General features: G+C 72.0%; 53 protein-coding genes and 1 pseudogene (1 of these 54 cut by a window edge). 37 read left to right on the top strand and 17 right to left on the bottom strand.

What is annotated here, in order from left to right; genetic code table 11:
- On the bottom strand, nt 1-689 hold the beginning of the coding sequence (locus AB0J42_RS30915) for a DUF1015 family protein (protein ID WP_364300631.1). 832 nt of this gene lie to the left of the window's left edge; 689 of the gene's 1,521 nt are visible here — the first part of the coding sequence; the start codon lies at nt 687-689; the stop codon falls past the left edge of the window.
- Nucleotides 690-797: 108 nt separating this feature from the next.
- On the opposite strand from AB0J42_RS30915, the gene AB0J42_RS30910 reads away from it, so the two are divergent.
- Together AB0J42_RS30910 and AB0J42_RS30905 are read left to right on the top strand one after the other, a co-directional pair.
- Complete coding sequence (locus AB0J42_RS30910) at nt 798-1,220, top strand: tetratricopeptide repeat protein (RefSeq protein WP_364300629.1); 423 nt, start codon at nt 798-800, stop codon at nt 1,218-1,220.
- Between the two features lie 1,128 nt (nt 1,221-2,348).
- The gene (locus AB0J42_RS30905; protein WP_364300627.1) at nt 2,349-3,320 is read left to right on the top strand and encodes an HAD-IIA family hydrolase; all 972 of its coding nucleotides are present in this window, start codon (nt 2,349-2,351) and stop codon (nt 3,318-3,320) included.
- Nucleotides 3,321-3,442: 122 nt separating this feature from the next.
- Here AB0J42_RS30905 and AB0J42_RS30900 read toward each other — a convergent pair whose 3' ends face one another.
- Complete coding sequence (locus tag AB0J42_RS30900; RefSeq protein WP_364300625.1) at nt 3,443-3,790, bottom strand: SCP2 sterol-binding domain-containing protein; 348 nt, start codon at nt 3,788-3,790, stop codon at nt 3,443-3,445.
- Between the two features lie 116 nt (nt 3,791-3,906).
- Between AB0J42_RS30900 and AB0J42_RS30895 the strand changes: the two genes are divergently transcribed.
- From AB0J42_RS30895 to AB0J42_RS30835, 13 genes are all read left to right on the top strand, one after another.
- Nucleotides 3,907-4,065 carry a hypothetical protein gene (locus AB0J42_RS30895; RefSeq protein WP_187281133.1) on the top strand — a complete coding sequence of 53 codons (159 nt, stop codon included), beginning with the start codon at nt 3,907-3,909 and terminating at the stop codon, nt 4,063-4,065.
- Nucleotides 4,062-4,874, top strand: coding sequence for a TlyA family RNA methyltransferase (locus AB0J42_RS30890; RefSeq protein WP_364300622.1), 813 nt, complete (start codon nt 4,062-4,064; stop codon nt 4,872-4,874). The genes AB0J42_RS30895 and AB0J42_RS30890 overlap by 4 nt, the downstream gene beginning before the upstream one ends.
- Nucleotides 4,871-5,770, top strand: coding sequence for an NAD kinase (locus AB0J42_RS30885; RefSeq protein WP_364300620.1), 900 nt, complete (start codon nt 4,871-4,873; stop codon nt 5,768-5,770). The genes AB0J42_RS30890 and AB0J42_RS30885 overlap by 4 nt, the downstream gene beginning before the upstream one ends.
- Nucleotides 5,771-5,864: 94 nt before the next feature.
- Nucleotides 5,865-7,574: a DNA repair protein RecN gene (gene recN, locus AB0J42_RS30880; protein WP_364300618.1), complete on the top strand. Its 1,710-nt coding sequence runs from the start codon at nt 5,865-5,867 to the stop codon at nt 7,572-7,574.
- 73 nt (nt 7,575-7,647) lie between these two features.
- A complete protein-coding gene (gene steA / locus AB0J42_RS30875; protein ID WP_364300616.1) occupies nt 7,648-8,844 on the top strand; it encodes a putative cytokinetic ring protein SteA in 1,197 nt (398 codons plus the stop codon).
- Nucleotides 8,841-9,821 (top strand): copper transporter, encoded by a 981-nt coding sequence (locus tag AB0J42_RS30870; RefSeq protein ID WP_364300614.1) that lies wholly within the window; start codon nt 8,841-8,843, stop codon nt 9,819-9,821. The genes steA and AB0J42_RS30870 overlap by 4 nt, the downstream gene beginning before the upstream one ends.
- 1 nt (nt 9,822) lies before the next feature.
- On the top strand, nt 9,823-10,671 hold the full coding sequence (locus AB0J42_RS30865) for a hypothetical protein (protein ID WP_364300612.1): 849 nt from the start codon (nt 9,823-9,825) through the stop codon (nt 10,669-10,671).
- Nucleotides 10,672-10,690: 19 nt separating this feature from the next.
- Nucleotides 10,691-12,313: a lipid II flippase MurJ gene (locus tag AB0J42_RS30860; RefSeq protein WP_364300610.1), complete on the top strand. Its 1,623-nt coding sequence runs from the start codon at nt 10,691-10,693 to the stop codon at nt 12,311-12,313.
- Nucleotides 12,314-12,433: 120 nt separating this feature from the next.
- A complete protein-coding gene (locus AB0J42_RS30855) occupies nt 12,434-13,510 on the top strand; it encodes a glycosyltransferase (protein ID WP_364300608.1) in 1,077 nt (358 codons plus the stop codon).
- A 191-nt stretch (nt 13,511-13,701) separates the two neighbouring features.
- Nucleotides 13,702-14,685: a TerC family protein gene (locus AB0J42_RS30850; protein ID WP_364300606.1), complete on the top strand. Its 984-nt coding sequence runs from the start codon at nt 13,702-13,704 to the stop codon at nt 14,683-14,685.
- A 103-nt stretch (nt 14,686-14,788) separates the two neighbouring features.
- Complete coding sequence (locus tag AB0J42_RS30845; RefSeq protein WP_364300603.1) at nt 14,789-15,436, top strand: phosphatidylserine decarboxylase; 648 nt, start codon at nt 14,789-14,791, stop codon at nt 15,434-15,436.
- On the top strand, nt 15,423-16,253 hold the full coding sequence (pssA, locus tag AB0J42_RS30840) for a CDP-diacylglycerol--serine O-phosphatidyltransferase (protein WP_364300601.1): 831 nt from the start codon (nt 15,423-15,425) through the stop codon (nt 16,251-16,253). Before AB0J42_RS30845 ends, pssA begins: the two co-directional genes overlap by 14 nt.
- A 56-nt stretch (nt 16,254-16,309) precedes the next feature.
- Entirely contained in the window at nt 16,310-16,582 is a 273-nt protein-coding gene (locus AB0J42_RS30835) for a hypothetical protein (protein WP_364300599.1), read from the top strand.
- Between the two features lie 48 nt (nt 16,583-16,630).
- Here AB0J42_RS30835 and AB0J42_RS30830 read toward each other — a convergent pair whose 3' ends face one another.
- Both AB0J42_RS30830 and AB0J42_RS30825 read right to left on the bottom strand, forming a co-directional pair.
- On the bottom strand, nt 16,631-17,287 hold the full coding sequence (locus tag AB0J42_RS30830) for an MBL fold metallo-hydrolase (RefSeq protein WP_364300597.1): 657 nt from the start codon (nt 17,285-17,287) through the stop codon (nt 16,631-16,633).
- Nucleotides 17,287-18,057 (bottom strand): maleylpyruvate isomerase family mycothiol-dependent enzyme, encoded by a 771-nt coding sequence (locus AB0J42_RS30825; protein ID WP_364300595.1) that lies wholly within the window; start codon nt 18,055-18,057, stop codon nt 17,287-17,289. The genes AB0J42_RS30830 and AB0J42_RS30825 overlap by 1 nt, the downstream gene beginning before the upstream one ends.
- Before the next feature lie 230 nt (nt 18,058-18,287).
- Here AB0J42_RS30825 and uvrA point away from each other — a divergent pair, with 230 nt between their 5' ends.
- Together uvrA and AB0J42_RS30815 are read left to right on the top strand one after the other, a co-directional pair.
- Nucleotides 18,288-21,128, top strand: a complete 2,841-nt coding sequence (gene uvrA, locus AB0J42_RS30820) for an excinuclease ABC subunit UvrA (RefSeq protein ID WP_364300593.1) — start codon at nt 18,288-18,290, stop codon at nt 21,126-21,128.
- A 182-nt stretch (nt 21,129-21,310) separates the two neighbouring features.
- Entirely contained in the window at nt 21,311-22,519 is a 1,209-nt protein-coding gene (locus tag AB0J42_RS30815) for a helix-turn-helix domain-containing protein (protein WP_364300591.1), read from the top strand.
- A gap of 8 nt (nt 22,520-22,527) precedes the next feature.
- Here AB0J42_RS30815 and AB0J42_RS30810 read toward each other — a convergent pair whose 3' ends face one another.
- Together AB0J42_RS30810 and AB0J42_RS30805 are read right to left on the bottom strand one after the other, a co-directional pair.
- Nucleotides 22,528-23,388 carry an SGNH/GDSL hydrolase family protein gene (locus AB0J42_RS30810; protein WP_364300588.1) on the bottom strand — a complete coding sequence of 287 codons (861 nt, stop codon included), beginning with the start codon at nt 23,386-23,388 and terminating at the stop codon, nt 22,528-22,530.
- 198 nt (nt 23,389-23,586) lie between these two features.
- Nucleotides 23,587-24,273: a DUF2306 domain-containing protein gene (locus AB0J42_RS30805; protein WP_364300586.1), complete on the bottom strand. Its 687-nt coding sequence runs from the start codon at nt 24,271-24,273 to the stop codon at nt 23,587-23,589.
- A 173-nt stretch (nt 24,274-24,446) separates the two neighbouring features.
- Between AB0J42_RS30805 and AB0J42_RS30800 the strand changes: the two genes are divergently transcribed.
- The 7 genes from AB0J42_RS30800 (at nt 24,447) to whiA (ending at nt 30,854) form a co-directional block, all read left to right on the top strand.
- Nucleotides 24,447-24,860: a Rieske (2Fe-2S) protein gene (locus tag AB0J42_RS30800; protein ID WP_364300584.1), complete on the top strand. Its 414-nt coding sequence runs from the start codon at nt 24,447-24,449 to the stop codon at nt 24,858-24,860.
- A gap of 116 nt (nt 24,861-24,976) precedes the next feature.
- Nucleotides 24,977-25,450 carry a Rieske (2Fe-2S) protein gene (locus tag AB0J42_RS30795; protein ID WP_364300582.1) on the top strand — a complete coding sequence of 158 codons (474 nt, stop codon included), beginning with the start codon at nt 24,977-24,979 and terminating at the stop codon, nt 25,448-25,450.
- Nucleotides 25,451-25,496: 46 nt separating this feature from the next.
- The gene (locus AB0J42_RS30790) at nt 25,497-25,949 is read left to right on the top strand and encodes a Rieske (2Fe-2S) protein (RefSeq protein WP_364300580.1); all 453 of its coding nucleotides are present in this window, start codon (nt 25,497-25,499) and stop codon (nt 25,947-25,949) included.
- A 90-nt stretch (nt 25,950-26,039) separates the two neighbouring features.
- A complete protein-coding gene (uvrC, locus tag AB0J42_RS30785) occupies nt 26,040-27,944 on the top strand; it encodes an excinuclease ABC subunit UvrC (RefSeq protein ID WP_364300578.1) in 1,905 nt (634 codons plus the stop codon).
- Complete coding sequence (gene rapZ, locus AB0J42_RS30780; protein ID WP_364300576.1) at nt 27,941-28,810, top strand: RNase adapter RapZ; 870 nt, start codon at nt 27,941-27,943, stop codon at nt 28,808-28,810. Before uvrC ends, rapZ begins: the two co-directional genes overlap by 4 nt.
- Before the next feature lie 74 nt (nt 28,811-28,884).
- Nucleotides 28,885-29,802 (top strand): uridine diphosphate-N-acetylglucosamine-binding protein YvcK, encoded by a 918-nt coding sequence (gene yvcK, locus AB0J42_RS30775; protein ID WP_364300647.1) that lies wholly within the window; start codon nt 28,885-28,887, stop codon nt 29,800-29,802.
- Nucleotides 29,803-29,873: 71 nt separating this feature from the next.
- Nucleotides 29,874-30,854, top strand: coding sequence for a DNA-binding protein WhiA (whiA, locus tag AB0J42_RS30770; protein WP_364300574.1), 981 nt, complete (start codon nt 29,874-29,876; stop codon nt 30,852-30,854).
- 4 nt (nt 30,855-30,858) lie between these two features.
- On the opposite strand, the gene AB0J42_RS30765 is transcribed toward whiA, so the two are convergent.
- Nucleotides 30,859-31,485, bottom strand: a complete 627-nt coding sequence (locus AB0J42_RS30765) for a hypothetical protein (RefSeq protein ID WP_364300572.1) — start codon at nt 31,483-31,485, stop codon at nt 30,859-30,861.
- A 230-nt stretch (nt 31,486-31,715) separates the two neighbouring features.
- On the opposite strand from AB0J42_RS30765, the gene gap reads away from it, so the two are divergent.
- The 5 genes from gap to AB0J42_RS30740 all read left to right on the top strand — a co-directional run bounded on the left by gap (nt 31,716) and on the right by AB0J42_RS30740 (nt 35,461).
- The gene (gene gap, locus AB0J42_RS30760; protein ID WP_364300570.1) at nt 31,716-32,720 is read left to right on the top strand and encodes a type I glyceraldehyde-3-phosphate dehydrogenase; all 1,005 of its coding nucleotides are present in this window, start codon (nt 31,716-31,718) and stop codon (nt 32,718-32,720) included.
- A gap of 31 nt (nt 32,721-32,751) precedes the next feature.
- The gene (locus tag AB0J42_RS30755) at nt 32,752-33,939 is read left to right on the top strand and encodes a phosphoglycerate kinase (protein ID WP_364300568.1); all 1,188 of its coding nucleotides are present in this window, start codon (nt 32,752-32,754) and stop codon (nt 33,937-33,939) included.
- A gap of 1 nt (nt 33,940) precedes the next feature.
- Nucleotides 33,941-34,717, top strand: a complete 777-nt coding sequence (gene tpiA / locus AB0J42_RS30750; protein ID WP_364300566.1) for a triose-phosphate isomerase — start codon at nt 33,941-33,943, stop codon at nt 34,715-34,717.
- Between the two features lie 98 nt (nt 34,718-34,815).
- Nucleotides 34,816-35,046, top strand: coding sequence for a preprotein translocase subunit SecG (gene secG / locus AB0J42_RS30745; protein ID WP_148031268.1), 231 nt, complete (start codon nt 34,816-34,818; stop codon nt 35,044-35,046).
- Nucleotides 35,047-35,116: 70 nt separating this feature from the next.
- Nucleotides 35,117-35,461 (top strand): RNA polymerase-binding protein RbpA, encoded by a 345-nt coding sequence (locus AB0J42_RS30740; protein ID WP_364300564.1) that lies wholly within the window; start codon nt 35,117-35,119, stop codon nt 35,459-35,461.
- Between the two features lie 54 nt (nt 35,462-35,515).
- Here AB0J42_RS30740 and AB0J42_RS30735 read toward each other — a convergent pair whose 3' ends face one another.
- On the bottom strand, nt 35,516-37,123 hold the full coding sequence (locus AB0J42_RS30735) for an amidohydrolase (RefSeq protein ID WP_364300562.1): 1,608 nt from the start codon (nt 37,121-37,123) through the stop codon (nt 35,516-35,518).
- A 79-nt stretch (nt 37,124-37,202) separates the two neighbouring features.
- On the opposite strand from AB0J42_RS30735, the gene AB0J42_RS30730 reads away from it, so the two are divergent.
- On the top strand, nt 37,203-38,225 hold the full coding sequence (locus AB0J42_RS30730) for a GNAT family N-acetyltransferase (RefSeq protein ID WP_364300560.1): 1,023 nt from the start codon (nt 37,203-37,205) through the stop codon (nt 38,223-38,225).
- 170 nt (nt 38,226-38,395) lie between these two features.
- Here AB0J42_RS30730 and AB0J42_RS30725 read toward each other — a convergent pair.
- Nucleotides 38,396-38,791: pseudogene (locus tag AB0J42_RS30725) on the bottom strand (Clp protease N-terminal domain-containing protein); the annotation flags it as partial.
- A gap of 72 nt (nt 38,792-38,863) precedes the next feature.
- Here AB0J42_RS30725 and AB0J42_RS30720 point away from each other — a divergent pair.
- The gene (locus tag AB0J42_RS30720) at nt 38,864-39,787 is read left to right on the top strand and encodes a hypothetical protein (RefSeq protein WP_364300558.1); all 924 of its coding nucleotides are present in this window, start codon (nt 38,864-38,866) and stop codon (nt 39,785-39,787) included.
- Nucleotides 39,788-39,995: 208 nt separating this feature from the next.
- Complete coding sequence (gene add, locus AB0J42_RS30715; protein WP_364300556.1) at nt 39,996-41,006, top strand: adenosine deaminase; 1,011 nt, start codon at nt 39,996-39,998, stop codon at nt 41,004-41,006.
- A 153-nt stretch (nt 41,007-41,159) separates the two neighbouring features.
- Here add and AB0J42_RS30710 read toward each other — a convergent pair whose 3' ends face one another.
- The 7 genes from AB0J42_RS30710 to tkt all read right to left on the bottom strand — a co-directional run bounded on the left by AB0J42_RS30710 (nt 41,160) and on the right by tkt (nt 50,045).
- Nucleotides 41,160-42,698 (bottom strand): pectate lyase, encoded by a 1,539-nt coding sequence (locus tag AB0J42_RS30710; protein ID WP_364300554.1) that lies wholly within the window; start codon nt 42,696-42,698, stop codon nt 41,160-41,162.
- A gap of 290 nt (nt 42,699-42,988) precedes the next feature.
- Nucleotides 42,989-43,171, bottom strand: a complete 183-nt coding sequence (locus tag AB0J42_RS30705) for a LuxR C-terminal-related transcriptional regulator (protein WP_364300552.1) — start codon at nt 43,169-43,171, stop codon at nt 42,989-42,991.
- Between the two features lie 330 nt (nt 43,172-43,501).
- On the bottom strand, nt 43,502-44,275 hold the full coding sequence (pgl, locus tag AB0J42_RS30700; RefSeq protein ID WP_364300549.1) for a 6-phosphogluconolactonase: 774 nt from the start codon (nt 44,273-44,275) through the stop codon (nt 43,502-43,504).
- Between the two features lie 10 nt (nt 44,276-44,285).
- Nucleotides 44,286-45,185, bottom strand: coding sequence for a glucose-6-phosphate dehydrogenase assembly protein OpcA (locus AB0J42_RS30695; RefSeq protein ID WP_364300645.1), 900 nt, complete (start codon nt 45,183-45,185; stop codon nt 44,286-44,288).
- 61 nt (nt 45,186-45,246) lie between these two features.
- Nucleotides 45,247-46,848 (bottom strand): glucose-6-phosphate dehydrogenase, encoded by a 1,602-nt coding sequence (zwf, locus tag AB0J42_RS30690; RefSeq protein ID WP_364300547.1) that lies wholly within the window; start codon nt 46,846-46,848, stop codon nt 45,247-45,249.
- Between the two features lie 69 nt (nt 46,849-46,917).
- Nucleotides 46,918-48,009 (bottom strand): transaldolase, encoded by a 1,092-nt coding sequence (tal, locus tag AB0J42_RS30685; RefSeq protein ID WP_364300545.1) that lies wholly within the window; start codon nt 48,007-48,009, stop codon nt 46,918-46,920.
- 5 nt (nt 48,010-48,014) lie between these two features.
- Complete coding sequence (tkt, locus tag AB0J42_RS30680) at nt 48,015-50,045, bottom strand: transketolase (RefSeq protein ID WP_364300643.1); 2,031 nt, start codon at nt 50,043-50,045, stop codon at nt 48,015-48,017.
- 352 nt (nt 50,046-50,397) lie between these two features.
- On the opposite strand from tkt, the gene AB0J42_RS30675 reads away from it, so the two are divergent.
- Both AB0J42_RS30675 and AB0J42_RS30670 read left to right on the top strand, forming a co-directional pair.
- A complete protein-coding gene (locus tag AB0J42_RS30675; protein WP_364300543.1) occupies nt 50,398-51,357 on the top strand; it encodes a heme o synthase in 960 nt (319 codons plus the stop codon).
- A 128-nt stretch (nt 51,358-51,485) separates the two neighbouring features.
- Nucleotides 51,486-52,649: a PrsW family intramembrane metalloprotease gene (locus tag AB0J42_RS30670; RefSeq protein WP_364300541.1), complete on the top strand. Its 1,164-nt coding sequence runs from the start codon at nt 51,486-51,488 to the stop codon at nt 52,647-52,649.
- A gap of 123 nt (nt 52,650-52,772) precedes the next feature.
- On the opposite strand, the gene AB0J42_RS30665 is transcribed toward AB0J42_RS30670, so the two are convergent.
- Nucleotides 52,773-53,750, bottom strand: coding sequence for a COX15/CtaA family protein (locus tag AB0J42_RS30665; RefSeq protein ID WP_364300539.1), 978 nt, complete (start codon nt 53,748-53,750; stop codon nt 52,773-52,775).
- A gap of 88 nt (nt 53,751-53,838) precedes the next feature.
- Between AB0J42_RS30665 and AB0J42_RS30660 the strand changes: the two genes are divergently transcribed.
- The 3 genes from AB0J42_RS30660 to AB0J42_RS30650 are packed head-to-tail and all read left to right on the top strand — an operon-like array spanning nt 53,839 to nt 56,908.
- Nucleotides 53,839-54,963: an FAD-binding oxidoreductase gene (locus AB0J42_RS30660; protein ID WP_364300537.1), complete on the top strand. Its 1,125-nt coding sequence runs from the start codon at nt 53,839-53,841 to the stop codon at nt 54,961-54,963.
- On the top strand, nt 54,960-55,202 hold the full coding sequence (locus AB0J42_RS30655; RefSeq protein WP_364300535.1) for a (2Fe-2S)-binding protein: 243 nt from the start codon (nt 54,960-54,962) through the stop codon (nt 55,200-55,202). Before AB0J42_RS30660 ends, AB0J42_RS30655 begins: the two co-directional genes overlap by 4 nt.
- The gene (locus tag AB0J42_RS30650) at nt 55,199-56,908 is read left to right on the top strand and encodes an FAD-dependent oxidoreductase (protein ID WP_364300533.1); all 1,710 of its coding nucleotides are present in this window, start codon (nt 55,199-55,201) and stop codon (nt 56,906-56,908) included. The genes AB0J42_RS30655 and AB0J42_RS30650 overlap by 4 nt, the downstream gene beginning before the upstream one ends.
- Nucleotides 56,909-56,998 lie beyond the last annotated feature (90 nt).

Below are 56,998 nucleotides of genomic sequence, written 5' to 3'. Positions count from 1 at the left end.
GTCGCGTACCTGTGGTGGCCGTCGGCGATGAGCGCCTGGCGCGGGTGGAGGTCGGCGTTGATGGCGGCGATCTCGGCTTCGTCGGTGATGGCCCAGAGGCGGTGGGTGAGGCCGTCCTCGGTGTGCGCGGTGACCAGGGGCGTGCGGCTCGTGGCCACCTCGTCCACGAGGCGGGTCGCCGTGCCGTCCTGGCCGTTGTACAGGAGGAAGATGGGTTCGAGGTTGGCCCGGGTGGTGGTCATGAGGGCGAGGCGGTCCGCGATGGGGCCGGGGACCACGTCCTCGTGCGGCAGGATGATGCGCTGCGCCGGATCCGGGAGGCAGACGTCGCCGATGAGGCCGCGCTGCAGCACTCCCGGGCCGCGCTGCTCGTACACGTAGAGCGCTGGCTCCTCGTCGGCGACCAGGATGCCGGACTCGCGCCACTCCTCCAGAGTCCTCCTGGCCTGCGCGTACTTGGGGTCGGCCGGGTCGTGGGGAGCGCCCGGCGCGTCCGACCCCGGTGTGCCGGGAAGGATGAGACGTACGACGTTGTTGGGGTGAGTGTCGAGCAGGACGCGCACATCCCCCTCGGAGATCAGGTCGTAAGGCGGGGAGGTCACCTTGGCGGGATCGTCGACGGCGAAGCGGACGCCCCGGAACGGCCGGAGGATCAGTCCGTCCGGTATCGGCAGTTCAGAATTCCCCATACCGGGCATGCTGCCATAAACACCCGAGTCTTCCCGCAGTCACCTCCACGACCTGGTCGCGTTCGATTCCGCAACTCTGTCGCATGCCGTTGAAGGAGGGCTCACGCAATGACGAATGGCGCCGACGGCCACACCGATTCCCCCGGCACTCCCCAAGGTGATGTGTACGACTGGTACCAGCGGGGGGTGAAGCTCCTGCGGGAGGGCAGCCCGGCTGCCGCCGCCGCGCTGCTGGAACGTGCGGCCAGCGCGGAGCCGGACTCACGCAGCGTCCGGGAGGCGCTGGCGCGGGCCCAGTTCAACTCCCGCCGGTACGCGGAGGCGGCCAGCAGTTTCCAGTGGATCGTCGAGGACAACCCGACGGAGGACTACGCCTATTTCGGCCTCGGGCTGTCGTTGTGGCGGACGGGCGACATCGAGGCAGCTCAGGAGCCGCTGGCCATCGCCGTCGCCATGCGACCCGACGACCGCAACTACCAGTCCGCCTTGCGCAGCGTCCGGGCCACGTTGAAGGCACGCGAAGACATGTAAGGAAGCCACGTACGGGCGAGAACACGCCGGCCCCACCCACGGGCGAGAACGCACCGGCCGCCGTCCTCACCACTCGGGGGCGCCTTCCGCGTGCTGTGTCCGCGCTCGGCTCGACTGACCATGCCCTACTCGATTGACCGCACCCAGTTCGGCTGACCGCACCCAGCTTGCTCGACTGCGCCCAGCTTGGCTCACCGTGCCCGGCTTGGCTCACCGTGCCCGGCTTGGCTCACCGTGCCCGGCTTGGCTCACCGTGCCCGGCTTGGCTCACCGTGCCCGGATTGGCTCATCGTGCCTGGCTGAGCTGACTGTGTCCGGCCTACTTGCCTGCGTCCGGCTTGGCCTACCGCGCCCGGCTCGGCTGACCGCCCGGCTTGGCCCATCGTGCCTGGCTGAGCTGACCGTGCCCGGCTTGCTCGCCTGCGTCCGGCTTGGCCTACCGCGCCCGGCTCCGTTGACTGCGCCTGGCTCGGCTGACTGCGCCTAGCTCAGTTGGCCTCGCTCTGTCTGGTTAACTCCGGGGGCGAGGCCTATTTCGGCGAGCGTCGTGGCGCGGGGACCGGGCCGTCTCGCGGCAATGCGTTCGGTTGGGCGGGGTCGGCGTGTTCGCATCATTCAGGAGGCGTGCGGGGGTTGCTACCTGCAAACTGACGCCTTGTTGGACGGGGGCCGGGCCCGGTTGTTCTGGTCATCGTCGGCGTGCAGAGCGGACCCCGCCCAGCTCGGAGTGCGGCGCCCCGGTCGGTCTGGGCCTCGGCCACCCCAGCCCCGCCTTCTCTGACGCCGCGTTCTGTGCGTTCCGGCTGCTCCGCGCCTGTTCTCCCCAGCGCCGTGCTCGGCGGGTGCTGGCCGCTCGCTGGTCTGTCCTTCCGCACCGTGCTGGACCGGTCCACGGCCCGTTCTTTCCTACGTGGTGCTCGGTGTGTGCCGGCGCTTCTCCTCTCCGCCTGACGCATGCCGTTGTCGGGGGTTTCACTGGATATGGGGAATGTGGGGATATGAGGGATTTCAGGTCATTCGGGGTTGTCGTGCGTACCGCTTGTGAGTTGTCGGGGATGCGGCGGATCGCCGTTGCGGCGGGCGGGTTAGAGTCTCACAGGACGTGGGCTGGCGACGGAAAGAGGCGCGGTGCTGATCGACGGCTACGACACCCTGCTGCTGGACCTCGACGGCGTCGTGTACCTCGGGCCGAGGGCCGTGGAGGGGGCGCCCGAGGCGCTGGAGGAGGCGCGGCGGCGAGGGGTGCGGCTGGCGTACGTGACCAACAACGCATCCAGGACGCCGGCCGCCACCGCCGCCCATCTGCGGGAGCTGGGTGTGCCCGCCGGAAGGGACGACGTGGTGACGTCCGCGCAGGCGGCGGCGCGGGTGGTGGCCGAGAGGGTGCCGCCGGGGTCGAAGGTGCTGGTCGTGGGCGGGTCCGGGCTGCGGATGGCGGTGCGGGCGCAGGGGCTCAGGCCGGTCACGGCGGCGGCCGAGGGGCCGGTGGCCGTGGTGCAGGGGATGTGGACGGGGATCTCGTACGGGCTGCTGGCCGAAGGGGCGCTGGCGGTGCGGCAGGGGGCGCTGTTCGTGGTCGCGAACCGGGACTCGACGATGCCCACGGGGCGCGGCGAGGTGCCGGGCAACGGGTCGATGGCCCGGGTGATCGCGTCCGCCACCGGGGTGGAGCCTCTCTACGCGGGCAAGCCGGATCCGCCGCTGCACCGCGAGTCGATGATCCGCACGGGTGCGCGGCGGCCGCTGGTGGTCGGCGACCGGCTCGACACCGACATCGAGGGGGCGCGCAACGCGGGTGTCGACGGGCTGCTGGTGATGACGGGGGTGGCCAAGCCGCTCGACCTGCTCACCGCCCCGCCGCACCGGCGCCCGGACTACCTGGCCGAGGACCTGTCGGGGCTGCTGGCCCCGTACCCGCAGGTGCGGGACGGCGCGTGCGGCGGGTGGCGGGCCCGCTGGGAGGACGGGACGCTCCGCCTCGACGGCGACGGGAGCAGGATCGACGGCCTGCGGGCCGCGTGCGCCGCGGCCTGGGCCGAGGCGGGGGACGGCCGTGTCGAGGAGGACGCGGTGAAGCCGGTGCTCGCCAGGATCGGCTGACCGCAAAGGGTCAACGGTGAAGCCGTGCTCGCCTGACCCGCGGAGGGTCAGCGGCGAAGCCGGTGCTCGCGCGGATCGGCTGGCCCGCGGGGGCAGCGGTGATGAAGCCGTGCTCGCGGGGGTCAGAGGAGCCGGCGGAGGCGGAGCAGGTCGCCGAGGCTGGCGTCGATCTTGATGCGGCCGCCGAGCAGCGCGCGGGCCAGGTCCAGCTCGCCGTTGACCAGCGCCACCAGGTCGTCGCTGATGAGGGTCAGCTTGACGTCGGCCGGCTGGCCGTCCTGCGGGGGCGTCTCACCGAACGGCTCCAGCCCGCCGTGGTGCAGCCGCCCGTGGAAGGTCACGTCGAGATCGGAGACGCGGCAGCTGACCGTGCGTTCCACCACGTGCTTGGCCCGGTCCTCCGCGTCTATCTCGTCGAACTGCGCGACGAGCTTGACCAGTGCGGCCCGGCACTCCTCGACGCTTGCCATGATCGCTCCCTTTCTTCTCCCTTTAGCGTTCCACAACGAGCGCCCCGTATGACTCTTCAACGCGTGACACGCCCGCCGAGGTCCCGACCGCTCGCCCGACGCGTTACCGTCGAGTCATGAGTGAGCTGCCAGAGGAGACCGGTGACGCGCGGGTCGACGCGGTTCTCGCCGGGCTGGGCCGGCTGCCCGGCCTGCCGGTGAGCGATCACGTGGCGGTGTTCGAAGAGGCGTTCTCCGGGCTGGAGGCCGCGCTCGGCGCCGTGGACGCCCAGTGAGCCGCCGGGTCCGGCTCGACAGCGAGCTGGTGCGGCGCAAGCTGGCCCGCTCCCGGGAGCAGGCGGCCCAGCTCATCGAGGCGGGCCGCGTCACGGTCGGCGGGCGGCGGGCCGCCAAACCGGCCACGCAGGTCGACACCGCCGCCGCCATCGTCGTGGCCGAGTCCCCGGACGGCCCCGACTACGTCTCGCGCGGCGCCCACAAGCTGATCGGCGCGCTCGACACGTTCAAGAGCCTCGCCGTCGAGGGGCGGCGCTGCCTCGACGCGGGCGCCTCCACGGGCGGGTTCACCGACGTGCTGCTGCGCCGCGGCGCGGCGCACGTGGTGACCGTCGACGTCGGCTACGGCCAGCTCGCCTGGTCGCTGCGGAACAACGAGCGGGTCACCGTCATGGAGCGGGTCAACGTCCGCGACCTCACCCCGGAGCTGGTGGGGGAGCCGCCCACGCTGGTCGTCGGCGACCTGTCGTTCATCTCGCTGCGGCTGGTGCTGCCCGCGCTGGCCGCCGTCGCCGCGCCGGAGGCCGACTTCGTGATGCTGGTGAAGCCGCAGTTCGAGGTGGGCAAGGACCGCGTCGGCGCGGGCGGGGTGGTGCGCGACCCGGAGCTGCGCGCCGAGGCGGTGCGCGGCGCCGCCGCCGCGGCGGCGGAGCTGGGGCTGGCCGTGCGCGGCGTCACCTACAGCCCGCTGCCGGGGCCGTCGGGCAACGTCGAGTACCTGCTGTGGCTGGGCAAGGGGGAAGGCGAGCCGCCGGTCGCCGACCTCGATGAGGAGATCCGGCGGGCCGTCGCGGAAGGGCCGCAATGAACCGGACCGTACTGGTCACCGTGCACACCGGGCGGGAAGCCGCCATCGAGAGCGCCCGGCTGGTCATCGGCCGCCTGCTCGACGCGGGCCTGCGCGTACGGGTCCTCGACGAGGAGGCCGGGGAGGTCGGCGCGGCGGGCGTGGAGGTGGTGCCCGCCGAGCCGAGCGCCGCCAAGGACACCGAGGTGATGATCGTGCTGGGCGGCGACGGGTCGCTGCTGCGCTCGGCCGAGCTGGCCAGGCCGACCCGCACCCCGCTGCTCGGCGTGAACCTCGGCCACGTCGGCTTCCTCGCCGAGGCCGAGGTCGCCGGCTTGGCCGACACCGTCGACAGCGTGGTGGCCGGCCGCTACGACGTCGAGGAACGCATGACCATCGACGTGCTGGCCCGCCAGAACGGCAACCTCATCGCCGACACCTGGGCGCTCAACGAGGTCACCGTCGAGAAGCAGGAGCGCATGCTGGAGGTGGTGGCCGAGATCGATGGGCGGCCGCTGTCGCGCTGGGGCTGCGACGGGGTCATCTGCGCCACCCCGACCGGTTCCACCGCCCACGCGTTCTCCGCCGGCGGGCCGGTGGTCTGGCCCGAGGTCGAGGCGCTGCTCATGGTCCCGATCAGCGCCCACGCCCTGTTCGCCCGGCCGCTCGTCGTCTCCCCGCGTTCCACCCTGGCCGTCGAGATCCTGCCCGACACGCCCGGCGGCGTGATGTGGTGCGACGGCCGCCGCCGGGTCGACCTGCCCTCCGGCACCCGCGTCGAGGTGCGGCGCGGCGCCGAGCCGGTGCTCCTGGCCCGGCTGCACGGCGTCGAGAGCACCGGAGCCCCCTTCACCGACCGGCTCGTCGCCAAGTTCGAACTACCCGTTCAGGGCTGGCGCGGGAGGGCGCGACCCTGACTGAATGGAGGGTACGAGCGCGTAGGATCGCATGCGCACACGTGTTCGGGCCGCGGCGCGGTTGACGTAACTTCGCAAGTGACGGGAGTGGGCAGTGCGACCAAGGGTCGAGGAGGTCCGCATCCAGGGGCTCGGTGTCATCGACGAAGCCGTGCTGGAGCTTTCGCCGGGCTTCAACGTGGTCACCGGTGAGACCGGCGCGGGCAAGACGATGGTCGTCACCGGTCTCGGGCTGCTGTTCGGCGGCCGGGCCGACCCCTCGCGCGTCAGGCCGGGCGCCGACCGGGCCACCGTCGAGGGCACGCTCGTGATCGAGCCGGGCGGCCGCGTGGCCCAGCAGGTCGAGGACATCGGCGGCGAGGCCGGCGACGGCGAGCTGATCATCTCCCGCACGGTCTCCGCCGAGGGCCGCTCACGCGCCTGGCTCGGCGGCCGGGCCGTGCCCGTCGGCACCCTCACCTACCTCGCCGACGACCTGGTCGCCGTGCACGGCCAGATGGACCAGCAGCGGCTGCTCCAGCCCGCCAGGCAGCGCGCCGCGCTCGACCGCTACGCCGGCGACGACCTGGTCAAGCCGCTCCGCGCCTACCAGCAGGCCTACAAGCGCCACAAGCAGATAGCCGCGCAGCTGGAGGAGATGACCACCCGGGCCAGGGAGCGCGCGCAGGAGGCCGACCTGCTCAGGTTCGGCCTGGAGGAGATCGAGAAGGTGGACCCCAAGCCCGGCGAGGACGCCGCGCTGCGCGAGGAGGAGGAGCGGCTCTCGCACGCCGACGCGCTGCGCACCGCCGCCACCGCCGCCCACACCGCGCTGCTCGGCGACCCGATGGTCGCCGCGGGCGGCGCCGCCGACGTGATCTCGCTGCTCGGCGAGGCCCGCACCGCCGTCGAGGCGGTCCGCGACTACGACACCGCGCTCGCCGCCGTCGCCGACCGGCTGGCCGAGGCCGGATACCTCATCTCCGACGTGGCCACCGAGCTGGCCTCCTACGCCGAGTCGATCGAGGCCGACCCCGCCCGGCTGGCCGCCGTCCAGGAGCGCAGGTCCGTGCTCACCGGGCTCACCCGCAAGTACGGGGACGACACCGCCGCGGTGCTGGCCTGGGCGCAGCAGGCGGCGGCCCGGCTGGCCGAGCTGGAGGGCGACGACGAGCGCGTCGGCGAGCTGACGGCCGAGTACGACGAGCTGACCGCCCGCCTGACGGAGCTGGCCGCCGAGCTGACCCGGGTGCGCGAGGCCGCCGCCGAACGGTTCGGGCGGGCCGTCACCGAGGAGCTGACCGCGCTGGCGATGCCGCACGCCCGGGTCGTCGTCCAGCTCTCCCAGGCCGCCGAGTTCGGCCCCGACGGCGTCGACGAGGTGGAGCTGCGCATGGCCGCCCACCCGGCCGCGCCGCCGCTGCCGCTCAACAAAGGCGCCTCCGGCGGCGAGCTGAGCCGGGTGATGCTCGCCATCGAGGTGGTGTTCGCCGGCGCCGACCCGGTGCCCACGTTCGTCTTCGACGAGGTCGACGCCGGGGTGGGTGGCAAGGCCGCGGTGGAGATCGGGCGCCGGCTCGCCCGGCTGGCCCGCACCGCCCAGGTGATCGTCGTCACCCACCTGCCGCAGGTCGCCGCCTTCGCCGACCAGCACCTGGTGGTGGAGAAGGCCGGCGACGGCAGCGTGGTGCGCAGCGGCGTGGTCACGCTCGACCACGAGGGCCGGGTACGCGAGCTGTCCCGGATGCTCGCCGGCATGGAAGACTCCGAACTGGGCAGAGCGCATGCCGAGGAGCTGCTGGGGCTGGCGGCGGCTGACAGGTGATTCGGTGTGACATAGCGGACACGCCCGGTCATGGATGGCCTCCCAGGTCGTTTGCTCTGGCAGGATGGTCTTGATGAAGGTTCCGGGGAGCAGGATGCCGGGCCTCCGCGCGAGGAAGGGCAACGACCTTCCCGGCGTCACCGGCGTGGCGAGGATCGACCGGCGCACCAAGAGGCTCACGAAACGCCTCCAGCCAGGCGAGATCGCCATCATCGACCACGTCGACGTCGACCGGGTGAGCGCGGAGGCGCTGGTGGCGTGCGGTGCGGCGGCGGTGGTCAACATCGCGGCCGGCATCAGCGGCCGCTATCCCAACCTCGGCCCCCAGATCATCACCGAGGCCGGGATCCCGTTCGTCGACAACGCCAGCCAGGAGCTGTTCGAGCGGGTCAAGGACGGCGACGTGGTCCGGGTCTGCGAAGGCACCGTCTACCTCGACGACGAGGTCGTCGGCAAGGGCGTCGAGCAGAGCGGCGAGGCCATCGAGGCGGCCATGGCCGAGGCCCGTGCCGGGCTGTCCGTGCAGATCGAGGCCTTCGCCGTCAACACCATGGAGTACGTCCGGGGCGAGGGCAAGCTCCTCATCGACGGCGTGGGCGTGCCCGAGATCCGCACCCGGATCGAGGGCCGGCACGCGCTCATCGTGGTGCGCGGCTACCACTACAAGGAGGACATCGCCACCCTCCGCCCCTACATCCGCGAATACCGGCCCGTGCTGATCGGCGTCGACGGCGGCGCCGACGCCCTGCTGGAGGCCGGCTACCTGCCCGACGTGATCGTCGGCGACTTCGACTCGGTCTCCGAGAAGGCGCTCACCTGCGGCGCGGAGCTGATCGTGCACGCCTACCGCGACGGCCGGGCCCCCGGCCTGGAGCGGGTCCGCCAGCTCGGCCAGGAGGCGGTCGTCTTCCCGTCCACCGGCACCAGCGAGGACATCGCCATGCTGCTGGCCGACGAGAAGGGCGCCGAGCTGATCGTCGCCGTCGGCACCCACGGCACGCTGGAGGAGTTCCTCGACAAGGGCCGCTCCGGGATGGCCAGCACGTTTCTCACCCGCCTGCGCGTCGGCAGTAAACTCATCGACGCGAAGGGCGTCAGCATGCTCTACCGCAGCCGCATCTCCACCTCCCAGCTGCTGCTCCTGGCGCTCACGGCGCTGGTCACCATGGGTGTGGCGCTGTCCGCATCCCCGCTCGGCCAGATCTGGCTGAACGGCCTGTACGACGTCTGGAACGCGTTCATCTTCTGGTTGGTCGGACTCTTCTCGTGATCGATTTCCGTTATCACCTCGTCTCCATCGTCGCCATCTTCCTGGCGCTGGCCGTCGGCATCGTGCTCGGCACCAACCTACTGCAGGACCCCGCCATCAAGACGGCCAACGAGATGACCCGTCAGCTCACCCAGGCCAACGACGGGCTGCGCGGCGACCTCGACGCGATGAAGCAGCGCGAGCAGGTCCACCAGGAGTTCGTCGCCACCCTCACCCCGCAGCTCGTCGCGGGCTCGCTGGCCGGCGAGCGGGTGCTGGTCGTCGAGGCGCCCGGCGCGAACGACACCTACCGCGAGCTCACCGAGCAGGTCGTCGAGGAGGCGGGCGCGACCCTCAGCGGCCGGCTCGTGCTGCTCGACAAGTTCTTCGACCCCAAGAGCGCGGGCGTGCTCGACGGGCTGGTCAACCAGCTCAAGCCCGCCGAGATGGCCTTCGCCACCACGGCCACCGTCCACGACAGGGCCGCCACCCTGCTCGCCGCCGCGCTCGTGACCGCCGACCCGGCGCAGGTCAACACCGCCAACGAGGCCACCACCGCGGTGCTCGACGGCCTGCTGAAGGGCGGGTTCGTCGAAGTCGACGGCGACCCGCTCAACCGCGCGACCCTCGCCGTGGTCTACGCGCCCGACGCACCGTACGAGAAGGACGACGACGGGGGCGCGGCCGCGGCGCTCAACGCCCTGGCGGGCGGGCTGGACGCGGGCGGCAAGGGCGCCGTGATGGCCGGCGCCGCCGCCACCTCCGCCGGCCCCCGCGGCGCCATCACCGCCCTGCGCGACGACGGCGAGATCGCCAAACGGGTCTCCACCGTCGACAGCGCCGATATGCCTGAAGGCCAGGTCGTGATCGTCTACGCTCTGCGAGAGCAAGCGAACGGGGGCGTGGGCCAGTACGGCACCGGGACCGGGGCCTCGGCGTTCCAGCCGGAGCCGCCCACGTCGGCCCCCACCCCGACCACCACCGAAGCAGGGAGCTGACATGGCACGTGGCCTGCTGTACGCCCTGGCGGGCGCCGCGATCGGCGCCGTCGCGGCCCGCGCCGCCTACACCGCGCTCACCCGTACCCAGGGCACCGACACCGGGAGCCGCTGGACGCGCAAGAACCACCGCGGCGAGCCCATCACGCTGCTCGAAGGGCCCGCGTTCGTCGCCGGGGCGGGCGCCGCGGCGGCGCTGACGCCCGGCCTGCCCGGCCGCGTGCGGACGGCGGCGCTGCTGGCCGGGGCGGGCAGCGGCGCGCTCGGCGCCTACGACGACCTCTACGGCACCACCTCCTCCAAAGGCTTCAAAGGCCACCTGAGCGCTCTCGCCCGGGGCGAGGTCACCAGCGGCGCCGTCAAGATCCTCGGCATCGGCGCGACCGGGCTGGGCGCCGCCGCGCTCGTCTCGCGCGGCCCCGCCGACACGCTCATCAACGGCGCCGCCATCGCGGGCGCGGCCAACCTGGCCAACCTGTTCGACCTGCGGCCCGGCCGGGCAATCAAGGTCGGGCTGCTCACCGGCGGGCCGCTGCTGGCGGCGGCCGTGGCCGGAGACTCGCCCGCCACGGCGGCGCTGACCGCCGTGCCGCTCGGCGCCGCGGCCGCGCTCCTCCCCGACGACCTGGGCGAGCGGGCCATGCTCGGCGACGCCGGCGCCAACGCGCTCGGCGCGCTGCTGGGCCTGGCCGCCGTGACCAAGCTGGGCCGTCCCGGCAGGCTCGCGCTGCTCGGCACCGTGGCCGCGCTCACCGCCGCCTCGGAGAAGATCAGCTTCACCAAGGTCATCGCGGGCAACAAGGTGCTCAACCGGATCGACATGCTGGGCCGCCGCCCCGCCGACGCGTGACCCGTTGACGTCTGATCCGTTGACGCGTGACCCCTCGGGCGGGCGGAAGGCGAGGCTGGCCCGCGGCGTCGCGGGCGGCGCGCTGGTCATCGGCGCGATCACCGTGCTGGCCCGCGTCACCGGCTTCGCCAAGCAGTACGCGCTCGCGCAGACCGTCGGCACCAACTGCCTGACCTCCGCGTACTTCACCGCCAACCAGGTCCCCAACATCGTCTTCGAGGTGGTCGTCGGCGGGGCGCTGGCCGGGATGGTCGTGCCGGTGCTCGCCGGGGCGGTGTCCGAAGGCGCCGGGGAGCGGGTGGGGCGGATCGCCTCCGCGCTGCTCAGCTGGGTGCTGGTGGTGCTCGTGCCGGTCGCCGTGCTCATCGCGCTGCTGGCCGGGCCGATCATGGGGCTGTTCACCATCAAGGGGTGCGGTGCGGCCGCCGCCGAGGTCGCCGCCCGCATGCTGGTGGTCTTCGCCCCGCAGATCCCGCTCTACGGGATCGCCGTGGTGCTGTACGGCCTGCTCCAGGCCCACCACCGCTTCGCCTCGCCCGCGCTCGCGCCGCTCGTGTCGAGCATCGTCGTCATCGTCGCGTACCTGATGTTCGTCCCGCTCAGCGGCGGGATCACCACGCCGGGGGCGGTGCCGCTCGCGGGCGAACTGGCGCTGTCGGTGGGCACCAGCCTCGGCGTGCTGGCGCTGGTCCTCACCGTGATCGGGCCTACCGCGCGGCTCGGCGTGCGGTGGCGGCCCACGCTGCGCTTCCCCGAGGGTGTGGCCGGGCAGGTGCGCCGGCTCGCGCTGGCCGGGATCGCCGGGCTGCTCGCCCAGCAGGCCGCGATGGTCGTGGTGCTGAAGCTGGCCAACAACCTCGGCGGCGGGGCGCTGGCGGTCTACAACTACGCCTGGGCGATCTACCTCGTGCCCTATGCGGTGCTGGCCGTGCCCATCGCCACCAGCGCGTTCCCCCGGCTGTCCGCGCAGGCCGAGGCCGGTGAGGGGGAGGCGTTCGCCCGGCTCGCGGCCGGGACCACGCGGGCGATCGTGCTCGTGTCCGGGGTGGCCGCCGGGGTGCTGGCCGCCGCGTCGGAGCCGGGGGCGGCGGTGTTCCTGGCCGACAAGAGCGACGTGGACCCGGTCGCGCTGGCGCGGGCCGTCGCGCTGTTCGCGCCCGGGCTGATCGGCTACGGGCTCATCGCGCACCTCAGCCGGGTGCTGTACGCGACCGGGCGGGGGCGGGGGGCCGCCGTCGGCACCGTCTTCGGGTGGGGGGTCACGATGGTCGCGCAGACCGTCTTCGCGCTGGCGCTGCCGGACGGGTGGCGCATCGCCGGGCTGGGGCTCGGGATGACCGCGGGGATGACGGCGGGCGGGGCCCTGCTGCTCGGGTACGTGGTCGCGGCCCGGGGGCGGGCGGCCGTCGCCGGACTGGGACGGGCGCTGGCCGCGGCGGTCGCGGGAGGCGTGGCCGGGTTCCTGGCGGGGGCGTGGGCGGTGGCGTGGATCGGGACCGGCGGCGGGTGGGCGAGCCTGGGCGCCACGCTGCTGGCGGCCGTGGTGGCGCTGGCGGTGGGCGGCGGCGTGGTGGCACTGGTCGACCGGGACGACGCGCGGGCGGTGGCGGGTGTGCTGCGCAGGCGCGTGCCCGGGGGCTGACCGCCCGGCGGTCGCCGGGTGCCCGCTGAGGGCTGGAAAGGTGGGAACCGCGGGCGGCCTCCGCTCGTGGGCGCGGGTCTCTCGGTCGGCTGTGGCCGGCGGTAGGTGAGGAGGATACGGGTGCGAGTGGCTTACGTGGTGGGCACCACCACCGGAGGGACCGGGCGGCACGTGCGCATGCTGGCCGGCGGGCTGGTGCGGCGCGGGCACCGGGTGGTGGTAGCGGGGCCGCGGGAGGTCGAGGAGCAGTTCGGGTTCGGGGAGGCGGGTGCCCGGTTCGCCGAGGTGCCCGTGTCCGACCGGCCGCACCCGGTCAACGACGCGCGTGCGGTGCTGGCCGTCCGGCGGACGATCCGGGGGGCCGATGTGGTGCACGCGCACGGGCTGCGGGCGGGGGCGCTGGCCGCGCTCGCCATGCCCCGGCGGTCCGGGGCGCCGCTGCTCGTGGTGACCTTGCACAACGCGCTCACCGCCGGAGGGTTCGTCGGCGCCGTGTACGGGCTGCTGGAGCGGATCGTGGCGCGGCGGGCGGACCGGGTGCTGGTCGTCTCGCCCGACCTGGGGGAGCGGATGGGGGCTTTGGGCGCGCGGGACGTGCGGCCCGCCGTCGTGCCCGCGCCGCCCCTGCGCGCACCCCGGCGCACGCCCGCCGAGGTGCGGGCCGAACTGGGCGCGGGGGACCGGCCGCTCGTCCTCACCGTCGCCAGGCTCGCCCAGCAGAAGGGGCTGGAGACGCTGCTGGACGCGGCGGCGGGCCCGTGGTCCGGCACGCCGCCGCTGTTCGCGATCGCCGGGGAGGGGCCGCTCCGGGGGGAGCTGGAACGCCGGATCGGCGCCGGGCGCCTGCCCGTCGTGCTGCTCGGCAACCGGGACGACGTGCCCGACCTGCTCGCCGCCGCCACCGCCGCCGTCTGGGCCAGCCGGTGGGAGGGGCTGCCGCTCAGCGTCAGCGAGACGCTCAAGGCGGGCACTCCCGTCATCGCCACCGCCGTGGGGGGCGTGCCGGGTCTCGTGGGTGACGCCGGGATCCTCGTGCCCTACGGTGACCCGGCGGCGCTGCGCTCGGCCGTACAGAAACTCATCTACGACCCCGCGGAGGCGGCGCGGTGGGCGGAGGCGGCGGCCCGCAGGGGCGCTGAGCTGCCGGGAGAGGACGACGCGGTGCGGGCGGCGCTGGACGCCTACACCCGGTCGTGATCTAGACGGATACCTTCCGTCAAGACTCTCTCGTATACTGCCTGCGTTGGGGAGGGGAGTATCCCTTCGCGGCAGTCTCGTCATCACGGTGCCGCCCCGATCCATGGGGCCCCCGGGGCTGCCGGCTCGCGGACTCGCGCGGGCGGGAGAGACCTCCGGCAGTCAGTCTTGCGTGCCGGAGGTAATGCACCGTGACCGAACCTTTGTGGGCCTGGATCGTCGTCATCGGCGGTCTCCTGATCGTGCTCGCCGTGGACCTGTGGATCGTCGACCGCGGTGAGGCCCGTGAGTTCTCCATGCGCCAGGCCGGGGGGTGGGTCAGCTTCTATGTGACGCTGGCCGTCATCTTCGGCGTGGTCCTCTGGCTCACCTTGGGGGCGGAGAAGTCCGGGGAGTTCTTCGCCGGTTACATCACTGAATACAGCCTCAGCGTCGACAACCTGTTCGTCTTCTACATCATCATGAGCCGCTTCGCGGTGCCGAAGGTCCACCAGCACAAGGTGCTGCTCATCGGCATCCTGCTCGCGCTGGTCATGCGGGGCATCTTCATCGGGCTCGGCGCCGCGGCCCTCGAACGGTTCGGCTGGCTGTTCTACGTGTTCGGCGCGTTCCTGGTCTACACGGCGATCAACATCGTCCGCGGCCACCTGAAGGGCGAGGAGGAGGAGGTCAAGGAGAACCTCCTGCTCCGCTGGGTGCGCCGGAGCCTGCCCACCACCCAGGACTACGTCGGCTCCAAGATCATGGTGAAGATCGACGGCAGGCGCATGGTCACCCCCATGCTGATCGTCATGATCGCCATCGGCAGCACCGACCTGCTGTTCGCGCTCGACTCCATCCCGGCGATCTTCGGGCTCACGACCGACCCGTTCATCGTGTTCACCGCCAACGCGTTCGCCCTGATGGGGCTCCGTCAGCTCTACTTCCTGCTGGGCGGCCTGCTCCAGAAGCTGGTCTACATCAGCTACGGGCTCGCGTTCATCCTGGGATTCATCGGGGTTAAGCTGGTTCTGGAAGCTCTGCACTCCAGTGGAGTCTCCTGGGCGCCCCACATCCCGATCTGGGTGTCCCTCACGGTCATCGGCTCCACGATGGTGATCACCACCGTGGCCAGCCTGATCAAGGCCCGCGTCGACATGCGCGCCAGTGAGAAAGCTCCCTCGGAGCAGGTGTAGCTAAATGGCTTTCGAGGCGCTTTGCTTGAGTAGTTGTGTCATGTCATAGTTACGGGTTCTGTACCATCACGGCAAAGCGCTCCGTTCAGTCACCATCCAAAGGTTGTACGTGTCAGTCGATCTTGCAAAGACGAGCCGGTTCAGGCTCGCACGCGGGGTCTCCCCGTGGCTCCTCCCGACGGCGGCCGCGGCGGCCGCCACCGCGCTGCTGACGCGACGGGACCGCCGGTGGGCACTCGCGGCCGTGCCGCTGGGCGCCCTGACCGGCGGGATGCTCTGGTTCTTCCGCGACCCCGACCGCGAGGTCGGGACCGGGCGGATCCTCTCCCCGGCCGACGGCGTCGTCCAGAGCGTCGACCCGTGGCCGGACGGCCGCACCCGCGTGGCCGTCTTCATGAGCCCGCTGAACGTCCACGTCAATCGTGCACCTCTTGCGGGAAATGTCACCTCCGTGCAGCATGTGGCGGGTGGGTTCCTGCCGGCTTTCAACAAGGACAGCGACCAGAACGAGCGCGTGGTGTGGCATTTCGAGACCGCGCTCGGTGACGTCGAGATGGTGCAGATCGCTGGCGCGGTGGCGCGCCGGATCGTGCCGTACGTGAGTGCCGGCGCGAAGGTCGCGCAGGGTGAGCGCATCGGGCTCATCCGCCTCGGTTCCCGGGTCGACATCTATCTTCCGGAAGGGATCGCCCCTGCGGTGTCCGTGGGCGAGAAGACGGTTGCGGGGGTGACCAGAATTGACCACGGCTGACGCCGGCCGCTGGCAGGCGGCAGAAGCAGAAGAGGAAGAACCTCGCGGCCCGGTCGGCAAGGCGTTCCGGCTGTCGGCCGCGGACTCGCTGTCCCTGGGCAACGCGATCTGCGGGTTCCTCGCCGTGTGCGTGCTGGCCGCGTCCGCCATCAACGCCCTGCGCACCGGCGGTGACTTCACCCCCGCCCCGAGCTACTTCGCCACCGCGGTGGTGCTGCTGCTCATCGGCGCCACCTGCGACCTGTTCGACGGGCTGGTGGCCCGGCGGTTCCGCGCCTCGGCCATGGGCGCCGAGCTCGACAACCTCGCCGACGTGATCAGCTTCGGCTTCGCGCCCGCGTTCATGGTCGTGATCTGGGGCGGGTTCACCGAGGCCGTGCCCTTCGTCGCCGTGGTCGCGGCCGCCGTGGCGGTGCTCGTCGCCGGCGTGGTCCGGCTGGCGCGCTTCGCCTGCGTCAAGACCAAGAGCGGCGACTTCATGGGGCTGCCCATCCCGATGGGCGCGATGACCGTGATCTCGATCGTGCTGCTGTTCGAGCCCAGCCTGTGGGCGCTGCTCGGCGTGCTCGGCGTCGCCTGGCTGATGGTCAGCCGCATCGAGTACCCCAAGCCCAAGGGCCAGCTCGCCGCGGTCGTGCTCGCCTGGATCATGGTGAACGTGGCGTTCCTGACCTTCTGGGTCGCCTGGCCCGAGGTCGGCGACATGCCCATCAAGATCGGCGCCAGCATGCAGATCGCCCTGGTGGCCGCCATCCCGCTGCGGATGCTGTTCTACAAGCGCGAGCTCCGGCGCGAGGCCTCCCGTCTCGGCCAGTGACTCCCCGGCACCGGGAAAGAGCGGACTTTCCCGGTGTCATCGGCTTTCATGGAGCCATGCAGGGCAACCCGCGCGAGCACACGCGCACGTACTTCCTCGCCAAGCTGGCGGGGGAGCTGGAGCGCCACGGGCTGACCGCCACGCTCCGGGCCGACCCGCCCGCGCTGCGCGTCAGCGACCCCGAGACCGCGATGCTCGCCGAGACCGTCGACTGCGTGCCGATGGACGGCGGGTGGTTCTACCGCTGGTCGTGGGGCGAGCTCGTGGGACTGGCCGACGAGCCCGCCCGGGCGGCCGAACGGATCATGCGCGTCCTGTCACGCGGCTGACGCGCGCCTTCCACTCCGGCAACGACCTGCGGAAGAGGGGCGTCCTCTTCACCAGCCGCGCGCCTTCCACTCCGGCAGCGACGGCCGCTCGGCGCCGAGCGTGGTGTCCTTGCCGTGGCCGGGGTAGACCCACGTCTCGTCGGGGAGGCGGTCGAAGATGCGCTCCACCACGTCGGTGTAGAGCTGCTCGAACCGCTCCGGGTCCTTCCAGGTGTTGCCCACGCCGCCGGGGAACAGCGAGTCGCCGGTGAACAGGTGAGGGCCGTCGTCGCCGCCGTCGTACAGCAGGGCGATCGAGCCGGGCGTGTGGCCGCGCAGGTGGATGACCTCCAGCGTGATCTCGCCGAACGTGATGCGGTCGCCGTGCTCGACCGTGCGGCCGACCGGCACGGGCAGGGCGGAGGCGTCCAGCGGGTGCGCCACCACCTGGGCGCCGGTCACCTTGCTCACCTGCTCCAGCGCCTGCCAGTGGTCGCCGTGCTGGTGGGTGGTCACGATCGTGCCGAGCGGCCCGTCGGCTATCAGGGCGAGCAGCCGGTCGGGCTCGGCCGCCGCGTCGATGAGCAGGCCCTCGCCCGTCGCCCGGCAGCGCAGCAGGTAGGCGTTGTTGTCGTAGGGGCCGACGGCGAGCTTGGAGATGCTCAGATCGGTCAGCTCCCGCACGTCGGCGGGGCCGCCGACCTGGACGTCGCCGGTGTAGCTCATCAGTAGTCCTCCGGGGGCGTCGCGGGCAGGTCAGCCGGGGCGACACCGGTCAGCCACGGCGGTGGCGGCGGGACCGGCTGCCCCTCAGGCACCACCCTAACCCGCTCGCCTGCGGACCTTCCGGTCAGCCAGGCCAGGACGTCCGCGGGCGCGCCCGCCACGGCCGGGCCCGCGCCGAGATCCCGCCACTCGTCCGCCGTCTCGCCGTCCGGGGTGAGGAGGCGGACGGCGCTGATCGTGCTCCGCTCGCGCGGCCACATGCGCAGGCAGTCGCGCAGCTCCCGGGCCACGAACGCCTCCGGCCAGTCGGCCGGGCCGTAGCCCGCGTCCAGGTCCACGTGGTGCATGCCCACCTCGCGCAGCCGCCTGACCAGGCAGTACCAGGCGGGATGGGGAGGCGGGCGCATGCCGCCGACCTGTGCCCGCCAGGCGTCCGCGGGCAGTTCGCGGATGGTGGCGTCCAGGCAGGCGACGCTGTCGCGCAGGTCGGCCAGCTGCTCGGCCGCCGGGCGGGCCGCCCCGGCCTCGATCTGCGCGTCGCGGGTTGCCGCGTCGGGGTACTGCGGGGTCTTCACGCCGGTCCTGGCCCAGGTGAGCAGGTTGACGTGGCTGTCGGCGTTCCTGGCCAGGTGGGTCAGCACGTGGCCGCGGGTCCAGCCGGGCAGTCTTGAGGGGGCGCGGACGCCGGCGTCGGTAAGGGTGGCGGCGGTGGCCAGCAGCCGGGCGTTCGCCTCGGCCAGTTCTGTCTGTACGGTGACGAGCACGGTCATGATCCGTCATTTCATCATGGGCTCGCGCGCTGCCGGGGGCGGGCATAAAAGGGCAGGTCACGTGGTTGATAACGGAAGGCCTCATGACCGCGCCGCGGAGGCCGTAATCTGAGGGGGGACGGGGTCGCGGCGAGCGGCACCGGCCGGGCCGGTCCGGCTCGGCGAAATTGTCGGAGCCCCCGTCTACCATCCCCCGTGGACCTATCCGCCTTTCGAATTCCGGGATCGCCGTGGCAGACCGCCTGATCGTGCGTGGTGCACGAGAGCACAACCTCAAGGACGTCTCGCTTGACCTGCCGCGAGACGCTCTGATCGTATTCACCGGCCTTTCCGGCTCGGGCAAGTCGAGCCTCGCCTTCGACACGATCTTCGCCGAGGGCCAGCGGCGTTACGTCGAGTCGCTGTCGGCCTACGCCCGCCAGTTCCTCGGCCAGATGGACAAGCCCGACGTCGACTTCATCGAGGGCCTGTCTCCCGCGGTCTCCATCGACCAGAAGTCGACCAGCAAGAACCCCCGCTCGACGGTCGGCACGATCACCGAGGTCTACGACTACCTGCGGCTGCTGTGGGCCCGCGTCGGCAAGCCGCACTGCCCGGTCTGCTCCCGCCCGATCGCCCGCCAGACGCCGCAGCAGATCGTCGACCGCGTGATGGACCTGGAGGAGGGCACCCGCTTCCAGGTGCTGGCCCCGGTCGTCCGCGGCCGCAAGGGCGAGTACGCCGAGCTCTTCCGCGAGCTGCAGACCAAGGGCTTCGCCCGCGCCCGCGTCGACGGCACGGTCGTCCGGCTGGAGGAGCCGCCGACGCTCAAGAAGTACGAGAAGCACGACATCGAGGTCATCGTCGACCGGCTCTCGGTCAAGGAGTCGGCCCGGCGCCGCCTCACCGACTCGGTGGAGACCGCGCTGCAGCTGTCCGGCGGCACGATCACGCTCGACTTCGTCGACCTGCCCGACGACGACCCCGGCCGCGAGCGGTTCTACTCCGAGCACCTCTACTGCCCGTACGACGACCTGTCGTTCGAGGAGCTGGAGCCGCGCTCGTTCTCGTTCAACTCGCCCTACGGCGCCTGCCCGGACTGCACCGGCCTCGGCACCAAGATGGAGGTCGACCCCGACCTGGTGGTCCCCGACCCGGAGCGGACGCTCCGCGAGGGCGCTCTTCACCCGTGGAGCGGCGGCCACACCAGCGAATACTTCGGCCGCCTGGTCGAGGCGCTCGGCAACGCCATGGGCTTCACCCCCGACACCCCGTGGGAGAAGCTGTCCAAGAAGGCGCAGAAGTCGCTGCTCTACGGCCACGACGAGCAGGTCCACGTCAGCTACAGCAACCGCTACGGCCGCCGCCGCGCCTACTACACCACCTACGAGGGCGTCATCCCGTGGGTGCAGCGCCGGCACGCCGAGGCGGAGAGCGACTCGACCCGTGAGCGGTTCGAGGGCTACATGCGCGAGGTGCCCTGCCCCACCTGCAAGGGGGCCAGGCTCAAGCCGGTCACGCTGGCCGTGACCGTCGCCGGCAAGTCCATCGCCGAGGTGTCGTCGATGTCGATCGGCGAGTGCGCCAAGTTCCTGGCCGGGCTCAAGCTGTCCGACCGCGACATGCACATCGCCGAGCGGGTGGTCAAGGAGATCAACGCCCGCATGGGCTTCCTGCTCGACGTCGGCCTCGACTACCTCTCGCTCGACCGCGCCGCCGCCACCCTGGCGGGCGGCGAGGCGCAGCGCATCCGGCTCGCCACGCAGATCGGCTCCGGCCTCGTCGGCGTCCTGTACGTGCTGGACGAGCCGTCCATCGGCCTCCACCAGCGCGACAACATGCGCCTGCTCGACACCCTGGTCAGGCTCCGCGACATGGGCAACACGCTGATCGTGGTCGAGCACGACGAAGACACCATCGCCGCCGCCGACTGGGTGGTCGACATCGGCCCCGGCGCGGGCGAGCACGGCGGGCAGATCGTCGTCTCCGGCACCGTCCAGGACCTGCTGGCCTGCGAGGAGTCCGTCACCGGCCAGTACCTGGCGGGGCGCCGGACCATCCCGGTCCCGGCCACCCGCCGCAAGCGCGACAAGAAGCGGCAGATCACCGTCAAGGGCGCCCGCCAGCACAACCTCAAGGGCGTCGACATCGAGTTCCCGCTCGGCCTGTTCACCGCCGTCACCGGCGTGTCCGGGTCGGGCAAGTCCACGCTGGTCAACGACATCCTCTACAACGCGCTGGCCAAGGAGCTCAACGGCGCCCGCACGGTCCCCGGCCGCCACTCCCGGATCAACGGCATCGACCTGGCCGACAAGGTCGTCCACGTCGACCAGTCGCCGATCGGCCGCACGCCCCGGTCCAACCCGGCCACCTACACCGGCGTGTTCGACCACATCCGCAAGCTGTTCGCGGCCACGACCGAGGCCAAGGTGCGCGGCTACCAGCCGGGCAGGTTCAGCTTCAACGTCAAGGGCGGGCGCTGCGAGGCGTGCTCCGGCGACGGCACCATCAAGATCGAGATGAACTTCCTGCCCGACGTCTACGTCCCCTGCGAGGTGTGCCACGGCGCCCGCTACAACCGGGAGACGCTGGAGGTCCACTACAAGGGCAAGACGATCGCCGAGGTGCTCGACATGCCGATCGAGGAGGCGCTGGCCTTCTTCGACGCCATCCCGGCGATCAAACGCCACCTGCAGACGCTCCACGACGTCGGCCTCGGCTACGTCCGGCTCGGCCAGCCCGCCACGACGCTCTCCGGCGGCGAGGCGCAGCGCGTCAAGCTCGCCTCCGAGCTGCAGCGGCGGCAGACCGGGCGGACCGTCTACGTCCTCGACGAGCCGACCACCGGCCTGCACTTCGAGGACATCCGGCGGCTGCTCGGCGTCCTCGGCAGGCTGGTCGACGGCGGCAACACGGTCATCGTCATCGAGCACAACCTCGACGTCATCAAGACGGCCGACTGGATCATCGACATGGGGCCCGAGGGCGGCTCGCGCGGCGGCACCCTGGTCGCGGCGGGCACGCCCGAGGAGGTGGCGCTGGTGGAGGAGAGCCACACCGGGCGGTTCCTGCGGAAGATTCTGTCCGTCTGACCGGAAACCGGGCGGCCGGGCCGAGATGAGCCGCTGCCTCCGGGACTGCCCGTCCGGTGTGTCAGGGGGTCAGGGGTTCCCTGTCCGACGTGTCAGGGGGTTCCCGACCGTCCGCAGGGTGTCGCTGTACGAGGGGAGAAGGGGCCCTTGTCTTCCGACGGGTGGTTTGACAGGGTCTGACCGTGTCGGAAGAAGCGCCGCGGCCGCTCATGCTCGGCGGCGTGTCCGTACACGATCTGCTGGGGCGGCCCCTCGTACGGCTGGCACGGCGGCTGGTCGGCGCGTTCGCCGAGGAGATCCCGCTCTACCGGCGGCTGCCCGAGGAGGAGCTCGACGGCGACATCACCCGCATCACCGAGCACAACCTGCGGGTGATCAGCCGGGTGTTCCGCGAGCGGCGGCCGCCCACCCGGGCCGAGCTCGCCCCGGTGCGCGCCTCGGCCGCGCGCCGGGCCCGGGAGGGGGTGCCGCTCGACGCGCTGCTGGCCGCGTACCAGCTCGGGGTGGCGAAGGTGTGGGAGAGCCTGTTCGCCCACGCCGGGCCAGGCGACCTCGACGACGTGCTGGCCGCCAACCGGCTCATCCTCCGCTACAGCGGCGCCGTCACCTCCGCGGTCTGCGCCGCGTACGTGGAGGAGCGCGAGGCGATGCGCAGCCACGAGCAGGACGCCATGCACGCGACCGTCTCCGCCCTGCTCGCCGGGGACCGCAAGGCGCTGGCGGGGGTGCGGCTCGCGTCCCGTTACCTGGTGGTCGCGACGGCGCTCGGCGACGAGAGCGCCGGCGGCGCGGGGCAGATGGACGGGCGGCGCAGGCTGCGCCGGTTCCGCGACGCCTGGCAGCGGCACGCCACCGGGCAGGTCCTGTCGGCGCTGGACGGCACCGGCGGGCTGGTGCTGGTGCCGCTGGACGCCGACGAGCCCGGGTGGTGCCGGGCCGGGGAACTGGTGGCGGCGGCGAGCCGGGCGGCGGGCGTCCCGGTGTGGGGCGCCGCCGAGCCCGCCGAGCCGGACCGCGTGCCCGCCGCAGCCAAGCTGGCCGAGGAGGTGCTGGAGGTGGTGCGGTCGCTGGGCCGGCCGCCCGGCGCGTACCGGCTCGCCGACGTGCTGCTGGAATACCAGCTGAGCAGGCCCAGCGAGGCGCTGACTGGCCTGGCCGGGCTGCTCGACCCGCTGCTCGGCAACCCCGACCTGCTGCGCACGCTCAAGGCCTACCTGGACACCGGGCTCGACCGGCGGCGCACCGCCGAGCTGCTGCACGTCCATCCGAACACCGTGGACTACCGGCTGCGCCGGGCCGTCGCCCTGACCGGGCTGGACCCCGTGGACCCGGACCAGCTCCAGCGCATCGGAGCGGCCCTGGCGGCCCGGCGCACCCTGAACGGCGGGTGAGCTTCGGGTCATCGCGCGGCGGTCACGGCCGAGGTCACGATCGCGGCGAAGTTGCGCATGCCGAGCGCGTTCGGGTGGAAGGGGGCCGCCGGGGAGGCGGGGATGTACGGCTCGATCCAGCGGGTGCCCGACGAGGCGCAGGGGTCGTGGCCCGCGCTGGGCGTCTCCAGGTCGATGAAGCCGATCCCGGCGGCGGACGCCTGCTCGGCCAGCATCTGGTTGAAGTACCGCAGGGTCGCCCGGATGTAGTTCGCGTCCTGCCTGATGATCGGGACGCGCGGGTAGCAGCCGTCGGGCCGCGCGTACGTCGCGTACCCGACCAGGAAGATCCTCGCCTGCGGCGACCTGGCTCGGATGTCGTCGGCCAGCTGGACCAGCGTGGGCCGCAGGGCGTCGGTCTTGACCCGCCACTCGTCCTGGCCGTCCGGGGTGGCGTAGTCGTCGTGGCAGGCGTCGCCGATCGGGGGCGGCAGCAGGTTCAGGCAGTCCTCGATGAAGCCGGTCAGGCCGACGTCGTTGGCGCCGATGTGCACCGTGACCAGGGTGGTGTCCGGGCGCAGGGCGTCGAGCTGCGGGGGCACCGAGCCTAATTCGGTGTTCTGCCGCTGGTACATGTCGCGGGTCTTCGCGCCGGAGCAGGTGACGTCGCGGAACGAGGCGGCGCCGAGGGCCTGGGCGGTCAGGCGGGGGTAGTTGCGGTCGGAACGCAGGCAGCCCAGGTCGGGCAGCACCTGGTGGGGGATGAGCGGACCGGCGGCGGCCGAGTCGCCGAGCGCGACGTACGACTCCGCGGCCCGGGCCTGGGCGGGCGGGGACAGCACCAGGACCAGCAGGAGCGCGGCCAGGGCGGCGGACAGGCGTCGGATCATGCGGGGGCACCTCTCGGGGGAGTCGGGGGGGTGGAGTGGTGCGGACGGAATCCGGTCGGGCGTCCAGCTCACGATGATCCGCGGACGGCCCCCTGTGAACTGGACGGGACCGCAAAGTCGGCGCCCGGGAGCTGTGACCCGTCACAAAACCCATGCCGGACCCGTGAAGAGCGTTGACGGGACCGCGCCGGAGGCTGATCATCCACCCCGCGTGCGGTCCAGCCACCACTGGGCGGCCAGCAGCGGCAGCGTCCAGCCGAGCCACGCCGCCAGCGAGCCCACCGTCCGGGTCAGCAGCGCCTCGTCGCCGTGGAACGTCGTCTCCAGCTCCGGCATGAGCGCCACCGCCATGATCACGCCGTAGACGCGGTTGGTGATGATGGACATGGTCAGCGCGAAGCTGCGGATCATCCACCGGCGGTGCTCGGCGAACCGGCGCCGCCTGGCCATCCGCCAGCCCGCGACCGTGCAGCCGAGCCAGATCAGCGACAGCAGCACGCTGCTGACCCGGGCGACCGGGCCGAACGGGGTGGCCAGCGCCACCACCAGCCCCGTGAGCCCGGCCGGCACGCAACCCGCGAACACGTACACCCGCCCGATCGCCCGGTGCGCCCGCGGATGCCGGGCCCGGAACCGCGGCCAGATCTGCAGGCAGCAGGTGAGCATCGCGACCGAGCCGAAGACCACGTGCAGGGAGAGGAGCGGATAGTACGCCGGGAACGCGTCCGGGACGGGCACCCGCGACCGGGCCGGGTCCAGCGACAGGTACGACGGCAGGGAGAAGGCCACGAACGCCACCGCCACCACGGCGAGCGGTGCCACCCAGGGCCGCCGCCACCAGCGCGGCCGGGCCGGGGCGGACGGGGAATCGGTCGTCATCGTCATGCAGGTGAGCGTCACGGCCCTCGCTGACCGCCCGCGCACCGTCCGCTGACTTACCGGGCAGCGCCGGATTCCGGGCCGGCAGTTCGATGACGCGGGGTTGAGGAGGAGGGCGGCAGGGGGTGGCCCTATTGTGAAAAGCCGGTAATGGGCGGGCCGGAAAGGCCGAGGAGGGCATGACGGTGAACGGGGGCTCCGGGATCGGGCGGCGGCAGGCGCTGGGGGTGGCCGGGGTGGCCGCCTGCGGGGTGGCCCTGGCGGCGTGCGGCGAGAGCGGGCCGCGGCAGGCGCCGGGTATCAAGGGCAAGGAGATCGCCAAGACCGCCGACGTCCCGGTCGGCGGGGGCACGGTGGTGAAGAAGTACCGGATCGTGGTGGCGCAGCCGTCCGAGGGCGTCTTCAAGGCGTACGGCGCGGCCTGCCCGCACCGCGGCTGCGCGGTCAGCGTCCCCAAGGACAACGTGATGACCTGCCCCTGCCACGGCAGCGAGTTCGACGCCCGCACCGGCACGGCGACGAGGGGCCCGGCCACCGGCAAGCTCGTCTCCTACGAGGTCAAGGTCGAGGGCGACGGCATCGTGGTGGTCTGAAGCGGTCGTCTGAACAGGTAATTGTGCGTGGTTCCCAGGACAGGTGCGCTCCAGGCTGAACCCGGCGGCAGGTGCCGGACGTACCTGGAGTGAAAGCCGAACCTGGGAGGACGCACATGACCGAAACGACGCGCCGTGCGGTGATGCTGGGAGCGGGCGGGGCCGGTCTGGCCGCGGTGCTCAGCGCCTGCGCCAGCTACGGCACGCCGCTGGCTGATCCGGCCCCGGACCCCGCGGACCCCGAGGATCTGGCGGAGGACCCGTACGCCGAGGAAGAGCAGGCCGCGCCCGAAAAGAAGAAGAAGCAGCCGAAGGCGCTCGCCGACACCAGCGAGATCGGCGAGGGGAAGATCTTCAAGGGCCAGGACGTGGTCGTCACCCAGCCGTCGGAGGGCGACTTCCGCGCCTTCAGCGCCACCTGCACCCACCAGGGCTGCGCGGTCGCCAGCGTCTCCAACGGGGTGATCAACTGCCCGTGTCACGGCAGCCAGTTCAGTATCGAGGACGGCTCGGTCGTACAGGGTCCCGCCAGCGAACCGCTGGCGGAGAAAAAGATCAGTGTGACCGAGGGCAAGATCAGACTCGCCTAAGACGCCTTTCATCCTTTTCTCACCTGGGTGCGGTTGGCTGTGCCGCATGGGAGAAGACCTGAAGAGCCGCAGGACGGTGTTCGCGGGCGTCGGCGCGGGTGGGCTGACGCTGGCGCTGGCCGCCTGCGGCGGTAGTGATACCACGACCGCGTCGCCGGAGTCGGGCGCCCCGGCCGAGTCCGGCGCAGACGCGTCGAGCGCGCCCGAGGCGGCCGGGGGACTGACCACGACCGCCGAGATCCCGGTCGGCGGCGGCAAGATCTTCACGGAGCAGAAGGTCGTCGTCGTGCAGCCGGCGGAGGGCCGGTTCAAGGCGTTCGGCATCAACTGCACCCACCAGGGCTGCCCGGTGGACAAGGTGGAGAACGGCGCCATCGTGTGCCCCTGCCACGGCAGCATGTTCAAGATCGAGGACGGTTCGGTGAGTCAGGGCCCGGCCACCGAGCCGCTGGCCGAGCAGCAGATCACGGTGGAGGGCGACCAGATCTCGCTCGCCTGAGCTGAGCCCGCTCGCCCGCCCCGCACGGCGGGCGAGCCTGTCGGTCCCGGCCACTAGGCTGGAATCGTGGCGCGTTCAGGTGGCAGTCCGTTGAGTTTCCGTCCCCCGTCCGGCTCCATCCCCGACTCCCCAGGGGTCTACCGGTTCCGGGACGCTCACGGCCGGGTGATCTACGTCGGCAAGGCGAAGAGCCTGCGTCAGCGGCTCAACTCCTACTTCGCCGACTTCTCCGCCCTGCATCCGCGCACCCAGACCATGCTCACGACCGCGGCCGACGTCGACTGGACGGTGGTCGGCACCGAGGTGGAGGCGCTGCAGCTCGAATACTCCTGGATCAAGGAGTTCGACCCGCGCTTCAACGTCAAGTACCGCGACGACAAGTCCTATCCGTACCTCGCGGTGACCATGTCCGAGGACTTCCCCCGGGTGCAGGTCATGCGCGGCGCCAGGCGCAGGGGCAACCGCTACTTCGGCCCCTACTCGCACGCCTGGGCCATCCGCGAGACCGTCGACCTGCTGCTGCGCGTCTTCCCGGTGCGCACGTGCAGCGCCGGCGTGTTCAAGCGGGCCGGCCAGATCGGCCGCCCGTGCCTGCTGGGCTACATCGACAAGTGCTCGGCGCCGTGCGTCGGCCGCGTCACCCCCGAGGAGCACCGCGCCCTCGCGGAGGACTTCTGCGACTTCATGGCGGGCAACACCAGCCGCTTCATCAAGCGGCTGGAGCGCGAGATGCGCGAGGCTGCCGCCGAGCAGGAGTACGAGCGCGCCGCCCGGCTCCGCGACGACATCCAGGCGCTGCAGCGCGCGCTGGAGAAGCAGGCGGTCGTGCTCGGCGAGAGCACCGACGCCGACGTCATCGCGCTCGCCGAGGACCCGCTGGAGGCCGCCGTCCAGGTCTTCTACGTGCGCGGCGGGCGGGTGCGCGGTCAGCGCGGCTGGGTGGTCGACAAGGTAGAGGAGGCCGGTCCCGGCGAGCTGGTCGAGCAGTTCCTGCTGCAGATGTACGGTGACGCGAGCCCCGAGTCGATGCCCCGCGAGGTGCTCGTGCCCGCCCTGCCGCCCGACGCCGAGGCCGTCACCGAGCTGCTGACCGAGCAGCGCGGGGCCAGGGTCGAGGTGCGGGTGCCGCGCCGCGGCGACAAGAAGGCGCTGATGGAGACCGTCGAGCGCAACGCCAAGGAGTCGCTCGCCCAGCACAAGATCCGCCGCGCCAGCGACCTGACCACGCGCAGCAAGGCGCTGCAGGAGATCGCCGACGCGCTCGACCTCGACCAGGCGCCGCTGCGCATCGAGTGCTACGACGTCTCCCACCTCCAGGGCGAGAACGTCGTCGCCTCCATGGTGGTGTTCGAGGACGGCCTGGCCCGCAAGAGCGAATACCGCCGGTTCGCGATCAGGACCAAGGACGGCGACGTCGCCGCCATATACGAGGTCATCCTGCGCCGGTTCCGCCGCTACCTGGAGGAGCGCTCCGCCACCGGCGAGATCACCGCCGAGGCCGACGGCGGTCACAGCCCGATCGACCCCGAGACGGGCAAGCCGCGCAAGTTCGCCTACCCGCCCAACCTGGTCGTGGTCGACGGCGCCGGCCCGCAGGCCGCCGCCGCCCAGCGCGCACTCGACGAGCTGGGCATCGACGACGTCGCCGTGGCCGGCCTGGCCAAGCGGCTGGAGGAGGTGTGGCTGCCCGGCGAGGACCACCCGGTCATCATGCCTCGCTCAAGCGAGGGTCTCTACCTGCTGCAACGCGTGAGAGATGAGGCGCACCGGTTCGCCATCACCTACCATCGGGCCAAGAGGTCCAAGTCCGTCAAGGAGAGCGCGCTCGACGGCGTGCCCGGCCTCGGACCGGCGCGCCGCCAGGCGTTGCTCAAGCACTTCGGTTCCGTCAAGAAACTGCGCGAGGCCACCGCGGAGCAGATCCGCGAGGTCCCGGGCATCGGGCCCGCCACGGCCGAGGTGATCGTGTCGACCCTGAAGGGGGAGAGGCAGTGAAGACCACCGAGCCGGCGTTCGTCATCGTCACCGGCATGTCGGGGGCCGGGCGGAGCACCGCGGCCAAGGCCCTGGAGGACCTGGGCTGGTTCGTGATCGACAACCTGCCGCCCGGGCTGCTCTTCGCCATGGCGGAGGAGGCCGGCAAGGTCAAGCTCGCCGCCGACAAGGTCGCGGCCGTCGTCGACGTGCGCAGCCTGGCCTTCACCACCGACCTCAACGCCGCCATCGAGGAGCTGGAGGCGCGCGGCGTGCGGGTGCGCGTGGTCTTCCTGGAGGCCAGCGACGAGGAGCTGGTGCGCCGCTTCGAGGCCGTCCGCCGCCCGCACCCGCTGCAGGGCGACGGCCGGCTGGTCGACGGCATCGCCCGCGAGCGCGGCATCCTGCGCGAGGTGCGGGCCAACGCCGACCTGGTCATCGACACGACCGCGCACAACGTCCACGAGCTGCGCAACCGCATCGTCACCTACTTCGGCGGCGAGAACCGTCCCGGGCTGCGGCTCAACGTGGTGTCGTTCGGGTTCAAGTACGGCCTGCCGGTCGACGCCGACCTGGTCGTCGACTGCCGCTTCCTGCCCAACCCGCACTGGGTGCCCGACCTGCGGCCGATGAACGGCACCGACCCGGCCGTGAGCGACTATGTGCTCGGCCAGCCGGGCGCCAAGGAGTTCCTCGACGCGTACGAGGAGGTTCTGCAGGTGGTCGCCAGCGGCTACGGCCGCGAGGGCAAGAGCTACGCCACGCTCGCGGTCGGCTGCACGGGCGGCAAGCACCGCAGCGTCGCGATGGCCGAGCAGCTCGCCGCCCGCCTGCGCGACCGCGACATGGAGGTCCAGGTCAGTCACCGGGATGTGGGGCGGGAGTGACCGGTGCGAACGGGCGCGCGTTAAGCGAACCGCCGTTCTGGGCGGGGTCGCAGCCGCCCTGCGGCGGGCCCCGCGTGGTGGCCCTGGGCGGCGGCCACGGGCTGTACGCGTCCCTGTCGGCGCTCCGGGTGGTGACCGACGCGCTGACGGCGGTCGTCACCGTGGCCGACGACGGCGGTTCCAGCGGCCGGCTCCGGCGCGAGCTGGGCGTGCTCCCGCCTGGTGATCTGCGCATGGCGCTGGCCGCGCTCTGCGGCGACGACGAGTGGGGCAGCACCTGGAGCGAGGTGGTCCAGCACCGCTTCCGCAGCGAGGGCGAGCTCCACGGGCACGCGGTCGGCAACCTGCTCATCGTGGCCCTGTGGGAGCTGCTCGGCGACCCGGTGGCGGGCCTCGACTGGGTGGGGCGGCTGCTCGGCGCGCACGGCAGGGTGCTGCCGATGGCCTCGGTGCCGCTCGACATCGTGGCCGAGGTGGAGCTCGACGGCGTGATCTCGACCGTACGCGGGCAGGTGGCGTGCGCGCTCACGCCCGGCCGGGTGCAGGCGATCTCGCTGGTGCCCGAGGACCCGCCCGCGCGGCCGGAGGCCGTGCAGGCGGTGCTGGAGGCCGACTGGGTGGTGTTCGGGCCCGGCTCGTGGTTCACCAGCGTGCTGCCGCACCTGAAGGTGCCCGAGCTGGCCAGGGCGCTGCACGAGACCGAGGCGAAGAGGCTGGTCACGCTCAACCTGGCGCCCCAGCCGGGCGAGACCGACGACTTCTCGCCGCAGCAGCACCTGGAGGTGCTCCGGCAGCACGCCCCCGGCCTGTCGCTGGACGTGGTGCTCGCCGACACCGGCGTGGTCGACGACCTCGACGCGCTGGAGAAGTCGGCGGCGGCGTTCGGCGCCCGGCTGGTGATGGCCGACGTGGCGGCCCGCGACGGCTCGCCGCGGCATGACCCACGACGTCTTGCCTCCGTCCTGGACGAGATTTTCCTCCAGAAGCGTTGATCCTGGTCGGCGCGGCGCGAAGGTGCGAGAGGATGCTGTGAGCCGGTCTGATTGGGGGAGGACTAACGCTTATGGCGATGACGGGTGTGGTGAAGGACGAGCTCAGCCGACTGCCGGTGCTCAAGCCCTGCTGCCGCAAGGCCGAGGTGTCGACGCTGCTGCGCTTCGCCAGCGGCCTGCACCTCGTGGGCGGGCGCATCGTGATCGAGGCGGAGCTCGACACCAACGCCACCGCGCGGCGGCTGATCAAGGACATAGGCGAGGTGTTCGGCCACAAGGCCGAGGTGCTCGTGCTCGCCCCCGCGGGGCTGCGCAAGGGGTCCCGCTACGTCGTGCGCGTCTACCGCGACGGTGAGGCGCTGGCCCGGCAGACGGGCCTCATCGACAACCACGGGCGGCCGGTCCGCGGCCTGCCGCGGCAGGTGGTGGCGGGCGCCTCGTGCGACGCCGAGGCGGCCTGGCGGGGCGCGTTCCTCGCCCACGGGTCGCTCACCGAGCCGGGGCGGTCGATGTCGCTGGAGGTGACCTGCCCGGGCCCGGAGGCCGCGCTGGCGCTGGTCGGCTCGGCCCGGCGGCTCAAGATCCACGCCAAGGCGCGGGAGGTGCGCGGCGTCGACCGGGTCGTGGTCCGCGACGGCGACGCCATCAGCGCCCTGCTGACCAGGCTGGGCGCCCACGACAGCGTGCTCGCCTGGGAGGACCGGCGGATGCGCCGGGAGGTCAGGGCGACCGCCAACCGGCTGGCCAACTTCGACGACGCCAACCTGCGCCGCTCGGCCCGCGCCGCGGTGGCCGCGGGCGCGCGGGTGCAGCGGGCGCTGGAGATCCTCGGCGACGACGCTCCGGAGCACCTGGTGGTCGCCGGCCGGCTCCGGGTGGAGCACAAGCAGGCGTCCCTGGAGGAGCTGGGCCAGCTCGCCGACCCGCCGCTCACCAAGGACGCGATCGCCGGGCGGATCCGCAGGCTGCTGGCCATGGCCGACAAGCGGGCGGCCGACCTCGGCATCCCCAGTACCGAGGCCAACCTCACGGCCGACATGCTGACGCCCTGAGCGTCTAGGCCTGATAGCGGTCCGGCGGCAGGAAGAAGCTGCCGGTCGAGGCCGGGTCCTGCTTGGGCGGCTGGAGCGGCTCGAACGGGGCCCGGTACTCGGGCTCCGGCTCCGGCGCGGCGGCCGTCTCCTCCGCGTCCTGCTCCGGCTTCCCGGCCGCGGCGTGCCTGCCCGTCCGGCGCAGGCGCAGGGCCCGGGTGAGTACGAGGACGAACGCGGGCAGGGCGGCGGCCGCCATGGGGGTGGGCAGCTGCCACGGCGCCGTCTCGAACACGGTCCAGAAGTTCCGGGCGGCATCCGGGAGGGCGCCGAGGATACCCTGAAGAGTCGGCGGCGGGATCGGAGCGTCCGGGCCGAACCGCTGCTCGCCGACGGTCGAGAACACGTACGCGCCCATGATGATCAGGGCGCCGGGCACGGACGCCGCCGCGTACAGGGCCGTGACGAGCGACAGCAGGACGCTGCGGGGGCGGACGAGACGGACGGCCCAGCCGATGAGTACGCCCACGACGAACGCGAGCGTGCCGAGGAACGGGATCCCCTCCCCGAAGGTGCGCAGGATCTCGGGCAGCCGGTCCAGGTAGAGGAGGGCCGCGCCGAGGCCGGCGGTGCCTATCAGTGTCGCGAACAAGCCGATGACCAGGCCTGATAGCAGGCCGGATCGTTGTTTTGACATCTCAGCCCCCAGAGAATGTCCCAATTTACTCCGACGAGTCGGGCACTTTACTCGAAGCGCCCAAAGCTCGCGTCAGGATTCGTCATTCACAGCGAGGGGGACCGCGTGGTCTAGACCTATTCAGGTCCGATAGGGTTTCGGAGTTGAGGTATCAGCCCGCCATCATGTACGAGGAGATCGGTTCCGTGAGCATCCGCGTAGGCGTCAACGGCTTCGGCCGCATCGGTCGCAACTTCTGGCGCGCGGTCGCCGCCAGCGGCAAGGACATCGAGATCGTCGCCGTCAACGACCTCACCGACAACGGGACGCTCGCCCACCTGCTGAAGTACGACAGCATTCTGGGCCGCCTGCCCTACGAGGTGAAGGCCTCCAGCGACGAGATCACCGTCGACGGCAAGTCCATCAAGGTGTTCGACGAGCGCGACCCGGCCAAGCTGCCCTGGGGCGACCTCGGGGTCGACGTGGTCGTCGAGTCCACCGGCCTGTTCACCGACGCGGTCAAGGCCAAGGTCCACGCCGACAACGGCGCCAAGAAGGTCATCATCTCCGCGCCGGCCAAGAACGAGGACGTGACGGTCGTCATGGGCGTCAACCACGACGCCTACGACCCGGCCAAGCACACCGTCATCTCCAACGCCTCCTGCACCACCAACTGCCTGGCCCCGATGGCGAAGGTCCTGCACGACGCCTTCACCATCGAGAAGGGCCTGATGACCACCATCCACGCCTACACGCAGGACCAGAACCTGCAGGACGGCCCGCACAAGGACCTGCGCCGCGCCCGCGCCGCCGCGGTCAACGTGGTGCCCACCTCCACCGGCGCCGCCAAGGCCATCGGCCTGGTGCTGCCCGAGCTGAAGGGCAAGCTCGACGGCTTCGCCATGCGCGTGCCGATCCCCACCGGCTCGGCCACCGACCTGACCGTCGACGTCGGCCGCGAGGTCACCGTCGAGGAGGTCAACGCCGCGGTCGAGGCCGCCGCCGACGGCCCGCTCAAGGGCATCCTCACCTACACCGAGGACCCGATCGTCTCCGCCGACATCGTCACCGACCCGGCCTCCTGCATCTTCGACGCCGGCCTCACCAAGGTCATCGGCAACCAGGTCAAGGTCGTCGGCTGGTACGACAACGAGTGGGGCTACTCCAACCGCCTCGTCGACCTCATCGAGCTGGTGGGCGCGGACCTGTAGGTCGTCGGAGAGAGCAACGAAGGGGACCGAGTTGCGCAAACTCGACGATCTCGACGTCAAGGGCCGGCGCGTCCTCGTGCGCGCCGACCTCAACGTGCCGCTCGACGGTGAGACGATCACCGACGACGGCCGCATCCGCGCGTCGCTGCCCACCATCCGGGCCCTCGCGGGCAACGGGGCGAAGGTCATCGTCTGCGCCCACCTGGGCAGGCCCAAGGGGCAGGTCAAGCCGGAGTTCTCGCTGCGGCCGGTGGCCGCCCGGCTGAGTGAGCTGCTCGGCCAGGACGTCGCCTTCGCCGCCGACACGGCCGGCGAGAGCGCCCGCGCCACGGTGGAGGGCCTCCAGGACGGCCAGGTGGCCCTGCTGGAGAACCTCCGCTTCGAGCCCGGCGAGACGGCCAAGGACGACGCCGAGCGCCGCGCCTTCGCCGAGCGGCTCGCCGGGCTGGCCGAGCTCTACGTGGGCGACGGCTTCGGCGCCATGCACCGCAAGCACGCCAGCGTCTACGACGTGCCCGCGCTGCTGCCGCACGCCGCGGGCGGGCTGGTCACGGCCGAGGTCGAGGTGCTGCGGAAGCTGACCGAGGACACCGAGCGGCCCTACGTGGTCGTCCTCGGCGGCGCCAAGGTCAGCGACAAGCTCGGCGTCATCGCCAACCTGCTCACCCGGGTCGACCGGCTGCTGATCGGCGGCGGCATGGCGTACACCTTCCTCAAGGCGCAGGGCCACGAGGTCGGCGGGTCGCTCCTCCAGGAGGACCAGCTCGACCAGGTGCGCGGCTTCCTGGCCGACGCCGCCGAGCGCGGCGTCGACCTGGTGCTGCCGGTCGACGTGCTGGCCGCCACCGCCTTCGCCGAGGACGCCCCGCACGACGTGGTGCCCGCCGACGCGATCCCCGCCGACCGGCAGGGGCTCGACATCGGGCCGCGTACGCGCGAGCTGTTCGCGGCCAAGCTGGCCGACGCCCGCACCGTGTTCTGGAACGGCCCGATGGGCGTGTTCGAGTTCGACGCCTTCGCCGGCGGCACCCGCGCGGTGGCCGAGGCGCTGATCGCCTCCGACGCCTTCACCGTGGTGGGCGGCGGCGACTCGGCGGCCGCGGTCCGCACGCTCGGCCTGCCGGAAGACGGCTTCTCGCACATCTCCACCGGTGGCGGAGCCAGCCTGGAATACCTGGAGGGCAAGACCCTTCCCGGACTCGCCGCTCTGGAGGACTGACGTGAGAAAGCCGCTCATCGCCGGCAACTGGAAGATGAACCTCAACCACCTCGAGGCGATCGCGCTGGTCCAGAAGATGGCCTTCGCGCTCAACGACAAGGACTTCGACCGCGTCGAGGTGGCGGTCCTGCCGCCGTTCACCGACCTGCGCAGCGTGCAGACGCTCGTCGACGGCGACAAGCTGCGTATCACCTACGGCGCCCAGGACCTGTCCCCGCACGACGCGGGCGCCTACACCGGCGAGATCTCCGGCGCCATGCTCGCCAAGCTCGGCTGCACGTTCGTGGCCGTCGGCCACTCCGAGCGCCGCCAGTACCACCGCGAGGACGACGACCTCGTCAACGCCAAGGTGCAGGCCGCGCTGCGCCACTCGCTGACGCCCATCCTCTGCGTCGGCGAGGGGCTCGAGGTGCGCCAGGCGGGGGCCCACCGCGCCCACTGCCTGGGCCAGCTGGAGGGGGCGCTGCGCAAGGTCACGGCCGAGCAGGTCAAGTCGATCGTGGTCGCCTACGAGCCGGTCTGGGCGATCGGCACCGGCGAGGTGGCCACGCCCGACGACGCCCAGGAGGTCTGCGGCGCGCTGCGGGAGCGACTCGCGGAGCTGTACGACCCCGAAGTGGCGGCCGCGGTACGTATCCTTTACGGTGGCTCGGTCAAGTCGGCGAACATCGCGGGGATCATGGCTCAGCCGGATGTCGACGGGGCCCTTGTCGGGGGCGCCAGCCTCGACGCCGGGGAGTTTGTGAAGATCTGCCGATTCTCCGACGTGACCGGCTAACTGAGCCGTTCGGTGGGTGCGACTTGACATGAAGTCGTACCCTCTAGAGGCAAGTTCGAATCGTCACGCGTACTAACCATTGAAGGACTAGGCATACCGTGGAACTCGGAATCTCCATCGCCCTCATCCTGACGAGCCTGCTGATGATCCTGCTCGTCCTGCTCCACAAGGGCAAGGGTGGCGGCCTGTCTGACATGTTCGGCGGCGGCTTCTCGTCGAACTTCGGTGGTTCCTCGGTGGTGGAGCGCAACCTCGACCGGCTCACCGTCATCACGGGAGTGGTCTGGTTCGTCTGCATCATCGCGCTGGGCCTGCTCGTCAAGCCCTGAGGCCGGACGGCACGCGTGACAGTGATTCTCCCCCCGTGGCTCACGGGGCGATCGAGCGAGGAGTTCATCCGTGGGTAGTGGCAACGCGATCCGTGGCAGCCGAGTCGGTGCCGGTCCTATGGGGGAGGCCGAGCGCGGCGAGGCAGCTCCGAGAGTGCGGGTCTCGTTCTGGTGCGCCAACATGCACGAAACGCGCCCCAGCTTCGCCAGCGACGCGGCGATCCCCGAGCTGTGGGACTGTCCGCGCTGTGGTCTCCCGGCAGGTCAGGATGAGAATGCGCCGCCCGCCCCGCCGAAGAACGAGCCCTACAAGACCCACCTCGCGTATGTGAAGGAGCGCAGGAGCGACAAGGACGGCAAAGCCATCCTCCAGGAAGCCCTGGAGCGGCTGCGCAGCAACAAGTCCTCCTGGTAGGGCCACGACACCGACTGAAGGGCCCCGGCACCCCGCCGGGGCCCTTCATCGTGGTCAGGGCGTCTCGTGCACGGCCTCGCCGTCGACGAAGGTCATACGGACCCGGGTGGTCCAGATCTCCTTCTCCGGCAGCGTGAACGGGTCGCGGTCGAGCACCACCAGGTCGGCCGGGCGGCCCGGCTCGATCACCCCGGCGGGGGAGCGGTTGATCCACGCCGAGCCCGCCGTGTACGCGGTCATCACGGTGGCCAGGTCGATGCGCTGCTCGGGCAGGAACGGCGTCTGCGCCGTCGGGTAGCCGGCGTGCACCGAGCTGCCCGGCTCGGTGCGGTTGACGGCCACGTGCATGCCCTGCAGCGGGTCGGCGTTCGACACCGGCCAGTCGCTGCCGGCGCAGAACCGGGTGCCGTGCCGCAGCAGGTCCGCGAACGGGTACTGCCAGGACGAGCGCGGCTCGCCGAGGAACGGCAGCGTCAGCTCGTCCATCTGCAGGTGGTGGGTGGCCCAGAGCGGCTGCAGGTTGGCCGTCACGCCCAGCTCGGCGAAGCGCGGCAGGTCCGACGGCTCGATGATCTGCAGGTGCGCGATGTGGTGCCGGTTGGCCGGGTCGGTGCCGGCGAAGCCGTCGAGCGCCTCGCGCACCGCCCGCTCGCCGATCGCGTGGACGTGCACCTGGAAGCCGTGTCTGTCCAGTTCGGCGACGTACTCCTTGAGCTTGGCCGGGTCCACGTACGACAGGCCGGTGCCGCCGCACCCGCAGTAGGGCTCCAGGGTGGCGGCGGTGAAGTTCTCCGTGATGCCGTCCTGCATGATCTTGACGGAGGTGGCGGCGAACCGGTCCATCCCCTCGGCCGAGGCCCGCCGGGCGAGCAGGGACTCCAGCTGCTCCAGGCCGCGGGTGCGGTCCCACCACAGCGCGCCCACCACGCGCGCCTTCAGCCGCCCCGAGTGGGCCGCCGACAGGTAGGTGGGCAGCTGGTCGTCGGATCCGGCGTACGAGCCCACGATCGCGTCCTGCCAGCCGGTGATGCCCAGCGAGAACAGGTGGGCCTGGGCGTCCATCAGGGCGGCGTCCAGGTCGGCGGCGGTCGGGCGCGGGGCGCGCAGGCCGACCAGGTCCATCGCGCCCTCGTGCAGCACCCCGGTGGGGGTGCCGTCCGGGTCGCGCTCGATCCGGCCGTCCGCCGGGTCCGGGGTGTCCTTCGTGACGCCGGCCAGCTCCAGGGCGCGGGTGTTGACCCAGGCGGCGTGGTGGTCACGCTGGATCAGGTAGGCGGGCCGGTCGAGGAAGTCGAGCTGCTCGCGCCGGGGCAGCCCGCCGGGGAAGGCGGACATGTCCCAGCCGCCGCCGTCGATCCAGGTCCTTTCCGGGTGCGCGTCCGCGTAGGCGCGGACCGCGTCGAGGTACTCCTCCAGCCCGTACACGGCCGACAGGTCGCACCTGGCCCGCTCCAGGCCCGCCTGGACCGGGTGCATGTGCGCGTCGGTGAACCCGGGCGTCAGCAGGCCGCCGTCCAGGTCCACGGTCTCGTGCCGGGGCGCCTGGGCGGCCAGCTCCCGCTCCGGGCCGACGGCGGCGATCACGCCGTCGCGCACCAGGACGGCCTCGGCGAAACCGCCGTGCGCGGTGAACACACGTCCGCCGCGGAAGAGGATGTTCATGCAGCTGTGCTCTTTTCGTAAGTGAGCGGTGAAACACGACGTTAGCGGCAACGTAACAGTTACCCGGCACTCTTCTCATATGGGTTTTTTCCGCATTCGCACCACCGTCGACGAGCGGCCGGGACGACTGGCCTCCCTAGCCTCCGCGCTCGCCGGGCGAGGTGGCAACATCCTCGGGCTGAGTGTCCAGCCCGACACCGACGGGACCGTCGACGAGTTCGTCGCCGACATCCCCGCGAGCCCCGACACCGTACGCGAGGCGCTCGAAGCGGCCGGCGGGCGGCGGGTCACGGTCGTGCCCGCCACCGCGCACGAGCTGACCGACGAGCCCACCCGGGCGCTGCTGCTGGCCTCCCGGCTGCGCGCCGAGCCGTGGCGGCTCCCCGAGCTGCTGGCGGAGCTGCTGCGCGCGGACGACGCCCGGTGGATCTACGGTGAGGCGGTGAGTGATCTTCCCGACCCGACGCGGCTCGTCGTGCCCGTCGCGGCCCGGCGCGCCGTGCGGCTGCGCCGCGCGGACCTGCCGTTCACGCTGACCGAGGCCGCCAGGGCCGCCTCCTTCGCCCGGCTCGCCCAGCCGCCCGCGGAGCGGATCGGCGGCGAGAAGGCGGTCAAACTCGCCGACGGCGCCGAAGTCGTGATCAGGCCGCTCACCCCCGTCTACCGCGAGGCGGTCCGCGACCTGCACGACCGCTGCTCGCCCGAATCGCGCCGGTTCCGCTACTTCACCCCGCTGCCCTCGCTGCCGCCGCGGGCCTTCGAACGGCTCTGCGACCGCCGGCGCGGCCTCTCGCTGGTCGCCGGGAACGACGGGCAGGTCGTCGCGCTCGCCAGCCTCGTCTTCACCGCCGACCCGGGCATCGCCGAGGTGGCGCTCCTGGTCGAGGACCGCTGGCAGGGGCGCGGGCTGGGCTCGATCCTGGCCCGGACGCTCGTGCGCGAGGCCCGCGACCTGGGGTACGCCGAGGTCAGGACCTCGATGCTGGCCGACAACGTACGGATGCGCAGGCTGCTCGTCTCGCTGGGCGCCACGCTCACCTACACCGACGACCCCGGCGTGGTGGAAGGACGGCTGCCCGTCGGAGCGATGACGTCAGTCTGAGGTGACGACCCGGGGGTGGTGGAGGGGCGGTTGCCCGTCGGTCATTCTGAGGGCTTGATGCCGAGGTGCCGTTCGATGCGGTCGAGGCTCTCCTGGATCTTGGCGAGCCGCTGGACGATGTCCGGGTCCTCGGTGGTCTCGCGCGGACGCTGCTCCCGGCTCAGCCGGTCCAGCACGCGCCGGCGAATCGCGGCGAGGTCGGCCCCCGACGCCTCCAGTGCCCGGGCGCCCCGGCCCTGGCCCTCCCTCAGCAGGCCGAGCAGGAGATGCTCGCTGGAGATGTGGGCGTGGCGGAGCTGTAACGCCTCGCGCAGCGACAGCTCCAGCACCTTCTTCATCCGGGGCGTGAACGGGAGGTGCGCGTCGCCCGGGGAGACGTCGCCGACGCCTGCTTCGCGCCGCACGAACTCCCGCACCGTCTCCAGGTCCACTCCGTGGTCGTCGCTCTCCCGGATGAGGCTGAGCAGGACGTGCTCGGTGCCGATGTGGTGGTGGCGCATGGCCCTGGCCTCCTCCTGCGCCAGGACGACGACCCTGCGGGCACGGTCGGTGAAGCGCTCGAACACGGGCGGCCTCCGTTCGAATGGGCTGTTTTCATCATGCGCTACGGAACCGGCCATCCGGGGTATCTGACGTGTGTGGATCTTGACGAGGTGGCCGGGCGGCTGTACGCGCTGCCGCTGTCCGAGTTCACCGCCGCCCGCACCGCCGAGGCGAGGGCGGCCAAGGAGGCGGGCCAGGCCGCTTTGGCTCGCGAGATCGGCAAACTGCGCAAACCCACCGTCTCCGCCTGGGCGGTCAACCGCGCTGCCCGTGAGCACCCCGGCGAGCTGGGGGAGTTGCTGGCCCTCGGCGAGGACCTGCGCGAGGCGTGGGCGGCCCAGGACGCCTCGGCGCTGGCCGAGCTGATCCGGCGGCGCGCCGAGGTGACCGGCAGGGTGTCCCGCCTGATCAGGCAGGAGTCCGAGCTGTCGGCCGCCGCCGCGGCGGAGGTGGACCAGACGCTTGAGGCCGCCGTGGTGGACGCCGGAGCCGCGGACGAGGTGCGGCGCGGCTGCCTGGTCAAACCCCTCAGCTACAGCGGCTTCGCCCCCGCGCCCGCTCCTGCGACGGGCGGGAAGAAGGCTGCCCGGCGGGCTGAGGTCAAGGAGGGGGAGGCGGCCGGACGGGGTGGGCCGCGTGGTGAGGTCGAGTCCGCAGAGGAAAGGGCGCGGGCGGAGGGTGGCGGCGGCCGGTCCGGGTGGCGGGCCAAGGCTGAGGCGGCGAAGGAGCGGAAGGAAGCGGAGGCGGCCCGGCGGGCCGAGGACGAGGCGAGGCGGGCGCGGGAGCGGGCGGAGGCAGAGGAGAGGAAGGCGCGGGAGCGGGCGGAGGCGGAGGCGGCCCATCGCGAGTGGAGCGCGGTGCTGGCCGAGGCCGAGCAGGAGCACGATGAGCGTGCCGAGAGGGTGTCCCGGCTGGAGAAGAAGCTGGCCAAGGCACGCAAGCGGCTGGAGGCGGCTGCCCGGCGGCTGGAGGTGGCCCGCCGCGAGGAGCGGCACGCCCGCGCCCGGCTGAACGATTGACGGTGCAGCTGCCTCCGGAGAAGATGCCGCGCTCAACGTCATCGTGATCGGGGTGGCTGGGCCGGGGTCGGGTGGCGTTGTTGGCATTCGACGGATGACCAGTGGATTGCGTTGGTGGACGTTAGGTCGCCAGGAACTGGACAATTTGATGGGAGATTCAGGTCGAAAATCTAGCTGGTGGGTTCGGGCCGGGCCTAGGGTCGGCGGTATGAGTCTCGACGACTTCATCGACGCCCTGCCCAAGGTCGAACTGCACGTCCACCTGATCGGCTCGGCTTCGGTGCCGACCGTGCTGGAGCTGGCGCGTCGTCACCCTGGCAGCGGGGTGCCCACGGACGAGGCGGCGTTGCGGGCGTTCTACACGTTCCGCGACTTTCCGCACTTCGCCCAGGTGTACGGGGCTGTGAACGCGCTGGTGCGGGAGCCGGAGGACATCGCCACCCTGGTCACCGGGCTGGCCCGCGATCTGGCCGGTCAGGGCGGTCGGTATGCCGAACTGCAGGTGACTTCGTACGCGCATCACGTCATGGGGATTCCGAGGCGTGAGGTCACCCGGGCGCTCGATCTGGCCGCGCGGGAGGCGCTCGACGAGCATGGGGTCGAGATCGCGTACATCTTCGACATCCCGGGCGAGTTCGGCGAGGAGGCCGCGAAGATCACGCTCGACCACGCGCTGCAGGAACCTCCCGCGGCGTTGGTAGGTTTCGGGCTCGGCGGCATCGAACAGCGGCGGCCCGCGTACCGCGACGCGTTCCGGGACGCGTTCGCCGCCGCGCGGGCGGCCGGGCTGCACAGCGTCCCGCACGGCGGCGAGATGACCGGCCCCGAGACGGTGTGGGAGGTCATCGAGGGCCTGGGCGCCGAGCGGATCGGCCACGGCATCGCCTGCCTGGCCGACCCCCGGCTGGTGGCGTACCTGCGTGAGACGCAGCTCCCGCTGGACGTCTGCCCCACCTCCAACGTGGCGACCGGCCAGGTGGCGCGGATCGAGGACCATCCGCTGCCGCGCCTGCTGGAGGAGGGTCTGTTCGTGACGCTCAACAGCGACGACCCGCCGATGTTCGCCACCACGCTGGCCGGTGAGTACCGGGTGGCGGCCCGCGTCTTCGGCCTCGGCCGCGCGGAGCTGGCCCAGCTCGCCCGGAACGCGGTGACGGCGTCCTACCTGGCCGGGGAGCGCAAGCGGGCTCTCCTGGCCGAGATCGACGCCCTGGTCTGACGTACCCCGGCACATACTGGCGGTCTCAGACGATCGCGCACGCCCTGGCTGACGTGCCCGGCGCTCTACGCGATCGTGCCGTCGTCCCCGGACCCTGCTGGGGCGGGGCCGCCGAGTCAGGCGACGGCCCCGCCCCCGTCCGGGCGCCGGTGATCAGCCGGCGTAGGTCTCGAACTCGGCGACCCTGGGGGTGCCGGACGAGCTGGTGATCCGGAAGGTGATCTTCCTCAGCGTGGTGGGGCTGAAGGTGATGGTGCCCGCCCCGGAGCCGGAGGCCAGGACGGTTCCGGCGTCGTGGTCGCGCACCTGCCAGGAGCCGATGCTCGACCCGGACGCCTCGCGGATGACGATCTTGGAGACTGTCTTCTCGGAGCTCCACTTGACCGAGATGTCACCGGTCGAGCCGTTCGGCGACCAGTAGCTGTTCAGGTTGCCGTCGATCACGTTGCCGTAGCTGGTGCCGGAGGCCTTGCTGGAGCCGTCAGCGCCGGCCCCGATGCTGAGGTTGGTGCCGTCTCCGGGCGGCGGGGTGGGCGTCGGAGGCGGGTCGGTCGGCGTCGGGGTGGGGGTCGGCGCCGGGGTCTGCGGGGTGCAGCTGCCGTCCGACACCCGCAGGCCCTTGTTGGCGCCCGCCGTCTGCCGGACGAGGTTCGGCACGCAGGAGGCGCCGTCCATCTGGTAGGAGTACGGGACGCTGACGGAGGTGTTGGAGGTGGGGTTGGGCCCGGCGGGGTTGGTGTCGCCGCCCCGGCTGGACCATCTCACGTTGTCGAAGATGTTGCCGTTGACCTGCCAGTACCCGGCCTCGCTGGTGTAGAAGGTGCCCAGGACGTCCTTGGAGTCCTTGAAGTAGTTGTGCTCCACCTTGGCCCGTGCCCCGGCCCGGGAGTTGATGCCGGACTCGTTCAGGCTCACGTACGAGTTGTTGTAGATGTGCGCGATGCCGCCGCGCAGCAGGGGGGTGCGGGAGTCGATGTTCTCGTACAGGTTGTGGTGGAACGTGATGTAGCCGTTGGAGCGGTCGCTCTCGCTGGAGCCGATGAGCCCGCCCCGGCCGGAGTTGCGCAGGATGCTGTACGAGAGCGTCACGTACTGGGTGTTGTTCTTCATGTCGAAGAGGCCGTCGAAGCCCTGAGACTCTCCGCCGGAGGCCTCCAGGGTGACGTGGTCGACCCAGACGTTGCGGACGTCCTTCTCCATGCCGATGGCGTCGCCGCCGTTGGAGGTGGGCGAGCCGGACTTCTTGACGTTCCGTACGGTCACGTTCTGGATGATGATGTTGCGGGACTCGCGGATGTGGATGCCGACCTGGTCGAACACCGCTCCGCTGCCGACCCCGATGATGGAGACGTTGCTGATCTGCTTCAGCTCGATCACGCCGTCGGCGGTGTTGCAGCTTCCGCCCGACACCTTGCTGGTGTTGCCGTGGTTGATGGTGCCCTCGACCTGGATGATGATCGGGGTGCTGCTGCTGGCCCGGCTGCACAGGGCCTGGTGGATGGCGGTGCCGGTGGTGGCCCGGACCGTCTGCCCGCCCGCGCCGCCGGTGGTGCCGCCGTTGACGGACGCGTAGCCGGTGGCGCCGCCGGCGGCCGCGGAGGCCTGCATCGCCGGTAGACCGACGCCGAGCGCGGCCACGAGGGCCGCCGTGGACAGCACGGCGGGTAGCCGCCGGGTGAAAGCTGGTCTCATTCTCGTCTTACCTTCCTGTTCACAGGCCGGCTGGGGGATCGGCTCTGCCGCGTCTCTGGTAAGCGCTTTCCAGTGCTGCCGACTCAAGCACAGCACGGGGAGCACGTGAAGCCGGGGCCGTCTAGCGTCCGAGTTTCGACAGCGCGTTTCGACAGCCGGAACCAGGCGATCTCAGGCCGCGTACGAAGCGGATCCGCGCAGGTCGGCCGTGGTGCCGCAGGGTCCTGAGCGGCCCGCGCCCGGACCGGACGCCCGGAATGAAACTTTCATCGCCGCGCCGCCGCAGCGGCTCAGACAAGACCGGCCTCGTAGGCCACGATGACCAGATGGACGCGGGTCCGCGCGGCGAGCTTGAGCAGCAGATTGCTGACATGCGTCTTGACCGTGCTCAGGCTCACGTGCAGGGACTCGGCGCTCACCCAGAACCACACCGGCAGCCGGGCCAGCAGCGGAGGGCGAATCGGATCGCGCACGCTACGAACCTAAGCGCGCCACCCGCCGTCGCGCATCGGTCCAAAGACGGATGTGACGCGCCATCGTTTCGGACGCCCCTGACCCTCACGCGAGACGCGCCGGTCGCAGATCTGGTGTCCCCGGCAGGTCACCGACGCGCTGGTCGCGCACCCGGTGTGTCCCCGGCAGGGGTCCGACGCGCTGGTCGCGGACCTGGTGTGTCCGGCCTGAGGACGCGTTCCCCGGCCTGGTCTCGGGAGACGGGTGACGCACGTGCTCGGTTCCCGCGGGCCGACGATGACGAGGGCCGCCGCCGACGAGTGTCGGCGGCGGCCCAGGAGTACGGAGGGTCAGGGAGAGGCGATACGGCCGAGGCCGGGCGGGATCTTGCCCGCAGCCCCGCGGTCCAGCAGGAACAGGGTGCGCGCACGGCCGCGCGCGCCCGCCGCCGGGACCTGCACCGGGCCGGACTCCGACAGGGCCATCCGGACCGCGCCCGCCTTCTCCTCGCCGGCCGCCACGACCCAGACCTCACGCGAGTTCTGGATCACCGGCAGCGTCAGCGAGATCCGGGTGGGCGGCGGCTTCGGCGCGCCGTGCACCGCCACGACCGGCCGGGTGTCGTAGAGCGCAGGCATGCCGGGGAAGAGCGAGGCCACGTGCGTGTCGGGGCCCATCCCCAGCAGCATTACGTCGAAGCTGGGCGCCGGCCCGTGGTCCTCAGGATGGGACGCCTTGGCCAGCGCGGCGGCGTAGGCGTCGGCCGACTCCTCCGCCGTCATGCCGGTGTCGGGCCCGGCCATCACGTGCACCCGCGCCGGGTCGACGTCCACATGGTCCAGCAGCGCCTGCCGGGCGCCCGTCTCGTTGCGCTCGGGGTCGCCGGACGGCAGGAACCGCTCGTCGCCCCACCAGACGTCCAGCCGGCGCCAGTCGACGGCGTCCCTCGCGGGCGTGTCGCGGATCGCGGCCAGCGTGGCGATGCCGACGGTGCCGCCGGTCAGGACGATCGAGGCCGAACCCCTGGCGGCCTGCACGTCGACCAGGCGGGTGATGATCCGCGCCGCCACGGCCTTGGCCAGCAGATCGGCGTCGCGATGTACGACAACAGTGGGAACACTCACGTGCATCACCTTAGTGGGCGTATGTGCGGGCCAGCCGTTTCACGGCCAGCTCGTACGTCTCGTCGGAGTCGAGCCGGCGCAGTTCCTCGGCCAGCAGCTCCGAAAGCTGCCGCCGGCTGAGGGCCACGTTCCGGTCGGGCTGGCCGGGACGCGACAGCGTGGCCACCCGGGCGTCGCTCCGCGTGACCGACAGCTCGCCGTCGTCGAGCGTGAGCCGGACCTCGGTGAGCCCGGGCCCGCCGGACTCGGCGACGCCGACCGGGATCTCCAGCCGTTCCGACAGCCAGGCGGCCAGCAGCGGCGCGCTCGGGTTGCCGGGTGTGGCCGCCACCTGCCCGCCGTACACCTTGCCGACCGGCTGGTCGAACGCGGCGGCCAGCAGGCTGCGCCACGGCGTGAGCCGCGCCCACGCCAGGTCGGTGTCGCCGGGGGCGTAGCCCTTGGCCCGGCTCACCAGCGCGGCGATCCCGTCGGGGGCGGACCTGGCGTCGGTGATCCGCCGCTGCGCGAGCGTCCCGATCGCGTCCTCCGACGGCACGTCCGGCGCCCGGCCGGGCCACCAGGCCACCACCGGCGTGTCGGGCAGCAGCAGCGGGCTGACCACCGAGTCGGCGTGGTCGGTCAGCTCCCCGTACAGCCGCAGCACGACCGTCTCGCCCGGCGCCGACTCTCCTATGCGCAGCTCGGCGTCGAGCCGGTTCGCCTCCTCGATCTCCCGGTTGATCACCACGAGGATGCGCGACGGGTGCTCGCGGGCCGCGTCGGTGGCGGCGCGCACCGAGTCGTACTGGTCGCGCTCCTCGCAGATCACGACCAGGGTCAGCACCATGCCCACCGCGGGCGCGCCCATCTGGTGGCGCAGCTGCGTGACCTGGCTGGAGATCTTCCCCGCCGTCGTGTCAGCCAGCATGAACGTTGTCACGAATCCTCCTCGAGCGGTGTCGTGACCACGGTCTCGCTTCGCCCGGTCACTAGAGCCTCCTCCACCTGCGCCCGTCGCGGGCCATCATCGCGTCGGCCGACGGCGGCCCCCACGACCCCGACGGGTAGGGCTCCGGCTGCCCCTGGGTGGCCCAGAACTCCTCGATCGGGTCCAGGATCGTCCAGGACAGCTCCACCTCGCGCTGGTGCGGGAAGAGCGGCGGGTCGCCGATCATCACGTCGAGCAGCAGCCGCTCGTACGCCTCGGGCGACGACTCCAGGAACGACTCGCCGTAGGCGAAGTCCATGGACACGTCGCGCACCTCCATCGCGGTGCCCGGCACCTTCGAGCCGAACCGCACCGTGATGCCCTCGTCGGGCTGCACCCGCACCACCAGGGCGTTCTGCCCCAGGATCTCGGTGTCGTCCTTGCTGAACGGCAGGTGCGGCGCCCGCTGGAAGACGACCGCCACCTCGGTCACCCGGCGGCCCAGCCGCTTGCCGGTGCGCAGGTAGAACGGCACGCCGGCCCAGCGCCGGTTGGCGATCTCCAGTTTGATCGCCGCGTACGTCTCGGTCATGGAGTCGGCGGAGATGCCGTCCTCCTGGAGGTAGCCGACCACCTTCTCGCCGCCCTGCCAGCCGGCCGCGTACTGGCCCCGCGCGGTGTAGCGGCCCAGGTCGGACGGGAGCCGCACGGCCCTGAGCACCTTCTCCTTCTCGCGCCGCAGCGCCTTGGCGTCGAAGGAGGTCGGGTCCTCCATCGCGACCAGCGCGAGCAACTGGAGCAGGTGGTTCTGGATCACGTCGCGGGCGGCGCCGATGCCGTCGTAGTAGCCGGCCCGGCCGCCGATGCCGATGTCCTCGGCCATGGTGATCTGCACGTGGTCGACGTAGCTGCGGTTCCAGATCGGCTCGTACAGGTTGTTGGCGAACCGCAGCGCCATGATGTTCTGGACGGTCTCCTTGCCCAGGTAGTGGTCGATCCGGAAGATCGAGCTCTCGGGGAAGGCCGACGTGGTGATCTCGTTCAGCTCGTGCGCCGACTTCAGGTCGTGGCCGAACGGCTTCTCGATCACCACCCGCCGCCACGAGCCGTCAGGTGCCTGCGCCAGCCCCGTCCGCTTGAGCTGCTCCACCACGGTGGGGAAGAACCGGGGCGGCACCGACAGGTAGAACGCGTAGTTGCCGCCCGTGCCGCGCTGCTCGTCGATCTCCCGCAGGGCCATCGCCAGCGCGTCGAAGGCGCCGTCGTCGGAGAACTCGCCCGGCACGAAGTGGATGCCCTCGCGGAGCTGCCGCCAGACCTCCTCCCGGAACGGCGTCCTGGCGTGCGCCTTGACCGCGTCGTGCGTCAGCTTGGCGAAGTCCTGGGCCTGCCAGTCACGGCGGGCGAACCCGACCAGCGAGAACCCCGGCGGCAGCAGCCCCCGGTTGCCCAGGTCGTAGATGGCCGGCAGCAGTTTCCGTTTGGCCAGGTCGCCCGTGACGCCGAAGAGAACCAGCACACAAGGGCCGGCCACCCGCGGCAGCCGTTTGTCGCGCGGGTCGCGCAGCGGGTTGGCGGCCAGCACCTCCAGCGTGGTCGAGGTGCCCGCGACGGCGGACGCCACGGCGAGCGCTTCCTCCGAAGGCCCTGCCGGGTCACTCATCTCAAAACCTCCTGTGCGGGCACGCCGCGGCGGAGGGAGCGGTCCCCGCCGCCGCGGCGCCTCCGGCGGTTAGGGGACCAGGTTCTTGCGTACGCTGTCGAGCAGTTCGTTCCAGGACGCCTCGAACTTCTGGACGCCCTCCTCCTCCAGCACCCGCACCACGTCGTCGTAGTCGATGCCGGCGTCCTTGAGCTCGGCCATGGTGTTCCAGGCCTGCTCGTAGAAGGGGCGCACGGTGTCGCCGGTGACCTTGCCGTGGTCGGCCACGGCGTCGAGCGTCTTCTCCGGCATGGTGTTGACGGTGCCCGGGGCCACCAGCTCGTCGACGTACAGGGTGTCGGGGTAGTCGGGGTTCTTGACCCCGGTGGAGGCCCAGAGCGGGCGCTGCGGCCGGGCGCCGGCCGCGCGCAGGCGCTGCCACCGCTCGGAGTTCATGACCTCCTCGTACGCCGCGTAGGCCAGGCGGGCGTTGGCCACGGCCGCCTTGCCCTTCAGCTCGGGCTTGCCGAGCTTGTCGAGCCGGCTGTCGATCTCGGTGTCGACGCGGCTGACGAAGAACGACGCCACCGACTCGATCGTGGCGAGGTTGAGCCCCTTGGCCTGCGCGGCCTCCAGGCCGGCCAGCCAGGCGTCCATGACGGCGCGGTAGCGCTCCAGCGAGAAGATCAGCGTGACGTTGACGCTGATGCCCTCGCCGATGGCCTGCGTGATCGCGGGCAGGCCCGCCAGCGTCGCCGGGATCTTGATGAACAGGTTGGGCCGGTCGACCAGCCACCACAGCGCGCGGGCCTCGGCGACCGTCTTGTCGGTGTCGTGCGCCAGGCGCGGGTCCACCTCCAGGGAGACCCGGCCGTCGACGCCGCCCGTCGAGTCGTACACCGGCCGCAGCACGTCGGCCGCCCACCGGATGTCGTAGGTGGTGATGGCGCGGACCGCCTCGCCGACGTCGACGCCGCGGACCGCGAGGTCGTGCATCTGCGTGTTGTACGCGTCGCCCTTGCCCAGCGCGTTGGCGAAGATCGTCGGGTTGGACGTCACCCCGACCACGTTCTTCTCCCGGATCAGCTGCTCCAGGTTCCCCGTGCGCAGGCGCTCGCGGCTGATGTCGTCGAGCCAGATGGCCACGCCCTGGCCAGAAAGCTTGTTGAGGATCTCGCTCATGTCTCTCAGTTTCCCGTCGTCTCGCCCTTGTCCTGGCCCAGCTTGGCCAGGGACGCCCTGGCCGCCGCGGCCACGCGCTCCGCCGTCAGCCCGAACTGCTCGTACAACGTCCTGTACGGCGCGGAAGCGCCGAAGTGTTCGAGGCTCACGACCTCGCCGCACTCTCCGACGAACTCGTGCCAGCCGAGAGCGATTCCCGCCTCGACCGCGACCCGGGCCCGGATCGACGACGGCAGGACGGTCTCCCTGTAAGCGGTGTCCTGCCCCTTGAACCACTCGACACACGGCATCGAGACGACTCGCGCCGGAATGCCCTGCGACTCCAGCAGTTCCCGGCCCGCGAGCGCGATCTCCACCTCGCTGCCGGTGGCGACGATGAGGACCCGGGGCTGGCCGTCGGAGGCGTCGCGCAGCACGTAGCCGCCGCGCGCCACCCCGTCGGCGCTGGTGCCCTCCAGGGTCGGCACGTTCTGCCGGGTCAGCGCGATCGCCGCGGGCCGGTCGGTGTGCTCCAGGACCGTCTTCCAGGCGGCCGCGGTCTCGTTGGCGTCGGCCGGCCGGACCACGTCCAGGCCGGGGATGGCGCGCAGCGACCACAGGTGCTCGATCGGCTGGTGGGTCGGGCCGTCCTCGCCCAGGCCGATGGAGTCGTGCGTCCACACGTACGTCACCGGCAGCTTCATCAGCGCGGCCAGCCGCACCGACGGGCGCATGTAGTCGGAGAACACCAGGAAGGTGCCGCCGTACGGGCGCGTGCCGCCGTGCAGCGCGATGCCGTTGAGGATCGCGCCCATCGCGTGCTCGCGGATGCCGAAGTGGAGGGTGCGGCCGTACGGGTGGCCGGGGTAGGCCTTGGTCTGGAACTCCTCGGGGATGAAGGACGGCTCGCCCTTCATCGTGGTGTTGTTGGAGTCGGCCAGGTCGGCCGAGCCGCCCCACAGCTCCGGCAGCACCGGCGCGAGCGCGCTCAGCACCTCGCCGGAGGCCTTGCGGGTGGCCATCGAACCGCCCACCTCGAAGGTGGGCAGCGCGTGCGCCCAGCCGTCGGGCAGCCTGCGGTGGGAGATGCGGTCGAACTCCGCCGCCCGCTCCGGGTTGGCCTCACGCCAGCTCCGGTAGCCGCGCTCCCACTCGGCGTGCTCCTGACGGCCCCGGGCGGCCACCTCGCGGGCGTGCTTGAGCACCGCGTCGGGGACGTCGAAGGTCTTGGCCGGGTCCATGCCGAGCACCTGCTTGGTGGCGGCGACCTCCTCGGCGCCGAGCGCCGAGCCGTGGATCTTGCCGGTGTTCTGCTTGTTGGGCGAGGGCCAGCCGATGATCGTGCGCAGCCGGATGAACGACGGCCGGTCGGTCTCGGCCTTGGCCGCCTGCAGCGCCTCGTACAGCGCCTGCACGTCCTCGGCGTAGTCGCCGGACTGGGTCCAGTCGACGCTGAGGGTGTGCCAGCCGTACGCCTCGTAGCGCTTGACCACGTCCTCCGACTTGGCGATGAGCGTGTCGTCCTCGATGGAGATGCGGTTGTCGTCCCACAGGACGACGAGGTTGCCCAGCTTCTGGTGGCCGGCAAGCGCGCTGGCCTCGTGGCTGATGCCCTCCTCGATGTCGCCGTCGCTGACCAGGCACCAGATGTGGTGGTCGAACGGGGAACGCCCCTGCTCGGCGTCCGGGTCGAACAGTCCGCGCTCGCGGCGGGCCGCCATCGCCATGCCGACCGCGTTGCCGAGGCCCTGCCCCAGCGGGCCGGTGGTGGTCTCCACGCCGGCGGTGTGGCCGTACTCGGGGTGTCCCGGCGTCAGGCTGTCCCACTGCCGCAACCGCCGCAGGTCGTCCAGGGTCAGCCCGTAGCCCGACAGATAGAGCTGGATGTACAGGGTCAGGCTGGTGTGACCCGCGGAAAGCACGAAACGGTCGCGGCCGACCCACTGGGGGTCCGTCGGGTCGTGGCGCATCACCCGCTGGAAGAGCAGGTAAGCCGCGGGGGCCAGGCTCATCGCGGTGCCGGGATGTCCCGAACCCGCCTTCTCCACTGCGTCCATCGCCAGCGCACGAGCGACGTCGACGGCTTGCCGGTCGAGGTCGGTCCATTCAAGGGCTGGCACGAGTTCGGTGCTCAAGCTCGATCTCCGGAATCTAGTTGTCTTGATGGTGCCGGTTGGCAATCCCGCCCACACGGGACCCTAACCGAGCGGAGACGGCCGCTGATTCCCTATCCCCGTGCGTGTCCGGATTCGCGCGATCCCCGCGAGTGTCGGGCGACGCACGCCCCCCTTGCCCGGACCGCCCTCCCCTGCGACTACAGTTTGATTGTTCCCAGGGACGCCACGGCTGCCCATAGATATCCGCTCCAATCCGAGGTTACGCGTTGACTCCGCACGTGCTGGAAGCGCCTTGACGGTGCTGACGAACAGGCAGGCGAGCAGGCCGCACGACGCCCCCGGCCGGCGGAACACCGCCGAGCCGCGCTCCATCGCGGGCGTCGTCAAGGCCTACATCGCCCTCACCAAGCCGCGGATCATCGAGCTGCTGCTGATCACGACCCTGCCTGTGATGTTCCTGGCCGCCGGCGGCCTGCCGCCGCTGTGGACGGCCGTGTCCGTCATGGTCTTCGGCACTCTCTCGGCGGGCAGCGCCAACGCGCTCAACTGCTACGTCGACCGCGACATCGACCAGAAGATGCGCCGCACCAGGCGCCGCCCGCTGGCCCGCCACCAGGTGTCGCCGCGCGGCGCGCTGATCTTCGGCATCGTGCTCGGCGTGCTGTCCACCGCGGGGCTCTGGCTCACCACCAACTGGCTGGCCGCGGCCCTGTCGACCGGCGCGATCCTCTTCTACGTGCTCGTCTACTCGATGCTCCTGAAACGGCGCACCGCGCAGAACATCGTGTGGGGCGGCATCGCGGGCTGCATGCCGGTGCTGATCGGCTGGGCGGGCATCACCGAACGGCTCGACTGGGCGCCGCTGGTGCTCTTCGGCGTGGTGTTCTTCTGGACCCCGCCGCACACCTGGACGCTGGCCATGCGTTACAAGGACGACTACGCGGCGGCCGAGGTGCCGATGCTGCCCGTGGTCGCCACCGAGCGCCGGGTGATCCTGGAGTCGATCGCCTACACCTGGGCGACCGTGCTGTGCTCGCTGGCCCTGTGGCCGGTCGCCGGCACCACGCTGTTCTATCCCGCGGTGGCCGCCGTGCTGGGCGTGATGTGCCTGTGGGAGGTGCACGCCCTGCTGATCCGGCTCAACGCCGGCAAGACCGGGGTGGAGCTGCGGCCGATGCGCTTCTTCCACTGGTCGAACGCCTACCTGGCGCTGCTGTTCCTGGCCGTGGCCATCGACCCGCTGCTGGGCTGATCCCTTGCGGGTGGCGCGGCGGCGATTTTATCGTGGCATGTGAATAGCCGTTCATGCGTCACGAGGGGGGTCGGGGGCCGCGTCCGGCCAGGAAGGACACCGCATTTCCGATCGGTTACAGTCACCCTATGTCGACCCATGATCCACGCTGGGTGTTCAAGGACCGCCCGAGTTCGGCGTTGATCATCGGGCTGGTCGTCACCGGCGTCTGCACTCTCGTCTCGTTCTCCTTCGACGTGCTCAACGGCGAGCCGGTCCAGTTCTTCATCGCGCTCGGCCTGGCCCTCGCGCCGGTGCCGCTGCTGCTGGCCGCCGTGCTCGCGCTGGACCGGATGGAGCCCGAGCCGCGCAGCAACCTCGTCTTCGCCTTCGCCTGGGGAGCGGGCGTGGCGGTGCTGGTCGCGGGCGTGGTCAACTCGCTCAACCTGCACTACATCATGGACACCGTCAACCTGTCCGAGGCCAGCGCCCGCAACCTCGCGGCCACCTTCGGCGCCCCCGTCGTCGAGGAGACGATGAAGGGGCTGGTCCTGCTCGGGCTGCTGCGCTTCCGCAGGTTCGAGCTCGACGGGCTCACCGACGGCATCATCTACGCCAGCATGGTCGGGCTCGGCTTCGCCATGAGCGAGAACGTCAGCTACTACCTGGCCGCGCTCAACTCCGAGGCCGGCGGCGTGGGGCTGGCGGTCACCGTGGTGCTGCGCGGCATCCTGTCGCCGTTCGCGCATCCGCTGTTCACCTCGATGATCGGGGTGGCGGTCGCGTGGGCGGCGCAGCGGCACGGGCCCGAGCGGACCGTCTCCATCATGGCCGGCTGGTCGGGCGCGATGATCCTGCACGGCCTGTGGAACGGGCTCGTCTCCTACGGCGGCTTCCCCGGCCTGGTCGTCGCCTACCTGGTGCTGATGGTGGTGCTCGTGGTGCTGATCGGCGTGGTCGTCCGCGACCGGCGCCGCATCGTCGCGCTGATCCAGCGCTATCTCCCTCCGTACGAGCCGACCAAGCTGGTGACGCGGGAGGACATCCACATGCTGTCGGCGCTGCCCCGGCGCAGGCGCGCCCGCCAGTGGGCGCGCATGTACGGCGGCAGGAGAGGGCTGCGCGCGATGAGCGACTACCAGCTGGCCGCCACCGAGCTGGGGCTGCTGCACGACCGGGCCGCGCGGCGGGTGGTGGACGAGCAGACTTTCCACGAGGAGCAGCGGGCCCTGCTGGAGTGCATGAGCAGCGCCCGCGCCGAGTTCCCGGTGCCGCCCGCGACGGCGGGCACCGCAGGACACCCGCCCGCCTGAGCCGGAAGGGGCGGACGTATGGCGGCAAAAGGGGCCTGCCGTCGACGGGGGAGTGGCGGACTTCTCACCACGAAGGCTGACAGACCGTCCCCGGCCGTGCGGGTCGTCCCGGTGGGGGAGTGGTCAGGCCGTGACGGCCTTGGCCCGGGGCTGGGGAGAGACCGCCTCCTCACGCGTACGGAGCGCGGTGACCGCCCGCAGGGTGAAGATCCACACCAGGGTGGAGCCGAGCACGTGCAGCGTCACCAGGGCGGCGGGCACCCCCAGGAAGTACTGGACGTAACCGATCACGCCCTGCAGCAGCTCCACCGCCAGCAGCAGCAGCGCCGCCCGCCGGGCCCGCCGGGGCGCGCCGCTCACGTGCAGCGCGAACGCCAGCGCGAGCGTCAGCCCCACCACCAGGTAGGCGAGGTCGGCGTGCACCCGCGCCATGGTCTCGATGTCGAAGTCGAAGCGCGTGGCCAGCATGTCGCCCGAGTGCGGGCCCGTACCGGTCACCACCACGCCCATGACCACCAGCGCGAACACCGCCGCCACCAGGACGTGCCCGAGCCGCACGATGTCGCGGTGGACCAGCCGCACGGCCGGCCCGTCGCCCTCGCCGGCCCGCGCGTACAGCGCCCAGCAGGCGGCGGTCAGCCCGATCGACAGCAGGAAGTGCATGCTCACCGTGAACGGGTTGAGCATGGAGGTGACCACCACGGCGCCCCACAGCGCCTGGACCACGATGCCGACCGGCTGCAGCCAGGCCAGCCGCACCAGCGACCGGCGCCGCGGTGACAGCCGCGTCGCCGCGACGACGCAGGCCAGGCCCACGACCAGGACCAGGAACGTCACCAGCCGGTTGCCGAACTCGATCGCCATGTTGACCGGGTCGATCTCCGGATGGGCGACCGGGATGTAGCTGTCGGGGGTGCAGCGCGGCCAGGTCGGGCAGCCGAGGCCGGAGCCGGTGACGCGGACCACCGCGCCGCTCACCGTGATGCCGGCGTTGACCACCACGGACGCCAGCGCCCAGCCCCGCATGGCCCCCGGTGTCGGCGCCCAGACGGAGAACAGGAGCCGCGCGAGAGGGGAGGTGTGGTCCGTGGATTGCTTCACGCCAACGATGGTACGGGCCAGGTGGGGCGGTCCTTTCACCGCCTTTTCACGTTCGGGCGTATGTGACATATTACACACGGGAGGTGCGATGCCCGACGTGATCATCGTCGGCGCGGGCGTCGTCGGCGCCGCGTGCGCCTACTACGCCACCCGCGCCGGGCTCGACGTGACCGTCCTCGACCGCGGCCCCGTGGCCGGCGGCACCACCGGCGCGGGCGAGGGCAACGTCCTCGTCTCCGACAAAGAGCCCGGCCCCGAACTGGACCTCGCCGTGCTGTCCAGCCGCCTGTGGCGGGAACTGGCCCGGCTGGGCGGCTTCGAGTACGAGGCCAAGGGCGGGCTGGTCGTCGCCGAGACCCCCGAGACCTTCGAGCGGCTGGTGGCGCTGGCCGCCGCGCAGAACCTGCCGCACGAGGCGGTGCCCGCCGCCGGGCTGCGCGCGCTCGAACCCCACCTCGCCGCCGGGCTCGCCGGGGGCGTCCGCTACCCGCAGGACGCGCAGGTCCAGCCCATGCTGGCCGCCGCCCGGCTGCTCCGCGCCGCCGCGCCCGAGGTGCGGCTCGGCGTCACGGTCACCGGCTTCATCCGCTCCGCCGGCCGCATCAACGGAGTACGCACGAGCGACGGCGACCTGCGGGCCGGGGCCGTGGTCAACGCCGCCGGGACCTGGGGCGGCGAACTGGCCGCCCGGGCCGGGGTGACGCTGCCGGTGCTGCCCAGGCGCGGCTTCATCCTGGTCACCGAGCCGCTGCCGGAACCGCTCATCCGGCACAAGGTCTACACCGCCGCCTACGTCACCGGCGTCGCCAGCGACTCCGCCGGGCTGGAGACCTCGGCCGTCGTCGAGGGCACGCCCGCCGGGACCGTGCTCATCGGGGCCAGCCGGGAACGCGTCGGGTTCGACCGGACCACCTCCCTGCCCGTGCTGTCGCGGCTGGCGGCCCAGGCCGTCGCCCTGTTCCCGGCGCTGGCGGCGGTCCGCGCCATCCGCTCCTACTGCGGCTTCCGCCCGTACTGCCCGGACCACCTGCCCGTGATCGGCGCCGACCCGCGCGCGCCCGGGCTGTACCACGCGTGCGGCCACGAAGGCGCCGGGATCGGCCTGGCGCCCGCCACCGGCCACCTGCTCGCCCAGGCGCTCACCGGCGGCCCGCCCGGCCTGGACCTCCACCCGTTCCGTCCCGACCGCTTCCGTTCCGGGGAGGACCGATGACCTTCGAGATCACCGTCGACGGCCGGCCGGTTCCGGTGCGGCCCGGCCAGACCATCGGGGCCGCCCTTTACGCGGCCGGCGTCCGCGCCTGGCGCACCACCCGCTTCGGCGGCCGGCGGCGCGGGCTGTTCTGCGGCATCGGCGTCTGCTTCGACTGCCTGATCAGCGTCAACGGCGGGCCGGTCGAGCGCGCCTGCCTCATCGAGGCCCGCCCCGGAGACGAGGTGACCACCGCATGACGGGCGACACGCCCCCTCCGCCCGAGCGGGTTCCGCCGGACGATCTCGCCGTCACCGGCGCCGGAGAGGCGGGAGGCCCGCCGGACGATGTCGCCGTCGTCGGCGCCGGAGTGGGAGGAGGTCCATCGCACGATCTCGCGGTCGGCGGTGCCGGGGTGGCGGGAGGTCCGCCGGATGATGTCGCCGTCGTCGGCGGTGGGGTGGCGGGAGGTCCATCGCACGATGTCGCGGTCGGCGGTGCCGGAGAAGCGGGAAGTCCGCCGTACGATCTCGCCGTCATCGGCGGCGGGCCCGCAGGGGTGGCGGGGGCGCTGACGGCGGCGATGCGCGGGCTGCGGGTGGTGCTCGTGGACTCCGGCGTACGGCTCGGCGGGCAGTACTTCCGGCACCGGGACGGACCGCCCGAGAAGTTCGCCCGGCAGGTGCGTGCGCTCCGGGAGCGTGCCGAGATCATGACGGGCAGGCAGGTGTGGGCCGTCACCCGGGAGGAGAGCGGGTTCACCGTCCGCTGCCTCGGCGGGACCGCCGTCCGGAGCCGCAGGCTGCTGATCGCGACCGGGGCGTACGACCGGCCGCTGCCGTTCCCCGGCTGGGACCTGCCCGGGGTGCTCACCGCGGGCGGGGCGCAGGCGCTGCTGAAAGGCCACGGGGTGGTGGCGGGCAGGCGGGTCGTGGTCGCGGGCACGGGGCCGTTCCTGCTGCCCGTCGCCGCGGGCCTGGCCGCCGCCGGGGCGGGCGTCGCCGGGGTGTACGAGGCGAACGGCGGCCTCGGGCTGGCCCGGCACCCCCTGCTCGCCCTGGGCAAAGCCGGTGAGGCGGCCGGATACCTGGCCACGCTCGCCCGTAACCGCGTCCCGTACCGGACCCGGCACGCGGTGGTGGCCGCCCACGGCGACCGCGAACTGGAAGCCGTCACCGTGGCCCGCCTGGACCGGGACTGGAACGTGCTGGCCACCCGCCGCGTCCCCTGCGACGCGCTCGCCACCGGCTACGGGTTCGTCCCCCAGATCGAGCTCGGCGTCCAGCTCGGCTGCGCCACCCGCCCGGACGCCGACGGCACCCCCGTGCTCACCGTCGACGCCGCCCAGCGCACCACCGTCCCCGGCGTCTGGGCCGCGGGCGAGCCCACCGGCGTCGGCGGCCGGCACCTGGCCGTGACCGAAGGCCGCATCGCGGGCCTGTCCATCGCGGCGGACGGCGCTCCCGTGCGGGCCCTGCTCAGGAGGCGGGCACGCCTGCGCGCCTTCGCCGCCGCCCTGCACGCTGCGTACCCCCTCAAACCCGGATGGCAGACCTGGCTGACGGACGACACGCTCGTGTGCCGCTGCGAGGAAGTCCCGCTGGCCGGAATCCGCGAGGCCCAGCAGCTCGGCGCCACCGACGCCCGCTCCGCCAAACTGCTGTCCCGCGCCGGCATGGGCTGGTGCCAAGGACGCATCTGCGCCCACTCCGTAGCCGCCTTGACCGGCACCTCACCCCCCGCCCCCCGCCGCCCCCTAGCCCAGCCCATATCCCTCGCCGACCTCGCCACCCTCGCCCCGCACGACAGCACCGTGCGTGGCGCCACCCCGTGCGATTCCACCGCGTCCGACCCCACCGCGTCCGACCCCACCGCGTCCGACCCCACCGCGTCCGACCCCACCGCGTCCGACCCCACCGCGTCCGACCCCACCGCGTCCGACCCCGCCGTGGAGGAAACCCCATGACACTCCCTGTGTCAACCTCAGGCAGCAACGAACTCGTTGAGCGCTGCTGCGGCGCCGTGTTTGGCGGGGTCGTAGGGGACACCGTCGAGC

Origin of the sequence: Nonomuraea sp. NPDC049649 (assembly GCF_040675175.1) — a bacterium.
Classification (GTDB): domain Bacteria; phylum Actinomycetota; class Actinomycetes; order Streptosporangiales; family Streptosporangiaceae; genus Nonomuraea.
Note: the sequence above shows the minus strand (reverse complement) of the source record. Positions and strands in the feature narration are given on the sequence as shown.

Coding starts and splice junctions, on each gene's coding strand:
- AB0J42_RS30910 (WP_364300629.1), top strand. CDS start 798: ATGACGAATGGCGCCGACGGCCACACCGATTCCCCCGGCACTCCCCAA.
- AB0J42_RS30900 (WP_364300625.1), bottom strand. CDS start 3,790: ATGGCAAGCGTCGAGGAGTGCCGGGCCGCACTGGTCAAGCTCGTCGCG.
- AB0J42_RS30895 (WP_187281133.1), top strand. CDS start 3,907: ATGAGTGAGCTGCCAGAGGAGACCGGTGACGCGCGGGTCGACGCGGTT.
- AB0J42_RS30885 (WP_364300620.1), top strand. CDS start 4,871: ATGAACCGGACCGTACTGGTCACCGTGCACACCGGGCGGGAAGCCGCC.
- steA (WP_364300616.1), top strand. CDS start 7,648: ATGAAGGTTCCGGGGAGCAGGATGCCGGGCCTCCGCGCGAGGAAGGGC.
- AB0J42_RS30865 (WP_364300612.1), top strand. CDS start 9,823: ATGGCACGTGGCCTGCTGTACGCCCTGGCGGGCGCCGCGATCGGCGCC.
- AB0J42_RS30835 (WP_364300599.1), top strand. CDS start 16,310: ATGCAGGGCAACCCGCGCGAGCACACGCGCACGTACTTCCTCGCCAAG.
- AB0J42_RS30830 (WP_364300597.1), bottom strand. CDS start 17,287: ATGAGCTACACCGGCGACGTCCAGGTCGGCGGCCCCGCCGACGTGCGG.
- AB0J42_RS30825 (WP_364300595.1), bottom strand. CDS start 18,057: ATGACCGTGCTCGTCACCGTACAGACAGAACTGGCCGAGGCGAACGCC.
- AB0J42_RS30810 (WP_364300588.1), bottom strand. CDS start 23,388: ATGATCCGACGCCTGTCCGCCGCCCTGGCCGCGCTCCTGCTGGTCCTG.
- AB0J42_RS30805 (WP_364300586.1), bottom strand. CDS start 24,273: ATGACGATGACGACCGATTCCCCGTCCGCCCCGGCCCGGCCGCGCTGG.
- AB0J42_RS30800 (WP_364300584.1), top strand. CDS start 24,447: ATGACGGTGAACGGGGGCTCCGGGATCGGGCGGCGGCAGGCGCTGGGG.
- AB0J42_RS30795 (WP_364300582.1), top strand. CDS start 24,977: ATGACCGAAACGACGCGCCGTGCGGTGATGCTGGGAGCGGGCGGGGCC.
- AB0J42_RS30790 (WP_364300580.1), top strand. CDS start 25,497: ATGGGAGAAGACCTGAAGAGCCGCAGGACGGTGTTCGCGGGCGTCGGC.
- whiA (WP_364300574.1), top strand. CDS start 29,874: ATGGCGATGACGGGTGTGGTGAAGGACGAGCTCAGCCGACTGCCGGTG.
- AB0J42_RS30735 (WP_364300562.1), bottom strand. CDS start 37,123: ATGAACATCCTCTTCCGCGGCGGACGTGTGTTCACCGCGCACGGCGGT.
- AB0J42_RS30730 (WP_364300560.1), top strand. CDS start 37,203: ATGGGTTTTTTCCGCATTCGCACCACCGTCGACGAGCGGCCGGGACGA.
- add (WP_364300556.1), top strand. CDS start 39,996: ATGAGTCTCGACGACTTCATCGACGCCCTGCCCAAGGTCGAACTGCAC.
- AB0J42_RS30710 (WP_364300554.1), bottom strand. CDS start 42,698: ATGAGACCAGCTTTCACCCGGCGGCTACCCGCCGTGCTGTCCACGGCG.
- AB0J42_RS30695 (WP_364300645.1), bottom strand. CDS start 45,185: ATGCTGGCTGACACGACGGCGGGGAAGATCTCCAGCCAGGTCACGCAG.
- zwf (WP_364300547.1), bottom strand. CDS start 46,848: ATGAGTGACCCGGCAGGGCCTTCGGAGGAAGCGCTCGCCGTGGCGTCC.
- tal (WP_364300545.1), bottom strand. CDS start 48,009: ATGAGCGAGATCCTCAACAAGCTTTCTGGCCAGGGCGTGGCCATCTGG.
- tkt (WP_364300643.1), bottom strand. CDS start 50,045: ATGGACGCAGTGGAGAAGGCGGGTTCGGGACATCCCGGCACCGCGATG.
- AB0J42_RS30670 (WP_364300541.1), top strand. CDS start 51,486: ATGTCGACCCATGATCCACGCTGGGTGTTCAAGGACCGCCCGAGTTCG.
- AB0J42_RS30660 (WP_364300537.1), top strand. CDS start 53,839: ATGCCCGACGTGATCATCGTCGGCGCGGGCGTCGTCGGCGCCGCGTGC.
- AB0J42_RS30655 (WP_364300535.1), top strand. CDS start 54,960: ATGACCTTCGAGATCACCGTCGACGGCCGGCCGGTTCCGGTGCGGCCC.
- AB0J42_RS30650 (WP_364300533.1), top strand. CDS start 55,199: ATGACGGGCGACACGCCCCCTCCGCCCGAGCGGGTTCCGCCGGACGAT.